This window comes from Rubrobacter marinus, from assembly GCF_011492965.1.
Lineage (GTDB): Bacteria > Actinomycetota > Rubrobacteria > Rubrobacterales > Rubrobacteraceae > Rubrobacter_F > Rubrobacter_F marinus.
The window spans coordinates 560595-618265 of record NZ_CP045121.1; the positions used below are offsets into that span (position 1 = coordinate 560595).

At 70.5% G+C, this 57671-nt stretch carries 42 protein-coding genes and 4 pseudogenes (2 of these 46 cut by a window edge); 31 read left to right on the forward strand and 15 right to left on the reverse strand.

The window, feature by feature from the left end; all coding sequences use genetic code 11:
* The 6 genes and pseudogenes from GBA65_RS26980 to treY all read left to right on the forward strand — a co-directional run.
* A pseudogene (locus GBA65_RS26980) lies at window positions 1-1595 on the forward strand (alpha-1,4-glucan--maltose-1-phosphate maltosyltransferase) (it extends 351 nt beyond the left edge of the window).
* Between the two features lies 1 nt (window position 1596).
* Window positions 1597-5004 (forward strand): maltose alpha-D-glucosyltransferase, encoded by a 3408-nt coding sequence (gene treS / locus GBA65_RS02905; protein WP_166395296.1) that lies wholly within the window; start codon window positions 1597-1599, stop codon window positions 5002-5004.
* Window positions 5004-7190, forward strand: a complete 2187-nt coding sequence (glgB, locus tag GBA65_RS02910; protein ID WP_166395297.1) for a 1,4-alpha-glucan branching protein GlgB — start codon at window positions 5004-5006, stop codon at window positions 7188-7190. Before treS ends, glgB begins: the two co-directional genes overlap by 1 nt.
* Window positions 7191-7362: 172 nt before the next feature.
* Window positions 7363-9522 (forward strand): annotated as a pseudogene (gene glgX / locus GBA65_RS26045) (glycogen debranching protein GlgX).
* Window positions 9519-11322: pseudogene (gene treZ, locus GBA65_RS02925) on the forward strand (malto-oligosyltrehalose trehalohydrolase). The pseudogenes glgX and treZ overlap by 4 nt, the downstream one beginning before the upstream one ends.
* A complete protein-coding gene (gene treY, locus GBA65_RS02930) occupies window positions 11319-14195 on the forward strand; it encodes a malto-oligosyltrehalose synthase (protein WP_166395298.1) in 2877 nt (958 codons plus the stop codon). Before treZ ends, treY begins: the two are co-directional and overlap by 4 nt.
* 140 nt (window positions 14196-14335) lie before the next feature.
* Here the strand turns inward: treY and GBA65_RS02935 are convergent, their stop codons facing one another.
* From GBA65_RS02935 to GBA65_RS24945, 6 genes are all read right to left on the reverse strand, one after another.
* On the reverse strand, window positions 14336-14797 hold the full coding sequence (locus GBA65_RS02935) for a hypothetical protein (RefSeq protein WP_166395299.1): 462 nt from the start codon (window positions 14795-14797) through the stop codon (window positions 14336-14338).
* Between the two features lie 67 nt (window positions 14798-14864).
* The gene (locus tag GBA65_RS02940; RefSeq protein ID WP_166395300.1) at window positions 14865-15479 is read right to left on the reverse strand and encodes a dihydrofolate reductase family protein; all 615 of its coding nucleotides are present in this window, start codon (window positions 15477-15479) and stop codon (window positions 14865-14867) included.
* A 21-nt stretch (window positions 15480-15500) separates the two neighbouring features.
* Complete coding sequence (locus GBA65_RS02945; RefSeq protein WP_166395301.1) at window positions 15501-15905, reverse strand: VOC family protein; 405 nt, start codon at window positions 15903-15905, stop codon at window positions 15501-15503.
* A gap of 215 nt (window positions 15906-16120) precedes the next feature.
* The gene (locus tag GBA65_RS02950) at window positions 16121-17263 is read right to left on the reverse strand and encodes a 5-(carboxyamino)imidazole ribonucleotide synthase (protein ID WP_166395302.1); all 1143 of its coding nucleotides are present in this window, start codon (window positions 17261-17263) and stop codon (window positions 16121-16123) included.
* Window positions 17260-17718 (reverse strand): 5-(carboxyamino)imidazole ribonucleotide mutase, encoded by a 459-nt coding sequence (gene purE / locus GBA65_RS02955; protein ID WP_228281850.1) that lies wholly within the window; start codon window positions 17716-17718, stop codon window positions 17260-17262. Before purE ends, GBA65_RS02950 begins: the two co-directional genes overlap by 4 nt.
* A gap of 287 nt (window positions 17719-18005) precedes the next feature.
* On the reverse strand, window positions 18006-18173 hold the full coding sequence (locus GBA65_RS24945) for a glutaredoxin family protein (RefSeq protein ID WP_166398308.1): 168 nt from the start codon (window positions 18171-18173) through the stop codon (window positions 18006-18008).
* A 377-nt stretch (window positions 18174-18550) separates the two neighbouring features.
* On the opposite strand from GBA65_RS24945, the gene GBA65_RS02965 reads away from it, so the two are divergent.
* From GBA65_RS02965 to GBA65_RS02975, 3 genes are all read left to right on the forward strand, one after another.
* Window positions 18551-23140 carry a PAS domain S-box protein gene (locus GBA65_RS02965; protein WP_166395303.1) on the forward strand — a complete coding sequence of 1530 codons (4590 nt, stop codon included), beginning with the start codon at window positions 18551-18553 and terminating at the stop codon, window positions 23138-23140.
* 394 nt (window positions 23141-23534) lie between these two features.
* A complete protein-coding gene (locus GBA65_RS02970; protein WP_207956108.1) occupies window positions 23535-25214 on the forward strand; it encodes an SPFH domain-containing protein in 1680 nt (559 codons plus the stop codon).
* A complete protein-coding gene (locus GBA65_RS02975) occupies window positions 25214-26518 on the forward strand; it encodes an SPFH domain-containing protein (protein ID WP_166395304.1) in 1305 nt (434 codons plus the stop codon). Before GBA65_RS02970 ends, GBA65_RS02975 begins: the two co-directional genes overlap by 1 nt.
* 22 nt (window positions 26519-26540) lie before the next feature.
* On the opposite strand, the gene GBA65_RS02980 is transcribed toward GBA65_RS02975, so the two are convergent.
* Window positions 26541-27647 (reverse strand): LacI family DNA-binding transcriptional regulator, encoded by a 1107-nt coding sequence (locus GBA65_RS02980; protein ID WP_166395305.1) that lies wholly within the window; start codon window positions 27645-27647, stop codon window positions 26541-26543.
* A gap of 200 nt (window positions 27648-27847) precedes the next feature.
* On the opposite strand from GBA65_RS02980, the gene GBA65_RS02985 reads away from it, so the two are divergent.
* From GBA65_RS02985 to GBA65_RS03010, 6 genes are all read left to right on the forward strand, one after another.
* On the forward strand, window positions 27848-29260 hold the full coding sequence (locus GBA65_RS02985; protein WP_166395306.1) for an MFS transporter: 1413 nt from the start codon (window positions 27848-27850) through the stop codon (window positions 29258-29260).
* Window positions 29257-30435 (forward strand): MFS transporter, encoded by a 1179-nt coding sequence (locus tag GBA65_RS02990; RefSeq protein WP_166395307.1) that lies wholly within the window; start codon window positions 29257-29259, stop codon window positions 30433-30435. Before GBA65_RS02985 ends, GBA65_RS02990 begins: the two co-directional genes overlap by 4 nt.
* A gap of 122 nt (window positions 30436-30557) precedes the next feature.
* Window positions 30558-32108, forward strand: coding sequence for an alpha-amylase family glycosyl hydrolase (locus tag GBA65_RS02995; RefSeq protein WP_166398310.1), 1551 nt, complete (start codon window positions 30558-30560; stop codon window positions 32106-32108).
* A gap of 264 nt (window positions 32109-32372) precedes the next feature.
* Window positions 32373-32615 carry a hypothetical protein gene (locus tag GBA65_RS03000; RefSeq protein ID WP_166395308.1) on the forward strand — a complete coding sequence of 81 codons (243 nt, stop codon included), beginning with the start codon at window positions 32373-32375 and terminating at the stop codon, window positions 32613-32615.
* Between the two features lie 356 nt (window positions 32616-32971).
* A complete protein-coding gene (locus tag GBA65_RS03005) occupies window positions 32972-33994 on the forward strand; it encodes an ATP-binding cassette domain-containing protein (RefSeq protein WP_166395309.1) in 1023 nt (340 codons plus the stop codon).
* Window positions 33991-34821 carry an ABC transporter permease gene (locus tag GBA65_RS03010; RefSeq protein WP_166395310.1) on the forward strand — a complete coding sequence of 277 codons (831 nt, stop codon included), beginning with the start codon at window positions 33991-33993 and terminating at the stop codon, window positions 34819-34821. Before GBA65_RS03005 ends, GBA65_RS03010 begins: the two co-directional genes overlap by 4 nt.
* Window positions 34822-34929: 108 nt before the next feature.
* Here GBA65_RS03010 and GBA65_RS03015 read toward each other — a convergent pair whose 3' ends face one another.
* Window positions 34930-36672 carry a bifunctional 3'-5' exonuclease/DNA polymerase gene (locus GBA65_RS03015; RefSeq protein ID WP_166395311.1) on the reverse strand — a complete coding sequence of 581 codons (1743 nt, stop codon included), beginning with the start codon at window positions 36670-36672 and terminating at the stop codon, window positions 34930-34932.
* A 138-nt stretch (window positions 36673-36810) separates the two neighbouring features.
* On the opposite strand from GBA65_RS03015, the gene GBA65_RS03020 reads away from it, so the two are divergent.
* The 5 genes from GBA65_RS03020 (at window position 36811) to GBA65_RS03040 (ending at window position 41400) form a co-directional block, all read left to right on the forward strand.
* Window positions 36811-37935, forward strand: coding sequence for a site-2 protease family protein (locus GBA65_RS03020; RefSeq protein ID WP_166395312.1), 1125 nt, complete (start codon window positions 36811-36813; stop codon window positions 37933-37935).
* A gap of 14 nt (window positions 37936-37949) precedes the next feature.
* Window positions 37950-38894 carry a cobalamin-binding protein gene (locus GBA65_RS03025; RefSeq protein ID WP_166395313.1) on the forward strand — a complete coding sequence of 315 codons (945 nt, stop codon included), beginning with the start codon at window positions 37950-37952 and terminating at the stop codon, window positions 38892-38894.
* 16 nt (window positions 38895-38910) lie between these two features.
* Window positions 38911-39318 (forward strand): DUF4259 domain-containing protein, encoded by a 408-nt coding sequence (locus GBA65_RS03030; protein ID WP_166395314.1) that lies wholly within the window; start codon window positions 38911-38913, stop codon window positions 39316-39318.
* A gap of 67 nt (window positions 39319-39385) precedes the next feature.
* Window positions 39386-39988, forward strand: a complete 603-nt coding sequence (locus GBA65_RS03035) for an HD domain-containing protein (RefSeq protein ID WP_166395315.1) — start codon at window positions 39386-39388, stop codon at window positions 39986-39988.
* 590 nt (window positions 39989-40578) lie between these two features.
* The gene (locus GBA65_RS03040) at window positions 40579-41400 is read left to right on the forward strand and encodes a class I SAM-dependent methyltransferase (protein ID WP_166395316.1); all 822 of its coding nucleotides are present in this window, start codon (window positions 40579-40581) and stop codon (window positions 41398-41400) included.
* Between the two features lie 396 nt (window positions 41401-41796).
* Here GBA65_RS03040 and GBA65_RS03045 read toward each other — a convergent pair whose 3' ends face one another.
* Window positions 41797-42183 carry a hypothetical protein gene (locus tag GBA65_RS03045; protein ID WP_166395317.1) on the reverse strand — a complete coding sequence of 129 codons (387 nt, stop codon included), beginning with the start codon at window positions 42181-42183 and terminating at the stop codon, window positions 41797-41799.
* A 596-nt stretch (window positions 42184-42779) separates the two neighbouring features.
* On the opposite strand from GBA65_RS03045, the pseudogene GBA65_RS03050 reads away from it, so the two are divergent.
* From GBA65_RS03050 to GBA65_RS03065, 3 genes and pseudogenes are all read left to right on the forward strand, one after another.
* Window positions 42780-44603, forward strand: a pseudogene (locus tag GBA65_RS03050) (PAS domain S-box protein); the annotation flags it as partial.
* A gap of 369 nt (window positions 44604-44972) precedes the next feature.
* Entirely contained in the window at window positions 44973-45500 is a 528-nt protein-coding gene (locus GBA65_RS23935; RefSeq protein WP_228281641.1) for a sensor histidine kinase, read from the forward strand.
* Complete coding sequence (locus tag GBA65_RS03065; RefSeq protein ID WP_166398311.1) at window positions 45497-45886, forward strand: response regulator; 390 nt, start codon at window positions 45497-45499, stop codon at window positions 45884-45886. The genes GBA65_RS23935 and GBA65_RS03065 overlap by 4 nt, the downstream gene beginning before the upstream one ends.
* Here the strand turns inward: GBA65_RS03065 and GBA65_RS22715 are convergent.
* The 3 genes from GBA65_RS22715 to GBA65_RS03080 form a co-directional block, all read right to left on the reverse strand.
* On the reverse strand, window positions 45883-46560 hold the full coding sequence (locus GBA65_RS22715; protein WP_407691035.1) for a response regulator: 678 nt from the start codon (window positions 46558-46560) through the stop codon (window positions 45883-45885). The genes GBA65_RS03065 and GBA65_RS22715 overlap by 4 nt on opposite strands.
* Window positions 46561-46741: 181 nt before the next feature.
* Entirely contained in the window at window positions 46742-46960 is a 219-nt protein-coding gene (locus GBA65_RS03075; protein WP_166395321.1) for a hypothetical protein, read from the reverse strand.
* 6 nt (window positions 46961-46966) lie between these two features.
* The gene (locus GBA65_RS03080) at window positions 46967-48298 is read right to left on the reverse strand and encodes a tetratricopeptide repeat protein (RefSeq protein ID WP_166395322.1); all 1332 of its coding nucleotides are present in this window, start codon (window positions 48296-48298) and stop codon (window positions 46967-46969) included.
* A gap of 148 nt (window positions 48299-48446) precedes the next feature.
* Here GBA65_RS03080 and GBA65_RS03085 point away from each other — a divergent pair, with 148 nt between their 5' ends.
* Genes GBA65_RS03085 through GBA65_RS03095 form a run of 3 tightly spaced genes read left to right on the forward strand, consistent with a single transcriptional unit; the run spans window position 48447 to window position 50316 of the window.
* A complete protein-coding gene (locus GBA65_RS03085) occupies window positions 48447-48920 on the forward strand; it encodes an acyl-CoA thioesterase (protein ID WP_166395323.1) in 474 nt (157 codons plus the stop codon).
* Between the two features lie 6 nt (window positions 48921-48926).
* Window positions 48927-49739, forward strand: a complete 813-nt coding sequence (locus tag GBA65_RS03090) for an aldo/keto reductase (protein ID WP_166395324.1) — start codon at window positions 48927-48929, stop codon at window positions 49737-49739.
* Window positions 49740-49746: 7 nt separating this feature from the next.
* A complete protein-coding gene (locus GBA65_RS03095) occupies window positions 49747-50316 on the forward strand; it encodes a hypothetical protein (protein ID WP_166395325.1) in 570 nt (189 codons plus the stop codon).
* Here GBA65_RS03095 and GBA65_RS03100 read toward each other — a convergent pair.
* A complete protein-coding gene (locus tag GBA65_RS03100; RefSeq protein WP_166395326.1) occupies window positions 50313-51212 on the reverse strand; it encodes a ribokinase in 900 nt (299 codons plus the stop codon). The two genes, GBA65_RS03095 and GBA65_RS03100, sit on opposite strands and share 4 nt — an antisense overlap.
* Before the next feature lie 55 nt (window positions 51213-51267).
* On the opposite strand from GBA65_RS03100, the gene GBA65_RS03105 reads away from it, so the two are divergent.
* The 3 genes from GBA65_RS03105 (at window position 51268) to GBA65_RS03115 (ending at window position 53710) form a co-directional block, all read left to right on the forward strand.
* Complete coding sequence (locus GBA65_RS03105; RefSeq protein ID WP_166395327.1) at window positions 51268-52077, forward strand: DNA-methyltransferase; 810 nt, start codon at window positions 51268-51270, stop codon at window positions 52075-52077.
* A 94-nt stretch (window positions 52078-52171) separates the two neighbouring features.
* Window positions 52172-52669 carry a LysM peptidoglycan-binding domain-containing protein gene (locus GBA65_RS03110; protein ID WP_166395328.1) on the forward strand — a complete coding sequence of 166 codons (498 nt, stop codon included), beginning with the start codon at window positions 52172-52174 and terminating at the stop codon, window positions 52667-52669.
* A 111-nt stretch (window positions 52670-52780) separates the two neighbouring features.
* Window positions 52781-53710 carry a calcium-binding protein gene (locus GBA65_RS03115; protein ID WP_166395329.1) on the forward strand — a complete coding sequence of 310 codons (930 nt, stop codon included), beginning with the start codon at window positions 52781-52783 and terminating at the stop codon, window positions 53708-53710.
* Between the two features lie 114 nt (window positions 53711-53824).
* On the opposite strand, the gene GBA65_RS03120 is transcribed toward GBA65_RS03115, so the two are convergent.
* Entirely contained in the window at window positions 53825-54943 is a 1119-nt protein-coding gene (locus GBA65_RS03120; RefSeq protein WP_166395330.1) for a PAS domain-containing sensor histidine kinase, read from the reverse strand.
* 497 nt (window positions 54944-55440) lie between these two features.
* On the opposite strand from GBA65_RS03120, the gene GBA65_RS03125 reads away from it, so the two are divergent.
* Both GBA65_RS03125 and GBA65_RS03130 read left to right on the forward strand, forming a co-directional pair.
* A complete protein-coding gene (locus GBA65_RS03125) occupies window positions 55441-56703 on the forward strand; it encodes a CynX/NimT family MFS transporter (RefSeq protein WP_228281642.1) in 1263 nt (420 codons plus the stop codon).
* A gap of 214 nt (window positions 56704-56917) precedes the next feature.
* Window positions 56918-57193 carry a hypothetical protein gene (locus GBA65_RS03130; RefSeq protein WP_166395332.1) on the forward strand — a complete coding sequence of 92 codons (276 nt, stop codon included), beginning with the start codon at window positions 56918-56920 and terminating at the stop codon, window positions 57191-57193.
* A gap of 39 nt (window positions 57194-57232) precedes the next feature.
* Here GBA65_RS03130 and GBA65_RS03135 read toward each other — a convergent pair whose 3' ends face one another.
* Window positions 57233-57671 carry the 3' end of a zinc metalloprotease gene (locus GBA65_RS03135; RefSeq protein ID WP_166395333.1) on the reverse strand. It continues 908 nt past the right edge of the window, so only the last 439 of its 1347 coding nucleotides appear in the window; the start codon falls outside the window, past its right edge — the gene reads right to left on this strand; it ends in the stop codon at window positions 57233-57235.

Here is a 57671-nt window from a genome sequence, read left to right on the forward strand (position 1 = left end):
GAGCTTATCGAGGGGCGCGAGATCGTCGCGAAGGCCTCGAACCGCTCCGGCGACGCCGGGCTCTTCGAGGCGCTGGAGGGGTTCGACGGGGCCTCCTACGAGGAGAGGCTCGGGCTGCTCTTCTCCAAGGATCTGCGCGAGCTTATGGCCGATTACCCCGACCGTTCGAGCTCGACGGTCTACGGGACCCTGGAGATGGTGGTGGACCGGGTTCGGGCGCGCTACGCGGCCTGGTACGAGATGTTCCCCCGCTCGCAGGGGACGGAGCCGGGGAGGAGCGCGACCTTCCGGGAGGCCGAGGCGAGGCTGCCGGAGATCTCCGCCATGGGCTTCGACGTCGTCTACCTCACCCCCATCCACCCCATAGGAGCCACCAACCGCAAGGGCCGCAACAACGCCCTCGTCGCCGGCCCGAGGACCCCGGCAGCCCCTACGGCATCGGCTCGGAGGACGGCGGGCACACGGCCGTCCACCCGGAGCTCGGGACGCTCGAAGACTTCCGCCACTTTGTCGGGGCGGCGAAGGAGCGCGGGATGGAGGTGGCGCTCGACCTCGCGATCCAGGCCTCTCCGGACCACCCCTGGATCAGGGAGCACCCGGAGTGGTTCAAGTTCCGGCCCGACGGGACGATAAAGTACGCCGAGAACCCGCCGAAAAAGTACCAGGACATCGTCAACGTGGACTTCTACTCGGAGGACCGCGAGGGCCTCTGGAACGAGCTGCGCGACGTGATCCTGTTCTGGGTCGAGCAGGGGGTCGAGACGTTCCGGGTGGACAACCCGCACACCAAGCCCCTGCGGTTCTGGGAGTGGGTGATCCGGGAGGTCCAGAGGGACCACCCCGGCGTCGTCTTCCTCTCCGAGGCCTTTACGCGACCGCGCGTGATGCAGGGCCTCGCGAAGCTCGGCTTCACCCAGAGCTACACGTACTTTACGTGGCGCAACGAGAAGGCCGAGATCATCGAGTACCTGACGGAGCTCACGCAGGAGGAGCCGAAGGAGTACATGCGCCCGAACTTCTTCGCCAACACGCACGACATCCTGCCGCACATCTTGCAGTTCGGCGGGCGCCCCGCCTTCCAGATGCGCCTCGTGCTCGCGGCGACGCTCTCCAGCGTCTACGGGATCTACTCGGGCTACGAGCTCTGCGAGAACACGCCGCGCGGCGAGCGCGGGACCACCGTGTACTACGCGGATTCGGAGGTCTACGAGTACAAAGTATGGGATTGGGACCGGCCTGGTAACATCAAGGAGTACGTCACCCGGATCAACGAGATCCGGCGCGAGAACCCCGCCCTCCACGAGCTGACGAACCTCTCCTTCCACGAGGCCAGCGACGAGAACGTCCTGTTCTACTCGAAGACCCTGGGGGAGAACACGGTCTTCGTCGTGGTGAACCTCGACCCGCACGAGGCGCACGAGGCGACGCTCCTCTACCCGCCGGGCCTCGTCGGGGACGGCGAGGCTTATACCGTGGAGGAGCTTATCTTGCAGAACGAGTGGGAGGAGCGGGGCCCGTCGAGGCGGGTCCGGCTGGATCCCGGGCTGAACCCGGCGGAGATCTTCCGCCTCAAGACCCCTAGAACAGAGGCATAGCATGACCCAACTGGAGAGGAACGGAGGCGCCCCGGCGGAAGGGGCGCCGGAGGAGCCCCGCGAGGAGGCGCTCTGGTACAAGGACGCCATCATCTACCATCTCCACGTCAAGGCGTTCTTCGACTCGGACAACGACGGCATCGGCGACTTCAAGGGCCTCACCGAGCGCCTGGAGTACATAAAGGACCTCGGGGCGACGGCGGTCTGGGTGATGCCGTTCTACCCGTCCCCGATGCGCGACGACGGCTACGACATCTCCGAGTACAAGAACGTCCACCCCGACTACGGCACGAAGCGGGACTTCCGCCAGTTCGTGAAGAAGGCCCACGCCCTCGGCCTCAAGGTCATAACCGAGCTCGTCATAAACCACACCTCGGACGCCCACCCGTGGTTCCGCCGGGCGCGCCAGGCCCCCAAGGGCTCGGCGCGGCGCAACTTCTACGTGTGGAGCGACACGTACAAAAAGTACGAGGGCACCCGCATCATCTTCACCGACACCGAGGCCTCCAACTGGACCTGGGACGAGGAGGCCGGCCAGTACTACTGGCACCGCTTCTTCAGCCACCAGCCCGACCTCAACCACGACAACCCGCAGGTCTTCAAGGCGGTCATGAACGTCATGCGCTTCTGGCTCGACGCGGGCGTGGACGGGCTACGGCTCGACGCGATCCCCTACCTTATAGAGCGCGAGGGGACGGACAACGAGAACCTCCCCGAGACGCACGAGGTCTTGAAGAGGATGCGCGCCGAGATGGACGAGCGCTACCGCGACAGGATCTTTATCGCCGAGGCGAACCAGTGGCCCGAGGACGTCCTGCCGTACTTCGGGGACGGGGACGAGTGCCACATGGCGTTCCACTTCCCGCTGATGCCCCGGATATACATGGCCGTCGCGCAGGAGGACCGCCACCCCATCGTCGAGATCATGCACCAGACCCCGGACATCCCGGACGCGGCGCAGTGGGCGATCTTCCTCCGCAACCACGACGAGCTTACGCTGGAGATGGTCACGGACCGCGAGCGGGACTACATGTACCAGACGTACGCCGCCGACCCGCAGATGCGCATCAACATCGGCATCCGCCGCCGCCTCGCCCCGCTCATGGAGAACGACCGGCCCCGCATAGAGCTGTTGAACAGCCTGCTCTTGAGCATGCCGGGCACCCCGGTCCTGTACTACGGGGACGAGCTCGGGATGGGGGACAACGTCTTCCTCGGCGACCGGGACACGGTGCGCACCCCGATGCAGTGGACCGGGGACCGCAACGCCGGGTTCTCGCGCGCCGAGCCCGCCCGGCTCTACCTCCCCCCGATCATGGACCCCGTCTACGGTTTCCAGTCGGTGAACGTGGAGGCCCAGGCGCGCAACACGGGTTCGCTCTTGAACTGGATGAGGCGCATCATCGCGGTCAGAAAGGCCCACAAGGCCTTCGGCCGGGGGACGCTGGAGTTCCTTCACCCCGGCAACCGCAAGGTGCTCGCGTACATCAGGGAGCACGAGGACGACACGATCCTGTGCGTCGCGAACCTGTCGCGCTCGGCCCAGCCCGTCGAGCTTGACCTCTCGCGCTTCCGCGGGAGGGTCCCGGTCGAGCTCATGGGCGGGGCGAGCTTCCCGCCCATCGGCGAGGCCGGCTTCCCGTACCTCCTGACCTTGCCCGGGCACTCGTTCTACTGGTTCCGGCTGGCGACGGAGGCCCAGGCGCCGAGGTGGCACCAGGAGGCCCCCCCGGCGCTGCCCGAGCCGCCCGTCGTGGTGCTCCCGGCCGGGCGCGAGGTCGCGCCCAACGGCGCGCTCCTCCGCCTCGGCAAGCGCCAGCTCGCCCAGCTCGAGAAGGACGCGCTGCCGGCGTTCCTCGGGGCGCGGCGATGGTTCGCCGCCAAGGGCGAGAAGGTCGAGAAGATCGAGGTCTCCGAGATCGTGGAGATGGACAACCGGATCCTGGCCCTCCTGGAGGTCGGCCTCGCCGGCGAGGACGGCCGGGAGGGGCAGCTCTACGCCCTGCCGCTCGCGGCGACGTGGGAGGAGGGCAGGGAGGACGTCTACGCGCCGCTCGCCCCCTACGCCGTCGCGAAGCTCAGGCGCAGGGCCAGGGTCGGCGTGCTGCACGACGCCGTCGCCGACGACGACTTCTGCCGCTACCTCTTGCGGGCGATGAGCGACGAGGAGCGGGTCACGACGGAGCGCGGGGAGATCCGGTTCACCAAGACCGCCGTCCTCGACGAGATTGTCGGGGAGGACGGGGTGGAGGCGCTCTCCGTGAGGCGCTCGGGGGTGGAGCAGAGCAACACCTCGATCGTCTTCGGCGAGAGGCTCGTCGCCAAGCTGTACCGGAGGCTCCGGCGCGGCATCAACCCGGAGCTCGAGGTCGGACGCTTCCTGACCGAGGTCGCGCGCTTCGAGCATACCCCGCCGCTCGCGGGCGCCGTCGAGTACCACGGTCCGAGCGGCGAGACGACGCTGGCGATCCTCCAGGGCTTCGTCCCGAACCAGGGCGACGGCTGGTCCTACGTCCTCGACCGGCTCGCGCTGTACCTGGAGGACCGCCTGATCTCGCCGTGGACCCCGGACGAGGACGCGGGCGAGGAGGGGGAGGAGACGGACGCCTTCTTTCTCGGCCTGATGCGCACCCTTGGTTACCGTACCGGTGAGCTTCACAAGGCCTTCGCCACCCCGAACGACGACCCGGCGTTCTCGCCGGAGCCCGTCTCGGCGGAGGAGTTTCGGAGCTGGACGGAGGGGGTCCGCCGCGAGGCGGACGAGACCCTGGAGGTCCTCCGGAGCCGCAGGGACGCGCTCCCCGGTGAGCTCACGGGGGAGGTCGACGAGCTGCTCGGGCGGCGCGAGGAGCTTATGGGCCGCCTCTCGGAGATCTCCGGCCTCGACGTCGAGACCGTGAAGACGCGCCACCACGGCGACTACCACCTCGGGCAGGTCCTCGTCTCGAACAACGACTTCCAGATTATAGATTTCGAGGGGGAGCCGGGCCGTCCGATGGGGGAGCGCAGGGCCAAGCACTCGCCGATGCGCGACGTCGCCGGGATGCTCCGCTCGTTCAACTACGCCGCCTACGCCGCGTTCAACGACGTGAGCATCGAGCGCCTGGACCACACCGAGAGCATGGAGCGGTGGATCAAGGACTGGGAGAAGGGCACCCGGGACGCCTTCCTGGAGGGCTACCAGGGCGGGGCCGCCGGCTCCTCGTCCTACCCCGAGGACCCCGAGCAGGCGGAGGCGCTCATCGAGCTCTTCACGCTGGAGAAGGCCCTCTACGAGGTCCGCTACGAGCTGGACAACCGGCCGGACTGGCTCCCCATCCCGGTGAGGGGCATCCTGGACCTGTTGCGGGGGCACCACCCCGACGACCCCGGGAGCGGGACCGAGAAGCAGAAGATCGAGGAGGTCTGATGGAGCACGCGCAGGAGGCGGCGGCGCGCGCCGTGACGAGGGGCGAACACCCGGACCCGTTCTCGTTTCTCGGGATGCACGAGGAGGGCGAGGGCAACCTGGTGGTGCGGGCCTTCGTCCCCGGCGCCCGCTCCGTCTCGGTGGTCGCCGAGGACGGGCGCCCTTTAGGCGAGCTTGAACCCGCGGGCGCTGAGGGGCTCTTCGCGGGCCCCGTCGCGACAGAGGGGCGGGTGGCGTACAAGCTGCGCGCCAGGAACGACGGGGGCGAGTGGGAGTTCGAGGATGCGTACCGCTTCCCCTCGGCCGTGAGCGACTACGACCTGTACCTCTTCGGCGAGGGGAACCACCTCGGCCTCTACGAGTGGATGGGGGCGCACGTCCGGGAGATCGAGGGCGTGCGCGGCGTCCTGTTCACCGTCTGGGCGCCGAACGCGAGCCGCGTCTCCGTCGTCGGTCACTTCAACGGGTGGGACGGGCGCCGGCACGTCATGCGCAAGCACCACTCGGTCGGGGTCTGGGAGATCTTCGTCCCCGGCATCGGCGGGGGCGAGAGCTACAAGTACGAGATCAAGGGCCCGACCGGCAACTTCATGCCCCTCAAGGCCGACCCGTTCGGCACGAGGGCGGAGGGGCTCCCGGGGACCGCCTCCGTCGTCCACGACGCGTCGAGCTACTCGTGGGGCGACGCCGAGTGGATGGAGAACCGGCTCAGAAGGAACGCCCACGACGCGCCTATCGCGATCTACGAGGTCCACCTCGGCTCGTGGCGGCGCAACGAGGACGGGACGTATTTCACCTACGATCAACTCGCCGACGAGCTCGTCTCCTACGTCTCGGAGATGGGCTACACGCACGTCGAGTTTCTGCCGCCGACGGAGTACCCCTTCGACGGCTCGTGGGGCTACCAGCCCCTCGGGCTCTACGCCCCGACGAGCCGCTACGGCTCGCCGGACGACTTCAAGAACCTCGTCGACTCCTTCCACAGGGCCGGCATAGGCGTGATCATGGACTGGGTCCCGGCCCACTTCCCGGAAGACCCGCACGGCCTGGCCTTCTTCGACGGCACCCACCTCTACGAGCACGCCGACCCGCGGCGCGGCCGCCACGCCGACTGGGGGACCCTGGTCTTCAACTTCGGCCGCCGCGAGGTCCAGAACTACCTCCTCGCGAACGCCCTGTTCTGGCTGTCGGAGTACCACATCGACGGTCTCAGGGTCGACGCCGTCGCCTCCATGCTCTACCTCGACTACTCGCGCGAGGAGGGCCAGTGGGTCCCGAACGAGTTCGGCGGCAACGAGGACCTCGAGGCCGTCGCCTTCCTCAAGCGCCTCAACGAGACGGTCTACGCCGAGCACGCCGAGACCCAGACGTACGCCGAGGAGTCGACCGCGTGGCCGCAGGTCTCGGGCCCGGTCTACGCGGGGGGCCTCGGGTTCGGCTACAAGTGGAACATGGGTTGGATGCACGACACCCTCGACTACATGAGCGAGGACCCGATCAACCGCCGTCACCACCACGACAAGCTCACCTTCGGGCTCGTCTACGCGTTCAACGAGAACTTCGTCCTCCCGCTCTCGCACGACGAGGTGGTGCACGGCAAGGGCTCCCTCATCCGCAAGATGCCCGGCGACGAGTGGCAGAAGTTCGCCAACCTGCGCGCCTACTACGGCTTCATGTACGGCCACCCGGGGAAGGAGCTCCTGTTCATGGGCGGCGAGTTCGCCCAGGAGCGGGAGTGGAACCACGACACCGGCCTCGACTGGCACCTCCTCGACGGCCGCTACCACGCGGGCGTCCGCGACCTCGTCCGCGACCTGAACGGGCTCTACAAGACGACGCCTGCGCTCCACGAGGTCGACTTCGAGCCGGCCGGCTTCGAGTGGGTCGAGGGCGGGGACAGCGAGAGGAGCGTCTTCGCGTTCCTCAGGCGGAGCCGCGACGGCGAGGACCACGCGATCGTCGTCTGCAACATGACCCCCGTCGTCCGCGAGGACTACAGGGTCGGCGTCCCCGGCGGGGGCTCCTACGGCGAGGTCCTCAACACGGACCGGGAGGCCTACGGCGGGAGCGGCGTCGGCAACGGCGGCAACCTCTCGGCCGAGGCCGTTCCGGCGCAGGGGCGGGACTTCTCCCTCTCGCTGACGCTGCCGCCTTTATCGACGATAATCTTGAGGCCGGCGAGCTAGCCGGCCCGCCGTCCCGCCGGCTCCGGAGGCGAGCGGGGCGGGCTCCACCCACCACGCGCGGCGGCCGCTACGCGGCGTAGCGCCCATGGTGACGAATAGACCGTTGCACGTCCAAACACGAGAACCGTATGCCGGAGGCGTGCCAACGGACCGGCTCCACAGAAAGGAAACAATGTCCCCCAACGGCTCCATCTCGAACAGACCGGTCCTGCCCGGCTCACCGTACCCGCTCGGCGCGACCTGGGATGGGTCGGGGACGAACTTCGCCCTGTTCTCGCAGAACGCCATGGGGGTCGAGCTCTGCCTCTTCGGGGCCCCGGAGGGCTCCCTCGGCGACGCCTCGGGGCACGCGACGCCCGGGAGGAGCGCGTCTCCGTTGGGGAGAAGACCGAGGGGGTGTGGCACCTCTACCTGCCGGGCGTCGGGCCGGGCCAGGAGTACGGCTACCGCGTCTCGGGGCCTACGACCCCGAGGCCGGGCACCGCTTCAACCCCAACAAGCTGCTCCTAGACCCTTACGCCAGGGAGATCTCCGGCACCGTCGACTGGGAGGGGCCCACTTCGGCTACAAGCTCGGGAGGACGACCTCGTCCCGGACGAGGAGGATAACGCCGCGAGCGTCCCCAAGGCGAGGGTCGTCGAAGGGTCGTTCTCCTGGGGGGACGACCGCGCGCCGCGCACGCCGATGGAGGGGTCCGTGATCTACGAGGCCCACGTCAAGGGCATCACGGCGCTCCATCCAGGGGTGCCCGAGCCCCTTCGCGGCACCTACGCGGGCCTCGCCTCGGACGCGATGATCGAGCACCTCACCTCCCTCGGCGTGACGGCGATAGAGCTGCTGCCGATACACGCCTTCGTCGACGACAAGCACCTCGTGGACGAAGGCATGAGGAACTACTGGGGCTACAACACTCTAGGCTTCTTCGCCCCCGAGGGGCGGTACGCGGCGACGGGGGATGCCGTCGGCGAGTTCAAGGCGATGGTGAAGCGCATGCACGAGGCGGGGATAGAGGTGATCCTGGACGTCGTCTACAACCACACCGCGGAGGGGAACCACCTCGGCCCCACGCTCTCGTTCCGCGGGATAGACAACGCGAGCTACTACAAGCTCGTCGGGGGCGACCCCCGCCACTACATGGACTACACCGGGACCGGCAACTCCCTGGACCTGCACAACCCGCGCGTCATGCAGCTCGTGATGGACTCCCTGCGCTACTGGGTCGAGGAGATGCACGTCGACGGCTTCCGCTTCGACCTCGCGACCACGCTCCTGCGCGAGGAGCACCACTACGACCCCGCGGGCGGCTTCGCCCGGGCGGTCCGCCAGGACCCGGTCCTGCAGGGGGTCAAGCTCATCGCCGAGCCCTGGGACGTCGGGGAGGGGGCTATCAGGTCGGCGGCTTCCCCGCGCCGTTCTCGGAGTGGAACGGCAAGTACCGCGACGACGTGCGCGCCTACTGGAAGGGCGAGGGCGGGTTGGTGGGGGAGCTCGCCTCCAGGATCACGGGCTCTAGCGACCTGTACGGGGAGGCCGGGGACGCCAGGCCCCGTGGGCGAGCGTCAACTTCGTCACCGCCCACGACGGCTTCACCCTCAAGGACCTCGTCTCGTACAACGAGAAGCACAACATGGCCAACGGCGAGGAGAACCGCGACGGCGAGTCGAACAACGACTCCTGGAACTGCGGGGTCGAGGGGCCGACGGAAGACCCCGAGGTGCTCTCCTTGAGAGACCGCCAGCGGCGCAACATCCTCGCCACGCTCCTCATCTCGCAGGGCGTGCCCATGATCCTGGCCGGCGACGAGGTCGGACGGACGCAGGGCGGCAACAACAACGCGTACTGCCAGGACAACGAGATCTCCTGGACGCGGTGGGACCTCTCCCCGGAGGACGAGGCCTTCCTCCTCTTCGCCCGCCGGATCATGGGCCTCCGCAAGGAGCACCCCGCCCTCCGCCTCGGGCACTTCTTCAAGGGGCGCGGGGAGGGTGGCGAGCCGGAGGTGACGTGGCTCGACCCGAAGGGCCTGGAGATGACCGCGGAGGAATGGAGCACCGGCTTCGCCCGCTGCCTGGGGCTCAGGATCTTCGGCGGCTCCCTCGTCGGGGTCGAAGACGACGACCTCCTGATCCTGTTCAACGCCCACCACGAGACGATCCCGTTCGCCCTGCCCGAGGAGCACGAGGACCTCCGCTGGAACGTCGCCCTCGACACGAGCCACGAGGAGGGCCTGGAGCCCGACGGCGTCTACAAGCCGGGCGACGAGTACCCCCTCGCCGCCCGCTCCCTTGCCCTCCTGCGCCACCCTCGCCGCAAGGATGGGGAGCAGGGGTGAGGTTCCGCCACGAGACGCCCTTCGGGGCGAACCTCCTCGGCGACGGCCGGGCCCGCTTCGCCCTGTGGGCCCCGGACGCGGGAGCGTCGAGCTCGTCCTGAGGGGCGAGACCGTCCCCATGAAGGGGGCGAGGACGGCCTCTTCGAGGTCGAGGCCGGGGCCGAGCACGGCGACCTGTACCGCTACCGCATCGACGGGACCAGGAGGTTCCCGACCCCGCGTCGAGGTACCAGCCCGAGGACGTGCACGGGCCGAGCATGGTCGTGGACCCGAACGGTTCGAGTGGGACGACGAGGGTTGGCGCGGGCGGCCCTGGGAGGAGACCGTCCTGTACGAGCTGCACGTCGGGACGTTCAGCCCCGAGGGCACCTTCACCGGGGCCGAGGCGCGGCTCGACTACCTCGCGGGCTCGGGGTGACGGCGGTCCAGATCATGCCGCTCTCCGACTTCCCCGGCGCCAGAAACTGGGGCTACGACGGGGTCCTGTCCTACGCCCCCGACTCCTCCTACGGCACGCCCGAGGAGCTCAAGAGCCTCGTCCAGGCGGCGCACAGAAGGGGCTTGCAGGTCTTTCTCGACGTCGTCTACAACCACTTCGGGCCGGAGGGAAACTACCTCTACGCCTACGCGAAACGCTTCTTTACGGAGCGCCACGAGACGCCGTGGGGGGCCGCGATCAACTACGACGGAGAGGGCAGCCCCTTCGTCCGCGACTTCTTCGCCCACAACGCCCTGTACTGGCTGGAGGAGTACCGCTTCGACGGGTTGAGGTTCGACGCGGTACACGCGATCCAGGACGATTCGGAGCCTCACTTCCTCGAGGAGCTCTCCCGCCGCATTAGGAGCGGCCCCGGGGCGAGCCGCCACGTCCACCTCGTCTTGGAGAACGAGGGCAACACCGCCTCGTACCTCAGGCCCCGGGGCGCCGGCGCCCCGCTCTACGACGCTCAGTGGGACGACGACTACCACAACTCCCTGCACGTCGTTCTTACCGGAGAGGACGCGAGCTACTACGCGGACTACGCCGACGCCCCGGTAGGGCGCCTCGCGCGCTGCCTCGCCGAGGGGTTCGCGTACCAGGCGGAGACCTCCCCCAACAAGGGCGAGGTTCGGGGCGAGCCGAGCGGGGACCTCCCGCCGACCGCCTTCGTCTCGTTTCTGCAGAACCACGATCAGGTCGGCAACAGGGCTTTTGGGGACAGGATCTCCGCCCTCGCCCCGCGCGAGGCCGTGAGGGCCGCGGCGGCGATCTACCTCGTCTCCCCTCACGTCCCGATGCTGTTCATGGGCGAGGAGTGGGCCGCCTCCACCCCGTTCCTGTTCTTCTGCGACTTCGAGGGCGACCTCGCCCCCCTCGTCACGGAGGGCAGGCGCGCGGAGTTCGCCAAGTTCCCCGAGTTCTCCGACCCCGAGACGCGCGACCGCATCCCCGACCCCGGCGCCGAAGGTACCTTCCGCGCCTCCTCCCTGAAGTGGGACGAGCGCGAGGGCGCCGGGCACGCCGAGACCCTTCAGTCGTACCGGGAGCTCCTCGCGCTCCGCGCCCGCGAGATCGTCCCGCGCCTCCCGGGGACGCGGGGCGGGGGCACCTTCCGACTCGTCGGCGAGCGCGGCCTGGAGGCGAGCTGGACCCTCGGCGACGGCTCGGCCCTCACGCTTCTCGCGAACCTCGGCCCCGAGCGCGGCACGGGCTTCGAGAAGCCCGCCGGAGGGCTCCTGTACGCCACGGACGACGCGTTGCAGGGGGACGCCCTGCCGCCGTGGTCCGTCGCGTGGTACCTGGCGGAGGGGGCGCGATGAGGGTCCCGCGCGCGACTTACCGGGTACAGGTCAGCGGCGGTTTCCGCTTCGAGGACGTGAAGGGGCTCGCGCCTTACCTCGCGAGGCTCGGGGTGAGCGACCTGTACTCCTCGCCGTACACGAAGGCGCGCCCCGGCAGCACCCACGGCTACGACGTCGTGGACCACAACGAGCTGAACCCGGAGATCGGGACGCCCGGGGAGTACGAGGAGATGGTGCGCGCCCTGCACGAAGGGGGGATGGGTCAGGTCCTGGACATCGTCCCGAACCACGTCGGGGTGGGGAGCGAGAACGAGCGCTGGACGGACGTGCTGGAGCACGGCCCCGCCTCGGAGAACGCCTCCTTCTTCGACATAGACTGGTACCCGATCAACCGCCCCGAGCTCCGCGGCAAGGTCTTGCTCCCCGTCCTCGGCGACCACTACCGCGCCACTTTGGAGAACGGCGAGCTCGTGCTCCGCTTCGACCGCGACGAGGGCTCCTTCTCCGTCTTCTTCTACGATCACCGCTTCCCCGTCGACCCGAAGACGTACCCCGAGATCCTGGAGAGCCTGCCGCTCCCCGAGGGCGAGGCGGAGACGATGGAGCTGGAGAGCCTCGCGACCGCCTTCGGCAACCTGCCCGGCCGGGACGAGACGGGCGAGGAGCGCGTCGGGGAGAGGATGCGCGATTCGGCGGTCAACGAGGCCCGGCTCGCCCGCCTGTGCGGGTCCTCGTCGGAGGTCCTGGGCGCCGTGGAGCGGCGCGTCGAGGGGCTCAACGGGAACGTCGGAGAGCCGGAGAGCTTCGAGGGGCTGCACCGGCTCCTGGAGGAGCAGGCGTACCGGCTCGCGTACTGGCGGGTGGCGAGCGACGAGATCAACTACCGCAGGTTCTTCGCCATAAACGACCTCGCCGGCATCCGGCAGGAGGACCAGCCCGTCTTCGAGGCCACGCACGAGCTCGTCCTCGGCCTGCTGAGGGACGGCAAGATAAACGGCCTCCGCATAGACCACCCCGACGGCCTCTACGACCCGGCGGGCTACTTCGAGGACCTGCAAGACGCGGCCTCCGAGGCCCTGAGGAAGGGCGAGGGGGAGCCGCCGGCGTACGTGGTGGTCGAGAAGATCCTGGCCGCCCACGAGCGCCTCCCCGAGGACTGGCCGGTCTCCGGCACGGTCGGCTACGAGTTCATGAACCTCCTGAACGGCCTGTTCGTCGACGCGTCGGGCGAGGAGGGCATCGACCGGGCCTACCGGCGCTTCACCGGTCGTGCCACCACCTTCGAGGACCTGCTCTACGCCTCCAAGAAGATCGCCATGCGCGACGAGCTGGCGAGCGAGCTGAACGTCCTCTCCCGACGGCTCCTGCGCATCGCCGAGGGCTTCGCCGGGCGCCGCCAGTACGACTTCACCCTCCACGTCGTCCGCGACACCATCACCGAGGTCGTCGCCCGGTTCCCGATCTACCGCACCTACGTCAGGCCCGGGCACGTCTCCGAGGCCGACCGGAGGTACATAGACTGGGCCGTGGGCAGCGCGAAGAAGAGGACCACCGCCCCGGACACGAGCTCCTACGACTTCCTGCACGAGGTCCTGCTGCTCGAGGAGGAGGGACCCGCGGAGTACCGGCGGGCCGTGGAGGCGTTCGTCGGGAAGTTCCAGCAGTACACGGGGCCGGTGATGGCGAAGGGGATGGAGGACACCTCGCTGTACATCCACAACCGCCTCCCCTCCCTCAACGAGGTAGGCGGCGAGCCCGAGCGCTTCGGGGTCTCGGTCGCGGCCTTCCACATAGAGAACGCCGAGCGGGCGCGGCGCTGGCCGGGCGCGATGCTCTCGACCTCCACCCACGACACCAAGCGCGGCGAGGACGTGCGGGCCAGGATCAACGTCCTCTCCGAGATGCCTTCTCTCTGGCGCGAGAACCTCCTGCGGTGGGGCAGGGCGAACCGCACGCGCCGTCGCGTGGTCGAGGACCACCCCGCCCCGAGCCGCAACGACGAGTACCTCCTCTACGCGACCCTCCTCGGCGCCTGGCCCCTCGAAGGGTTGGACGGGCTCGATGAGGAGGGCCTCGAAGACTTCCGCGGGCGCATCCGGGCCTACATGGAGAAGGCGATAAAGGAGGCCGGAACCCACACCTCGTGGACGAACGCGAACGAGGAGTACGAGGGGGCGATCTCCCACTTCGTCGACGCTCTCCTCACCCCCTCCGAGAACGACCTCTTCCTTCAGGAGTTCCTGCCGTTCGCCCGCGGGGTAGCCCGTCTCGGCGCCCTCAACAGCCTCTCCCAGACCCTCCTCAAGCTCACCGTCCCCGGCGTCCCGGACGTCTACCAGGGGAACGAGCTCTGGGACTTCAGCCTCGTCGACCCGGACAACCGCCGCCCCGTCGACTACGGCATGAGGAAGAAGCTGCTCGACGGTCTGGAGGGGATGGACCCCGCCGGCCTCGCGGACGGCGTGACCTCCATGCTCGAAGAAGGCGAGTGGCAGGACGGCCGGCCGAAGCTCTACCTCACCTGGCGCGCCCTCGGGCTCAGGCGGGAGAGGCCGGCCCTCTTCTCGGAGGGGGAGTACGTCCCGCTCGGGGTCTCGGGGGAGGGGGCCGACCACCTCGTCGCCTTCGCCCGCGTCCTGGGGGACGAGGCGGCCGTCGTCGTCGCCCCCCGGCTCGTCGCGTCCCTCGCGGACGACTCCGGCGCCCTGCGCCTCCGGCCGGAGTCCCTCGCCAGCATTAGCGTCGAGCTCCCGGCGGGCCTCGCCGGGACGGGCCTGACGGACGTCCTGACCGGGGAGCTCGTGGCCGTGGAGGAACGGGAGGGCGCTTCGACCGTCCGCGCCGACGAGCTTCTCCGCGGCTTCCCGGTGGCCCTGCTAGCCTCCCGGTAGAGACCTCACCGGCCAGGGCGCGACGCGCTCGTGGGGTCGCGCCCGGCGGAGCGCGTTCGGGGGGCGCCGCGTGGTCCCGACAGGGGCTCGTGTCCCATGCGGGGGCACGGGGCGCCCGGTATCTCCAAAGATCGCGCCGGCTACCCGACCCTCGTCGAGGTCGTCTCGTAGCCGCCCCCGCCGGGGTAGTGCCAGGCGCCGGTCAGGGTGTCGCCGTCGGCGCCGAACGTGCCCCTGTAGTACGCCGGGGAGCCTTTGCCTCCGGCCCAGATCGTGAGGGCGTCCCCCTCCATCTCGTAGACGTAGTCGAGGGTGTCGCCCGTGCTGGCGTAGAAGCGCGACCTTATCTCCTCGCTCGGCTCGGCACCGAACGGCTTCTCGTGCCCGATGATCTCGACGCCCTTGATCTCCTGCCCTTCGTGCTCGAGGTGGACGCGCTGAGTGAGAAAGAAGCCGCCCTCCATCCACTCGAACGTCACCCTCCCCCGTGCCTCCCCGGAGACCTCCCACGTGCCGACCAGCCTGTCCAGGCCCTTGAGGTCGGGATGGGGCTCGGGCGTCCGCCCGTGAGCTCGGGCGCCGGTACCGCCATCGTCCGCCATTACGTTCCCTCCTTCGGATGCTTGCCCGCGACGGTCTTCTCGAACAGCCGATCGGGCTCTCGACCGGCTACCTCACGACGCGGTACGTGAGGTGGGTCACCCCGGGGGCTTCTATCGCCCTCGTGCGTTCCAGCTCTATGGGCGTGGTCCCCAGGTTCTCGAACAACCGCACGCCCCCTCCGAGCAGCACGGGTACCAGGTCGACGTGTATCTCGTCGAGGAGCCCGGCCCTCAGGCACTGCTGCGCGATGCTCGCCGCACCCACCGCGACGTCCCCATCCCCCGCGACCGCTCTCGCCTTCTCGACGGCGCTCTCGACGCCGTCCGTGACGAACGTGAACGGAGAACCCTCGTAGACCCATTCCTCGGGGACGGTGTGGGTGACGACGAAGGTCGGCACGTCCAGGGGTGGGTTGCCGCCCCACCCGTTGGCGAGGTCGAAAGTCCTTCGCCCCGTCACGAACGCCCCCATCCTGCCGTGGGCCTCCCGGAGGAGCTCGGCGGTCTGCGGCGAGACCACGAACACCATCTCGGTCCCCGGCAACGCATACTCGGTGTCGCCGCCCGAGTACCACGCGAAGAGCCGCTCGCCGCCCTCACCAAGCGGCGACCCGGGACCATCGTTCGGTCCGGCGATAAAGCCGTCCAGCGACATCGTGAGCCCCACAGCGACCTTCCCCATGTTCTTTCTCCTCCCTGCGTTCTAGTCGCGAGCAGGTCCCTGCTGCAAGGTCCAGCCGTTGCCGTCGGGGTCGCTGAAGAAAGCGAACGAGTTCCACTCCCCGCCGCCCCCGGGTCGCCAGTCCCGCCCGTCGAAGTGCTGGACGGCGCTGATCTCGACCCCCCGCCCGAGCAGCTCCGCCCGGGCCGCCTCGACGTCGGCGACGACCAGTTGCAGGCCCTGGACGGAGCCCGGCGGCGTCTGCACGATCCCCGTTCCCACGGCTATCGAGCAGGCCGAGCCGGGGAGTGTTAGCTGCACGACGCGGAACTCATCGCTCGCCCGGTGGTCGACGTCCAACTCGAACCCGACGCCCTCTGTGTAGAAGGCCTTCGCGCGGTCCACGTCGGAGACGGGGATCGGGACGAGCTCCAGCTTCCATTCCACGGTGCACCTGCCCTCCGTTCTGTGGTCCGGCATCGTCTGCCCGGAGCATACGGCCATAGTCCCGTAAAGCAACGACGGAGTCTGGAAGAACAAGCCGGGGTAGAACACGCCTTCCGGAGAGAACCAGCCCGGAGAACCGCCGTTGCGTCGATCTTGCAGGAGACGAGGCCGCGAGAGGAGGGAGCCTCGCGTAACCCCCTTGCGGGGACGGTCTCTTACTCGTGCTGGCTCGAGCGCCGCGCGCCCTCGGCGAGCCGGACGGCCTCCTCCGCGGTCGGGGCCGTGGCCGTGAGGTGGCCCATCTTGCGCCCGGGCCGCGCCTCGGCCTTGCCGTAGAGGTGGAGGCTCACGCCGGGGTGGGCGAGGACCGCCGCCCAGTCCGGCTCCCCTCCCACCCAGAGGTCCCCGAGCAGGTTCGCCATCGCCGCGGGCCGGAGGGGCTGCGTGTCCCCCAGAGGGAGGCCGCACACGGCGCGCAACTGCTGCTCGAACTGCGAGGTGGCGGCGGCGTCGATCGTCCAGTGCCCGGAGTTGTGGGGCCGCGGCGCCACCTCGTTGACGAGCAGCCTCCCGTCCGCCCTCACAAAGAACTCCACGCACGCCGTCCCCACCAGGCCGAGCTCCTCGAAGACGCCGCGCGAGATCTCCACGGCCTCCCGCACCGTCTCTGGCGGCAGGCCCTGCGCCGGCACGACCGTGAGATCGAGGATGTGGTTGCGGTGCGTGTTCTGGACCACCCCGTAATGGGCGAACTCGCCGCCGACGCCGCGTGCGGCGACGACGGAGACCTCGCGCTCGAAGTCCACCCACTCCTCCAGCACCGCCTCGCCCCCGCCGAGGGCCTCCCACGCCCGCCCGGCCTCCTCCGGAGCGCCGATCCTCGTCTGGCCCTTGCCGTCGTAGCCGAAACCGGCGGTCTTGAGCACGGCGGGCGCCCCGATCTCCCGCAGCGCACCGTCGAGCTCCCCGCGAGATCGGACGGCGCGGAAGGTAGCGGTCGGAAAACCCGCCCCCCGCAGAAAAGTCTTCTCCCGCAGCCGGTGCTGGGTGGTCCCCAGCGCCGTCCTGCCCGGCCTCACGGGCACGAAGCCCTCCAGGGTCTCCACCACGGACGACGGGATGTTCTCGAACTCCAGCGTGACGACGTCGACGCCGCGCGCGAACCGTTCCACGGCGTCCAGGTCGTCGTAGGCGGCGGTCCACTCGCGGTCCGAGACCTGCCCCGTCGGGGAGCCCGAGTCCGGGGAGAAGGTCTGCATCCGGTAGCCCATGCGCCGGGCCGCGAGGGCGAGCATGCGCCCGAGCTGGCCGCTGCCGAGCACGCCGACCGTGGCGCCGGGGAGGATGGGGCCCTTCATCCCAGTGTCGCCTCGCGCACCCGCCGTGCCTGCTCTTCCCGGAACCGGCGCAGCCCCTCGCGCAGGTCCGGACGGGTCGTGGCGAGGATGGCGACCGCGAGGAGCGCCGCGTTCGTGGCCCCGGCCTTGCCGATGGCGAGCGTGCCGACCGGGACGCCTCCGGGCATCTGCGCGATCGAGAGGAGCGAGTCCATGCCCTTCAGCGCGCGGCTCTCCACCGGCACCCCCAAGACCGGCACGAGCGTCTGCGCGGCGACCATCCCCGGCAGGTGCGCAGCACCCCCCGCGCCCGCGATGATCACGACGAGGCCGCGCCCCTCCGCCTCGGCCGCGTAGCGGGCCATCTCCTCCGGCGTCCGGTGCGCCGAGACCACGCGTTTCTCGTGCGGCACGCCGAACCGCTCCAGCACCTCCACCGCGTGCCCCATCGTCTCCCAGTCCGACGTGCTCCCCATGATCACGCCGACGAGCGGCCCTCCCCCCTCGCCGGAGGCGGCGCGAGCCCTCGTGCCCTCCGCCCTCGCGGGGGGGCGCATAAACGTCTCCTCCGTGCTCACCTCACCCCTCCGTGCTCGATACGCCTGGCGAGACGCCGTCCTGCGGCCCCGTCGCCCTCGACGCGACACATCCTACCGACTTCTGCCGGGGCTGCTCCCGACGGCGGCGTTGGGCCGCGCCCTTTCGCGACAGGGAGACGGGCCACCGGTCGGTCCCGGTAGCCCGTCATGCGCCCCGCGCTCTCCTAGAGCCCGAGCTTCTCCTTCAGCGCCCGCCGGTCGAAGCCGATGATGACCTCACCGTCGATCACGGTGGTCGGCGTCGCCTGCGCGCCGAGCCCGACCAGCTCGTCCAGAAAACTCTGGTCCTCGGCGATGTTCTTCTCCGTGAACGCGACGCCGCTCTGGGACAGAAACTCTGTCTCCCGGTGGCAGGACCCTCACCCGGGCTGCGTGTAGACCACCACGTCTCTCTCGGCCATCTTCGTCTCCTCTCTCGTCGCCTGCGCCGCCTCGTGCGATGCACCGTCGCCGCGCCCCGTTGCGCTCTTCGGAGCAACCCATAGACGAGGCCGATCCTCAGCTCTGCTCGTGAGGGTCGATGATCATGGATACCCCGTACGCCGCGCGGCAACTCACCCGGTTGCGCGTACCGTGCGGCGAGGGAGGAGCCGTAAGCGCGTTGCTTCTCGCGCTAAAGATTTTGTCTCCTCCTGCCGACTATATATAGTGCGGCTCCGGTCCGTCGGGTGGAGCACGCGGGCAGCCGAAGAGAGTCAGAGAAGAACCGATGCCGGAGATCACGAGCCAGAGAGCGATGCCGACGGACGAGAACGAAGCGGAGCCCGGCGTCGGGTTCCGCTTCGGGGCGTCTCCCGACCCGACGAAGAACCTGCTTTCGCGGTTGCGCCGGGTCTTCTTGTTGTTCGCCGTCCTCATGGCCGTGCTCGCCGTGCCGCTGATCCTGCAAGCGAACGCCACGCCGCGGCTCCTCCAGGCGTCGGCCATCGCCGGGCTTCTCCTGTTGATCTCGTGGTGGATCCTGGGTTACAGGCGCGAGCGCTTCCCCGTCGCCTTCTCCCCCCTGGAGGGGTCGGTGGTCTTCGCGGTCGCCCTCGCCACCGGGGTGCCCCCGACGGCGCTGGGTTTGATCTACAGCAGCCTCATGTTCCGCTCGCTCTACGGGTCCTTGCGCAGCGTCGTCTTCTTGATGCTCCTTTACCTGGCGGCCTTTTTCGGGGCGGTGGCGGCCGCTTTCGGCTTCGACTACCTGGACCTGCCCCCGACGACCGCCCTGCCCGAGGTGCTGGGGCTGCCGCTGGTGGCGGTGATGTTCCACGTTCTGGCGACGACCGTCGCCGGCCGGGAGAGGGCGATGTCGCGGGAGAGGACGCTCAGGGAGAGCGCCGCGGCCCTCGTGGCGGCGCTGGACCGCGAAGGCGTCTACGGGGCCGCCCTCGACGGGGCACGCGCGCTCGTGCGGGACGTGCCGGGAACCCGCGTGTGCCTCGCGGTCGGCCCGCCGGAGAAGATGACCGTCTCGGCCGCCGTCGGCGAAGGCGCCGAGGAGACGGAGGGCGCCGAGGTAAACCTCCACGATCTCCCCGAACCCATCCGAGCCTCGCTCCTCGGGAGGAGACCCTCCGACGTCGCGCACGCCGGCCCCGGGATCTTGCCGGGGGTGAGGGAAGCCCTGAGCTTCGAGCCGAAGACCGGCTCCGCCTACCACGTGCCCCTGATCGTGCGGGACGAGTTCGGGGGGCTGCTCGTGGTCTCCAGCGACGCGGTCCTGCCCCGGGAGCTCAAGGATTCCGTGAACACCCTCGGTTCGCAGATCGCGCTGGCTCTGGAGAGCATCTCCCTCACCGAAGAGCTGTACCGGAGGAGGAGCGAGGGGCGCCTGCACACGCTCCTGCAGAACACCTCGGACCTCCTGACGGTGGTCGACGCCGAGGGCAGCGTGCTCTACGAGTCCCCGTCCGTCGAGCGGGTCCTCGGCTACAAGCCCGCCCACGTGACCGGCGCCGACGGCTTCGAGCACGTCCATCCGGACGACCTCGGGCTCGTGAGGCGCGCCCTCTCGGACGTCACGGGCGAGCCCGGTCCCACCCCGACGTTCGAGGTGCGCGTGCGGCACAGCGACGGCACCTGGCGCACGTTCGAGTCGGTGGGCAACAACCTGCTGCACGACCCCGACCTGCGCGGCATCGTTATAAACAGCCGCGACGTCACCGAGCGCAGGAACGCGGAGAAGAAGCTCACGGAGAGCGAGGCCAACCTCGCCGAAGCGCAGCGCATAGCCCGCCTGGGGAGCTGGGAGTACGAGCCGGGCGAAAACAGGGTCTCCTGGTCCGACGAGGCGTACCGCATCTTCGGTTTCGCGCCGCAGGAGTTCGTCCCCACGTTTCAGGACTTTTTCGACCGGATCCACCCCGACGATCGGGCGCTCATCCGGGAGAACATGGCGAGGATCTCCCGTGGCGAGGAGCTACGGGACGGCATCCGGTTTCGCGTGGTGCGGCCGGACGGCGAAGTTCGCCTCGTGCAAGGCCATCGCCACGCGGAGTTTGACGAAACGGGCGCGCTGATCAAGATGACCGGCACGATGCAGGACGTAACCGAGCGTAACCGGGCGGAGGAGGCCATGCGGGCCTCGGAGGCCGAGCTGCGCGCCCTCTTCGAGGCGATGAACGACCTGATGGTGGTCTTCGACGGGGAGGGACGCTGCCTCAAGATCGCGCCGACGGCCCGTTCGCTGTTGTACAGGCCGCCCGAGGAGATGCTCGGCAAGACGTTCCACGAGCTCTTCCCGAAGGAACAGGCCGACGCCTTCCAGCAGAGCGTCCGGCGCGCGCTCGAGGAACGGGAGCCGAACACCCTCGAGTACGACCTGCTCATAGGCGACCGGCAGCGCTGGTTCGAAGCTACCTTCTCCCCGATGCTCGAGGATAAGGTCTTCGCCGTTGCTCGCGACATCACCGAGCGCAAGAAGAGCGAGCGGGCGCTGCGCGAGAGCGAGTCCAGCCTCGCGGCGGCGCAGCGCATGGCCCGGGTCGGCAACTGGACCATCGAGGTGGAGGAGGACGAGATCCGCTGGTCCGACGAGATGTTCCGGATCTTCGGCTACGCGCCCCAGGAGTTCGTCGTGACGTACAAGAGGTTCGTCCGGATGGTCCATCCCGACGACAGGAGGCTCGTCCAGGGGTCCATCCGCGAGGCCCTGTACGGCGACGGACGGCGGCACAGCCTCGACTACCGGCTGCGCCGCCCGGACGGCGAGGTCCGCTCTCTGCACAGCCAGTACGAGGCCGTCCTCGGCGAGGACGGGCGGGCGCTCCGGCTCGTCGGCACCTCGCAGGACGTCACCGAGCGCAGGCGGGCCGAGGAGGAGCTGAGGGAGAGCGAGGAGCGCTACCGGGCCGTGATCGAGCAGGCCGGGGAGGGCATCTTCCTCTTCGACCCCTCGACCAAGCGCATCCTCGAGGCCAACCTCGCCTTTCAGCGCATGTTCGGCTACGCCGCAGAAGAGCTCGCGCGGATGAAGGTCTACGACCTGATCCCGGAGGACCCCGAGGGCGTCGACCGCAACGTCGCGCGCGCCGTGGAGAGCGGGCACCTGCTCGTCGGCGAGCGGGAGTACCGGCGCAAGGACGGCACGAGGATCGACGTGCTGGTGAGCGGGAGCGTGATCTCCTACAGCGGCAACCAGGTCGTCTGCTCGGTCATCCACGACGTGACGGAGCGCAAGCGGGCGGAGGAGGCGTTGCAGGAGAACCACGCCATCCTGCGGGGGGTGGCGGAGGGCAGCACCGACGCCATCTTCGTGAAGGACGGGGAGGGCCGCTACATCATGGTCAACTCCGCCTGCGCGGAGCTGTTCGGCATGCCCGTGGAGGAGGTGGTGGGCAGGCGCGACGGCGAGCTCTTCGCCCCCGACGCGGCGCGCCGCATCGCCGAGGACAACCGCAGGATTCTGGCCGCCGGCGAGACCCAGACCTACGAGGAGACCCTGACGTTCGCGGGCCGGAGGCGGACCTTTCTCACGACGAAGGGCGTTCGCCGGGACCACCGGGGGAAGATCGCCGGCATCTTCGGCGTCGCGCGCGACATCACCGAGCGCAAGCGCGCCGAGGAGCTGTTGCAGCAGCGCTCGGCCGCCATCGGCGCCTCCATCGACGGCATAGCCGTCCTCGACGAGAACGCGACCTTCACGTACGTCAACGATGCCTTCGCCGAGATCTACGGGTACGGCGACCCCGAACGGCTCGTCGGCAAGACCTGGGAGGCGTTGTACAGCGAGGAGCAGATCCACTGGTTCCAGGCCCATCTCGGGCCCACGCTTCGCGGGGAGGGCCACTGGCGCGGGGAGGCCGTCGGTAAGAGGCGCGATGGCAGCTCGTTCCCGCAGGAGATCTCCGTCACGACCGTGGCGGGGAGCGGCTTCGTCTGCGTCGTCCGCGACGTCACCGAGCGCAAGAGGATCGAGGAGGAGATTCGCCGCCTCAACGAAGACCTCGAGGAGAGGGTCGCCGAACGCACCGCCCAGCTCGAGGCGGCCGTGAGGGAGAGCGGGCGCGCCGCGGAGGCGCTCCGCGGCAGCGAGGCGCGCCTGAAGCAGAGCAACCGCGAGCTGCAGGACTTCGCCTACGTCGCCTCCCACGACCTGCAGGAGCCGCTGCGCAAGGTGCGCACCTTCGGCGACCGACTCAGGACGAAGTACGCCGCCGTCCTCGACGATCAGGGCCGCGACTACCTGGGGCGCATGCAGGGCTCCGCGACGCGCATGCAGGCCCTCATCGAGGACCTGCTCGCCCTCTCGCGCATCACCACCATGGCCCGCCCCTTCGCGCCGGTCGACCTCGGGGAGGTGGCGCGCGAGGTCCTCTCGGACCTGGAAACGCGCGTGGAGCGCAGCGGCGGGCGGGTGGAGGTCGGCGAGCTGCCCGTCGTCGAGGCCGACCGGGCGCAGATGCGCCAGCTCTTCCAGAACCTGATCGGCAACGCGCTGAAGTTCCACCGCCCCGGCGAGCCGCCCCTCGTCCGCGTCCGCGCGTCGTCGCCCGAAGAACGGGAGGCGGGCGAGCCCGGCGGGGAGGTCTACCGGATCCTCGTGGAAGACAACGGCATAGGCCTGGAGGAGGAGCACGCCGAGCGCATCTTCGCGCCGTTCGAGAGGCTGCACGGGCGGGGCTCGTACGAGGGGACGGGGATGGGGCTGGCGATCTGCCGCAGGGTGGTCGAGCGCCACGGAGGCGCGATATCCGCCCGGAGCGCCCCCGGGCGGGGCACTACCTTCGTCGTAACGCTGCCCGCGCAACAGCCCGAGCCGACCGGGAACGAAGACCGCGAGCAGGCCGGATCGGACCCCTTGACGCGCTAGCTGACACTGGAGACCGAAACCTCCGCAAAGACACCCCGAGCTTAGTGGGGAGCGCGGCCCCGGGTCGCAAGCTCGATGCGGGCATGACACGGGCTTCGTGCAAGACGAACCAGGTCTCCTGCAAGGCGGTACGTTCGAGCGCTGGCTCTGCGGGCGTCTCTCGGTGCGGGCCGGATCCTCGAAGAGAACCCCGCCGAAGGAGTCCGCCGGTTCATGCTTGCCGAGTTGTCGAGGTACGTCATCGGCTCCTGCTGGGGTGCGGTCCGTGGAGGCGTCGTGTAGGGTTCCGGCCCCCATGCATGTCCGAAACCCTACCGCTCTGGGCCCGTATCATGCATTATCGGGTTAGGTGGCTCGTGCCACCTTGACATGGTGGACGGGGTGGGAGGGTGCATTGATAGGAGAGACCGGCCGGCGAGCGCGTCAGGCGGTGGGGGAGCTCGCCGGGGACGAGCGTTTCGACAGGTTCGAGATCAACGCGCGCGACTTCCTCTCGGCGCGCGAGCGCGGCGGGACGACGGGCACGAGGATCGAGCAGTCGAGCGCGGCGCTCTCGGACGCGGCGGAGATCGTCAACCAGAGCTTCCCGGGGCAGTCGTCGTCGGGGCAGTACGTCAACGCGATCTCGCCGGTGGTGATCCCGAACCGCCAGTCGCTCTTCTGGCGGCTCCTGCCCCTGAGCCTGCTCCTGGTCTTCGTCCTGCTCGGCGTGGTCGCGACCGCCGCCCTCGGGACCTTGTCGGGTCCCGAGGGCGGCCTCGCGTTCGCGCTCTTCGGCCCGCACCTCTGGCTCCTACTCGTCGTCTTCGCGGTCTTCTCGTACCTCAGGCGCAGCATCGTGATGGTGCCGGACGGCTGCCGGGCGGTCATCACCCGCTTCGGGAAGCTGGAGGAGGTGGTCGGCGCCGGGAGGACGCTCCTGTTCAACCCGTGGAAGCAGGTCAGCTACATCGTCAACACCGCCAAGGAGTACCCGTACAACGCGCCCATAAGGGAGGCTCCGACGAGCGGGCGGGTGAACGCCTCGGTCGACCTGTTCCTGCAGTTCAGGATCGATGAGCCGGCGGAGTTTATCTTCACCGTCGGTGGGGTCAGGGGCTTCTCGGACAAGCTGGAGAACGCCATAAGCGAGGTGACGCGCGCCCTGATCTACGAGCAGCGCGCCGACGACATCTACGACCTCGTGGGGGAGAGCACGCAGAAGTTCCTGGACGGGCTGAACGAGCAGTTCCTGCCGGCGGTCCGCTTCACGAACGCGAACATCACGCACGCCGAGCCTTCGAGCCAGGAGTACCGGATGGACCTCGCCGCCCCCGAGATGGTGCGGGTCGCGAAGGAGGCCTACACCTACCAGTACGAGCTCAGGCTGCGCAAGGAGCAGGACGAGGGCGACCTGAACAAGGAGATGGCGGCCCTCAGGGAGACGCTCTCGGCCATAAGCGCGGAGATCGCGACCTACCAGGCCCAGATTGACACCGCCCGCGAGCGGGAGACGAACCGCGCCAACGCCCGGGCGCGCGAGCGGATGGTCGAGGCGGAGAGCTCGGCGAACGCGAACGCCGCGCTCCTGGAGGCGCAGGCCCTGGACATCCGGGCGGTGAGCAGCGCCGCCGCACCGGAGATCCTGGAGTACCGCTTCCAGCAGGACGTCCTGGAGCGGCTCGCGAACGTCGCCGAGAAGCTGCCGCAGGTCGTGCAGATAGGGAGGAACAACGGCGAGGAGATCGACTTCTTGCAGATCGCGCGGCGCATGATCGGCACGGGCGACGAGCCCCTGTTCACGCCGGGAGACTTGCAAGCCATCCGGGACCGCATGACGGAGATTCGGGCGCGCATCCGGGAGCGTTCTCGGGAGCTCGAACTCCTCTCCGCCGGTCCCGGCGCAGCCGCGGAGGACGACGGGGAGCCGCAGGAGCGCCTGGCGGCCGAGGAGGCGACGGCCGAGAGGGTCGAGGAGATCCGATTGTCCGTGACGGACGAGGCCGTGAGGGAGCGGGTGGAGCGGACGGTGCAGAGGGACGAGGGCCCCGGGTCGTTCGATACCGGGCACCGTAACGGCGGGGAGGAGGAATAGTGGAGGCTGCTCCGAGGGCTCACGAGTTCTCCAAGATCAAGGAGGTGGTGACCTCCTGGTCGGGCGTTCGCCAGTACTTGAGGGGCGGGGACGCCGGCCAGATCGTGCCGGTCGTCATCCCCAAGGACCGCCGCCGCTACGGGTGGCTGTTCATGCTCGGCATCGCGGTCTACCTCGTGGGCCTCGGCCTCTTCGCCGGGAACGCCGCGATCATGGCGCTCGCGATCCTCGTCGCGTTCGTGTTCCTCGCGCTCGCGCTGCTGTGGCTGTGGCGCGGCGCGATCGTGGAGATCGAGCAGGGGACGACCGGGGTGCTCTCGCGCTACGGGAGGATCGAGGGGACGCTCGCGCCGGGCCGCCACTACCTGTGGTGGCCGTGGGAGAAGGTCGAGTTCGTCGTGGACACGGCGACGGAGATCCCGTACCTCGCCCCCGTCGCCGTCTGCCCGACGCAGGAGAACGTCCCCCTCAAGGCTATCGAGTTTTTCCTGAAGTTCCGCATCGTGGACCCCGTCGCCTTTGTCCGCACGATCGGGGCCTCCAACTTCGACCTCGTGCTCTCCAGCGCGGTGCAGGACGCCATCCGCCAGCGCAGCCGCCAGGTCCGCACCGAGCGGGCCTACGACCTGCGCGGGAGCGACGTCGGGGACATGCAGGAGGGGCTGAACCGCCAGCTTACGGGCTACGGGGTGCGCATCCTCGGGGCGAACATCCCGGACGTGCAGCTCCCGGACCAGTACCAGGAGCACCTCGCCACGCGCGAGCGGGTAGCCAAGGAGCTCGCCGCCTACGAGCGCGAGTGGGAGCTGACGCGCAAGCAACGCATCGACACGCTCCTGATGGAGATAGAGCGCGCGAAGAAGGAGCGCGACGCCCGGCTTATCGAGGTCAAGGAGGCCCGCAACCGCGCCCGCCAGGACGTCGCCCGGATGCTGGAAGAGAAGGAGACGGAGGCCCAGCGGGTGCGCCTGGAGATAGAGACCCGAGGCCGCGCCGCGCTCCTGGAGGCCGAGAACGAGGCGACGGCGCTCCGCCACCTCGGCGAGACCCACCGCGACAACCGCGCCGTGGTCCAGTACGAGCTGGCGCGCCGCAGGGTCCGCGTCGGCGAGGAGCTCGCCCAGCACGCCCCGCGCCCGGTGCTCGTGCGCGGCGAGGCGAGCGGCGAGCAGTCGGCGCTCTCCACCCTGATCCTGGCCCGCCTCCTCCCCAACCTGACCCGGACGAACGGCTCCGCGTCCGGGGCCGCCACCGACGCCGTGCGCGCCTCGGCCCGCGAGCTTCTGGAGAACGGCGACGGGTAGCCGGAGAGGGTAGAGGGCGGCGCTACGCCCGCGAACGCGGCGCCGCCGTCGAGCCGCGCACGACGAGGCGCGTCGGCAGCAGGCTCGGGGACGAAACTTCTTCTTCGCGCAGGCGCGCCACGAGGGCCCTCCCCGCCCTCAAGCCCTTCTCCTCGTGGGGCTGGCGCACCGTCGTGAGGGGCGGCGTGGCGCGGGCGGCCTCGGGGACGTCGTCGAAGCCGACGACGGAGAGGTCGCCGGGGACGGAGAGGCCCATCCCCTCCGCCGCCTCCACCACCCCGAAGGCGAGCTGGTCGCTGAGGGCCAGGATCGCGGTCGGGCGCGGCTCGCGGGCGAGCAGGGCCTCCGTCGCGTCCTCTCCCACCTCCGGCAGGCTCATCGGGCACTCGTAGACGGGGACGTCGTCCCAGGATATGCCGCCCTCCGCGAGCGCCTCGGCGTAGCCCCGAAGCCTGGAGCTCGTCACCCCGTAGGTCGCGGCCCCCTGACGGCTCCGGTCCGCGAGCCCGCTCCGGACGTCAGGCGCGAGCGCGAAGGAGACGACCCCGAAGCGGCGGTGGCCGAGGCCGACGAGGTGCTCCGCGGCCTCCCGAGCCGCGGACCTGTCGTCGATGCCCACGAAGGGGAGGCCCTCGATCTCCGGCTGGTCCACGGTCACCGCCGGCACCCTCCGGCCGAGCGCCGCGCCGACCAGCGGGTCGTCCTCGGCCATCGAGTACACCACGAACCCGTCCACGACGGCGCCCCGGATCATCTCGGGGTCCCTCTCCGCCCCCGGCGCCCCGGAGAGGAGCAGGAGGCCGAGCCCCGCCTCCTCGGTGGCGACCGAGAACCCCCTCAGAAACAGCACCTCGGCCGGGTCCGCAAAAGCGTGCGACAACCGGTCCTCGTAGAGCACCCCGATCGCCCCCGCCCTCCTCCGCCTCAAGCCGCGCGCCAGCGGGTCCGGACCCGCGTAGCCGAGCCTCTCGGCCGCCTCGAACACCCGCTCCCGCAGCCCCGCCGAGAGCTGGTCCGGCCGGTTGTACGCGTTCGACACCGTCGCCGGGGAGACCCCGAGCTCCGCCGCGACCTCCCTCAGCGTCGCCCGACGCCCCTGCGCCCCCGATGGCCCGCCTTTGACATCCACGCCCCGCAAGGTAACATACTTAAACGGTTTAGCTAAACCGTTTAAGAGATGGAAGCGGCGCCGCCGGGGCCGTATCACCGCCGGGAGGAGGCGAGCTTGGGCCGGAGCAGGGGAGACGTACCGCGCGGCGGAGCCTGTCCCGTATCCCCTCGCCGACGGTTCTCGGGGGTCGCGGCGGGCCGGGCGCTGGCGGGGCTCGTTTGAGCGTCGGGGGGGAGAAGAGGGATTATCGGGGTTGGGCTCTCGCCCTGCTGTGCGCGGCGCAGTTTGTCGACGTGCTCGACGTGAACGTCGTGATCGTGGCGCTCCCCTCGATCGGGCGCGACCTCGGCTTCTCTCAGGGGGACCTGCAGTGGGTCGTGACGGCCTACGTGCTCTTCTTCGCGGGCTTTCTCTTGCTCGCCGGGAGGATGGCGGACCTCTTCGGGAGGCGGCGGATGTTCGTCGTCGGGATGTCGTTGTTCGCCTCGGCCTCGCTGGTGTGTGGGTTCGCGGGCTCTCCCCTGGTGCTCGTCGTCGCCCGGGCGGCGCAGGGGTTGGGCGCCGCGATCACGGCTCCGGCGGCGCTCTCCATAATCACCGGGCTCTACGACGAGGGCCCGCTGCGAAACCGCGCGCTGGCCGTGTGGACGGCGGTCGCCGCCGGCGGGGGCGCCGCGGGCCTCGTCCTGGGCGGCCTCCTCACCGACGGCCTCGGGTGGGAGTGGGCCTTCTTCGTCAACGTCCCCGTTGGGATCTCCGCCGTCGCGCTCGCTCCCCTGCTCCTCCCCGGCGATCGGGGCGCCGCTACCACGCGCCGCCTCGGCGCACCCGGCGCGGTCGTGGCGACGGGCGGGCTCGTGCTGCTGGTCTATGGGCTCACGCGGGTCGAGGAGGAGGGCGTGGGCTCGCCGCTCACGCTCGGGGTGCTGGCCCTCGCCGCCGCGCTGGTCCCGGCCTTCGTGCTCGTGGAGCGCCGGGTCGCGGACCCGCTGGTCCCGTTGGAGACCTTCCGCGTGCGCAACCTCGTCGGCGCGAACCTCGTCGCCTTCGTCAACACGGCCACGAGCAGCCCCACCGGCGTCTTGCTCGCCCTGTACCTGCAAGGGGTGCTGGGCAGGTCTTCGACCTTCACCGGGCTGGTGTTCCTGCCGTTCAGCGTCGCCGTCATCCTCGGTTCCTTTGCCGGGTCCCGGCTCGTCGACCGGCTGGGGGCGAGGTTCTCGGCGGCTTCGGGCCTCCTGGTCATGGCCGTCTCGTCGCTCGTCTCCGCCGGGATCTCGGCCGGCGGTGGTGTAGGGTACGTGCTGGGGGGCTCCGTCCTCGGCGGCCTCGGGCTCGGGTGCTCCGCGGTCGCGGCGACGGCGGCGGGGACCGCGGTCCTGGGCAGGGGGGAGCAGGGCCTCGCCTCCGGGCTCCTGAACACCGCCGCTCAGGTCGGCACGGCGCTCGGCGTGGCGGCGCTCGTCACGCTCGCCGTCGCCCGGGCCGGCGCGCTGGCCGGCGATGGTCCGGCGACGGCCGCGGCGATCGTCGAGGGGTACAGGTGGGCGTTCTACGCCTCGTCCGGGCTGGCCGTACTCGGCGCGCTCGTCGCAGTCTTCGTGGTAAACGAGAGAAAGGGAGAGGCTTGAGGCAGGGCTCGATTCCGGGGAGCCACGCGCCCCCCCTGCGCGCGGCGCGTCTGGCGGTGCTCGCGATCTTTTTTCTGAACGGCTTCGCCTTCGCGAGCTTCGTCGTCAGGATACCGGCGGTGCAGGAGAAGCTCGCCCTGGGCGAGGGCCTGCTCGGGCTGGCGCTCCTCGGGGTCTCCCTGGGTTCGCTGTCTTCCATGCCGATCACGGGCTGGCTCGTCTCGCGCTTCGGGAGCAGACCCCTCGTCGGGATCTTCGCGCTCCTCTTCCCCCTGGCGCTGGTGCTGGCGGCGCTCGCGCCCGTGCTCGCGGCCCTCGTCGCGGCCTTCGTCCTCGTCGGGGCGACGGGCGGCCTGCTGGACGTCTCGATGAACGCCCACGCCTCGACGGTCGAGAAGGGGTACGGACGCAGGATCATGTCCACCTTCCACGCCGCCTTCAGCTTCGGGGGGCTGGCGGGCGCGGCGAGCGGCGGGCTCGTCGCCTCCCTGGGGATAGGGGTCGTGCCCCACATCCTCGGGGTCGCGGCGCTCTCGGTGTTCGCGGCCGTCTTCGTCTACGCCTCGCTCCTGCCGGCGGGAGCGGACAGGGGAGAGCCCGGCGACCCCGCCTTCGCCCGCCCGACGAGGGCCCTCGTCGGGCTCGGCGTCATCTCGTTCTGCGTGCTGCTCGGGGAGGGGGCGATGGCCGACTGGAGCGCGGTCTACCTGAGCTCGGTCCTCTCGACCGGGCCCGGGCTCGCCGCCGCGGGGTACGCGGCGTTCTCCCTGACGATGGCAACGGGGCGCCTCTTCGGGGACCGCCTCGCCGACGCCGTCGGGCCCACGGCGCTCGTGCGTCTCGGCGGGACCGTCGCCGCCGCGGGCCTCGCCTTCGGCCTCGTCGTCGCGACCCCCGCCGCGGCGCTCGTCGGGTTCGCCGGGGTGGGGCTTGGGCTCTCCGTGATCTTCCCGACCGCCCTGGGCGCTGCGGGACGCGCACAGGGCGGCGCCGGCCCCGCCATAGCCGCCGTCTCGACCGCCGGGTACTTCGGCTTCCTCGTGGGGCCGCCGACCATCGGCTTCGTCGCCGAGGGGACGAGCCTGGGCTCCGCGCTCTTCCTCGTCGTCGCCCTGTGCGCGGCGGTCGCCGTGCTGGCCGGCGCGGTCGGACGGGCCGCGCGGAAGGGCGCCTAGAGCGCCGTGCCCCCCGGAGCGAAGCCGTGACGGTCTCTGCAGGGCCGGAGGGAAGGCCGGCTCCGTCGCAGGAACGTTGGTGGGAGCGCGCGGTGATCTACCACGTCTACCCGCGCTCGTTTATGGACTCCTCCGGCGACGGCGTCGGCGACCTGCGGGGCATCGCGCAGGGGCTCCCCTACCTCTCCTGGCTCGGGGTGGATGCCGTATGGATCTCGCCGTTCTACCCCTCCCCCATGAAGGACTTCGGCTACGACGTCTCCGACCACGGGCACGTCGATCCCGCCTTCGGCACGCTCGAAGACTTCGACGCTCTCGTCGCCGAAGCCCACCGCCTCGGCCTGAAGGTCGTCCTCGACTACGTCCCGAACCACACCTCGGACCGCCACCCCTGGTTCGAGGAGTCGCGCTCTTCCCGGGACAGCCCGAAGCGCGACTGGTACCTCTGGCGGGATCCCGACCCGGGGACCGGCGGCCCCCCGAACAACTGGCTCGCGAGCTTCGGCGGCCCGGGGTGGACCTACGACGACGCGACGGGCCAGTACTACTACCACGCCTACCTCCCCGAGCAGCCCGACCTGAACTGGCGCAACGGGGAGGTCCGCGCGGCGATGCTCGGCGTCTTGCGCTTCTGGCTGGAGCGCGGCGCGGACGGCTTCCGGGTCGACGCCCTCCGCCAGCTCTTCAAGGACGAGCTCTTCCGGGACAACCCGCCGAACCCGGACCACGACCCGGAAGGCTCCCCCTACGACGCCCTCCTGCCGGTCTTCTCGACCGACCGTCCCGAGGTTCACGAGGCCGTGCGCGGGATGCGCGCGGTGCTCGACGGGTACGGCGGGAAGCTGCTCGTCGGCGAGCTCTACCTGCCGATCGAGCGGCTCGTCGCCTACTATGGCGAGGACGGCACGGGCGTCCACCTGCCGACGAACATGCACCTCATCCCAACGCCGTGGAACGCCCGGGAGGTAGCCTCCCTCGTCGAGCGCTACGAGGCCGCCCTCCCCGAGGGCGCCTGGCCGAACTGGGTCCTGGGCAACCACGACCGCTCGCGCATCGCCAGCCGCGTCGGGGCGGCGCAGGCCCCCGTCGCGGCGATGCTCCTCCTCACGCTGCGCGGCACCCCCACGATCTACTACGGGGACGAGATCGGGATGCACGACGTCCCGATCTCCCCGGAGAAGACGCAGGACCCCTGGGAGAGGAACGTCCCCGGCAGGGGCCTCGGCCGCGACCCCGAACGCACCCCGATGCAGTGGACCGCCGGCGCGAAAGCCGGGTTCTGCCCCCCGGACGCGGAGCCCTGGCTCCCCGTCGCCGAAGACCACGACCGGACCAACGTCGCCGCCGAGCGCGACGACCCCGCCTCCATCCTGACCCTCCACCGACGCCTCCTCGCCCTCCGCCGCGCGACACCCGCCCTCGCCTCGGGCTCGTACACGCCCGTCCCCGCAACCGGCGACGCTCTCGCCTACCTCCGCGAAGCCGACGGCCGCCGCTTCCTCGTCGCCCTCAACCTGGGACACGCCCCCCACCACCAACTCGTCCCCGAAACCGGCCCGACGACGCGCGGACGCGTCATCCTCTCCACCCATCCGGACCGCGAGGGGGAGGAGACGGACGGCGAGCTACGCCTGAGGCCCGACGAAGGCTTGATCGTCGAGCTCCTCGACTAACCCTCGACCGCGCGTACAGACTCAGCGGCAGGTAGACCCACGCGACCCCCCGAACCACAACACGTAGGCCACCACGCCCGCCCGCACCCCACGGGTCGAGGTCGCGGATATGCACCAAAACGGCGCTTTTTCGCATCAACCTCTACCGCAGGTTCAGGTGAACCTTGGCGGAAGTCATGGGTAGAGCGAGGTTGACGTTGTGCTGCATCCTTGGATGTGCGAACTTCTCCCTCGGCCGCTGCTGAAGACACCAAGGGGGGAACAATGCAGCCTGGTTCGGATCTTGACCGCTTCGAGGATCGGTACGTCGAGTTTTCGGAGCGCATCGTGCTGGAGTGCGACTGCGGGGAGAAGGTCGTCCTGCTCGGCATGGAGGACGACTGGGTCGGGGGGGAGGGGCCCGTCGAGTGCGAGTGCGGCAGGGAGCTCACCCTCTCCGACCGCTCCGACGACGAGGTCGCCCGCGTGAGGCGCCTGCTCCACCGCGACAGGGCGAACACCGCCTAGGGGCGAATCTTCCCCGGACACTGCTACCCGGGTCCGAACGAAGGGCGCCCGCCGTGAACCGCCGGAGTAGGAGCTGGTTCGCGGCGGGCGCCCTTCGTTCGCGTCCGCTCCGCCCCCGGCCAGGCCGACGTCCCCCCGAGTTCCGTAACCCGGAGGAGCCATGCCGTATCGAGAGCTCCCCGAAGATGGGATGCCGGGCCCGAGTTCCCCGTGGCAAGGATGCCCGCAGCGTTGTCCCTGTCGGGCCGGGCATGTTGGTCGAAGGGGGAGACGAGGGGCCTCGTAGAAAGCCGTGTTGTCTCCGGGGGCATCGGTTATGTTTACGGGGTAGCGCACGCTCCATCCGGGGACTCCGCATGACGAACGGCAGACCTACCATTCTGGCGCAGGGGCTCGTGAAGAGCTACGGCAAGACCCGGGCGCTGGACGGCCTCGACCTGGCCGTGGAGGAGGGGACGGTCCTCGGGCTGCTGGGGCCGAACGGCGCCGGCAAGACCACCGCCGTGCGCGTCCTCACCACGCTGCTGAGGCCCGACGCCGGGTACGCGGAGGTCGCGGGCCTCGACGTGCTGAACCGGGCCGACGAGCTGCGCACGCGCATCGGGCTCACCGGCCAGTACGCCGCCCTCGACGAGAACCTCACCGGCCGGGAGAACCTGGAGATGTTCGGGCGGCTCTACCACCTGCCGAAGAGGCAGGCCCGCAAGAGGGCCGACGAGCTGCTGGAGCGCTTCGGGCTGGTGGACGCCGCCTCCCGGCTGGCGAAGACGTACTCGGGCGGGATGCGCCGCCGCCTCGACCTCGCGGCATCCCTCATCGTCTCCCCGCCGGTCCTGTTCCTCGACGAGCCGACGACGGGGTTGGATCCGCGGAGCCGCCTCGAGATGTGGGACGTCATCGAGGAGCTCGTCTCCGGCGGTACCACGCTCCTCTTGACCACGCAGTACCTCGACGAGGCCGACCGCCTGGCCGACCGTATCGCCGTCGTCGACGGCGGCCGGGTCATCGCCGAGGGCACGGCCGACGAGCTCAAGGCGCGGGTGGGCGGCGAGCGCCTCGAGGTCGTCGCCGAGGGCGGCGGGCGCGAGGCTGCGGTCCGGGTGCTGGAGCGCTACGCCCGCGGGGGCGAGAGCAACGTGCGCTCCGAAGACGGCGGGCGCAGGTTGAGCGTGACCGTCGAGGGCGGGGCGCGGCTCCTCGCCTCGGTCGTCCGCGACCTCGACGCCGCCGGGGTGGAGATAGAGGATCTGGGCCTGCACCGCCCCACCCTCGACGACGTCTTCCTCGCCCTCACCGGGCGCGGGGCCGAAGGAGACGGCGCGGCGCAGAGCCCGCCGGGTGATGGGAGAACCGGCGACGGAGAGGGGGAGAGGCCATGAGGGCTGCCGAAGAAGGCGCGCGCCGCGCGGGCTCCGGGGCGCCGCGGCGGCACGGGAGGCTCTACTGGGCCCTGGCCGATGGGCTCGTACTAGCCAAGCGCAACCTCGTGCAGATCCCGCGCATCCCCGAGCTGCTCGTCTTCGCCACGATCCAGCCGGTCATGTTCGTGCTCCTGTTCCGCTACGTCTTCGGCGGGGCCATCGACGTCGGCGGCGGCACCTCCTACGTCAACTTCCTCATGGCCGGCATCTTCGTGCAGACCGTGGCCTTCGGGTCCGTCTCGACGGGCATAGGCCTCGCCGAGGACCTCCAGAGGGGGCTCGTCGACCGGTTCCGCTCGCTGCCCATGGCGCCCTCGGCCGTCCTCACCGGCAGGACGGTCGCCGACCTGGTGCGCAACGCGTTCACCGTCGCCGTGATGCTCGCCGTGGGCCTCCTCGTCGGCTTCCGCCCCGAGGCCGGGGTCGCGGGGTGGGCGGCCGCGATCGGGCTCCTGCTGCTCCTGAGCTTCGCGTTCTCCTGGGTCGGGGCGGCGGTGGGCCTGCTCTCGCGCAGCGTGGAGGCGGCGCAGTCCGCCGGCTTCATCTGGCTCTTCCCGCTGACCTTCGCCTCGAGCGCGTTCGTGCCGACCGACGGCATGGTCGCCCCCTTACGCGTCTTCGCGAACAACCAGCCGTTCACGAAGATCGTGGACGCCGTCAGGGGCTTCCTCCTCGACCAGCCCGTCGGCTCGGACGGCTGGATCGCCCTCGCCTGGTGCGTGGGCCTGCTCGTGGTCTTCGTCCCGCTCTCCATCTCCCTCTACAGGCGCACCACGGCACGCTGACCGGACCGCCGTCCGCCCCGGCGCCCGAACGCGTCGAGACGCCCGTTGCAGAAGGGTGGCGCGCTTCGAGGGGCGGCGGAGGTCGTTCGTCCTACGCGGTCGGGGTGCTTACTTGCGCCACTCGCGCGAGGTCGCGACCTCGACCTCGGTCGGGACCTTTTTGAGGATGGCCTCTCCGGCCCGGGTCATCGCGGCGCTCGTCCTCTCGGCGACCTCGGCGGCGATCTCCTCGCGGCACTCGACGACGAACTCGTCGTGGATGCAGTTGACGAGCCGGGCGTCGAGGCTCTTCAGGTCCTCGCGCACGTAGACGAGGGCGAGCTTGGCGATGTCGGCGGAGCAGCCCTGGATCGGGTAGTTCATCGCCTCGCGCCGCATCGCGCCCTTGTCGTCGAGGGGGCCGGAATCGCCGAACTTCCGGACCCTGCCCGCGATGGTGCGCAGGGTTCGGTCGCGAACGGCCCGGCTGGCGGTCTTCTGGAGGAAGCTCCTGACCTTGGGGTAGTTGGCGAAGTACTCGTCTATAAGCTGGCGGCCCCGCTCCTCGCTCGCGCCGAGCTGCGCCGAGAGGCTCTTCGCCCCGCGCCCGTACATCAGGCCGAAGTTGATCCTCTTGGCCGCCGAGCGCTGGTCCTTGGAGACCTCGTCCATCGTCACCCCGTACATCGTCGCCGCCGTGACGCGGTGCAGGTCGTCGCCGTTTCGGAACGCCTCGACAAAGGCCGGGTCCCCCGAGACCTCCGCGAGGATGCGGAGCTCGACCTGCGAGTAGTCCGCGATGACGAGGGTGTAGCCCTCCTCGGCCACGAAGCAGCGGCGGAACTCGTCCTCGTGCGGGATCTGCTGGATGTTCGGGTTCGTGCAGGCGAGACGGCCCGTCGGCACCCGGCACTGCAGGAAGTTCGCGTGGATGCGCCCGGTCTTCCCGTCGACGAACTTCGGGTAGGTCTCCAGGTACGTCCCGAGCTTCTTCTGGAGCTCGCGGTACTCGAGGAGTAGCTTCGCGGCCGGGTGGTCTACCTTCAGGAGCGTCCAGACCTTCGTGTCCGCAAGCTCTATCCCTAGAGTACGGAAGGCGTCCGTGATCTGCTGCGGGCTGTTCAGGTTGAGCCGCGGGCCCAGGCCCTCCAGCGGCAGCATCCCCTCGGGCTCGGGGAACTGCGCGTCGAGCTCCAGGGCCTTCTCGTCCCGGCGCTTGCGGACGACCTTCTCGAGCTCCTTCCAGCGCGTCACGTCGAGCTTCACCCCGGCGAGCTCCATCTCCGCGATGGTCGCGACGGCGGCGAACTCTATCTTCGCGATGCGGAGCAGCTCCTCCTCCCTCAGCCGCTCCGCGAGCTTCTCGCGCAGCGGCAGCAGGACGGCGGCGTCGCGGGCGGCGTACTCGATCTGCGCCTCGGAGAGCTTCCCCGACCAGTCCTCCCGCCGCGCCGACTTGTCCAGCTTCCGGTCGAGCTCGCGCTCCGCTACGGCCTCCAGGGAGAAGGCCGGGCTCTGGTTCCCGCCGGCGAGAAGCTGGGCGGCGAGCATGGTGTCGAAGATGGGGGAGAGGGCGATGCCGTGCTCGTCCTTGAGGAAAGAGTAGTCGAACTTGAGGTTGTGTCCGACCTTGACCGGCCCGTCCTCGAGAGCCTCCTTCAGCGGCGAGAGGTCGCCGACCTCGAAGACGTCGATGACGTGGGTCTCGTCCGGCGTGGCAACCTGGAGGAGGCGGATGCGGCCGTCCCTGGGCGAGAGCGCCGTCGTTTCGAGGTCCACGCCCACTGCCTCGGCCCCCCTGACGGCTTCGGCGATGGGGGCGAGGTCCGCGGCGTCGGTGACGAGCTTGTGCTCGGAGAGGCTCTTTTCCATGCGCGGATTCTAGCAGGGAGCGCGGCGGGGTCCCGGACCCGGCGCCCCTATCGGCGGGATTACAGACTTCGGGCTCGGGTAGGATATAACCGCTTCGTAGGCAGGGTCTTTTCAAGCGAAAAGGATGCAAAAGGCGCCATGGGCAACTCTTTCAAGATCGGCCGGTTCGCCGGCATCGACGTCAAGGTCCACTGGACCTTCTTCTTGCTGCTGGCCTTCTTCGGGTACATCGGCTACGGGACCGCCACCAGGGCGGGCGTCAACGTCACCCTGGGGATCGCCGTCACCATCGCCGTCATCCTGGCGCTGTTCCTGTGCGTCGTGCTGCACGAGTTCGGGCACTCGCTCGTGGCGCAGCGGCTCGGCATCGACGTCACCGACATAACGCTGCTGCCCATAGGCGGCGTCGCCCGGCTCAAGACCCTCCCCGACAAGCCGGTCGACGAGATCAAGATCGCGGTGGCCGGTCCCCTCGTGAACGTGGTGCTCGCCCCGATCTTCCTCGGCCTCGCCTTCGCCTTCGGCGTGGACCTCACCTCGCCCCCGGGGCTCGCGGCGGCGCAGCAGTCCGTGGGCGGCGCCCTGTTCTACCTGGGGCTCGTCAACATAGGGCTCGTGGTCTTTAACCTCATCCCGGCCTTCCCGCTCGACGGCGGCAGGGTCTTGAGGGGGCTCCTCGCGATCCGCTTCGGGCCGGTGCGCGCCACGGACATCTCGGCCGCCATCGGCCAGTTTCTCGCCATAGCGCTCGGGTTCTTCGGCTTCGCGACGGGGAACCTCGGGTTGATCCTCATCGCCATCTTCGTCTTCTTCGGCGCCTCGGGCGAGCAGCAGATGGTCCGCCAGCGTGAGACGACGCGCGGCCTCGACGTCTCGGACGTGATGGGCACGAAGCGGCGCACGGAGACCGTCTCCCCGTACAACAACTTCGGCCAGGTCCTCGACGCGGTCATCCACGGCTACCAGGTGGACTTCCCGGTGGTCGAGGACGACGGCAGGGTCGTCGGGATGCTGACGCGCGGCGAGATCTTCCCGGCCGTCCACTCCCCCGACAAGTTCCGCGACGTGCGCGACGTGATGCGCACGGACTTCCCCACGATAGCCCCGGATGCCGACCTCTTCGAGGAGGGCACCCGCCTCCTCCAGGAGAGCGGCTTCCGCGCCATACCCGTCGTCGAGAACGGCGAGCTCGTCGGCATGCTCACCGTCGACGACATCGGCCAGGCCAACCTCCTGCGCGACCTGCGCAAGCCCCAGTACTAGGAGAGGGGCCCAGGGTGCGCGTGGTCTCACTCCTCCCGAGCGCGACGGAGCTTCTTTCCTTCGTCGGCGCCTCCGAGGAACTCGTCGGCGTGTCGCACGAGTGCGACTACCCCGCCGGCGTAGAGGCGCTCCCGAAGCTGACCCGCCCACCCATCGACCACCACGCCATGACGAGCGCCGAGATCGACGCCGCCATCGGCAGGCACCTCTCCGAGACCGGGAGCCTCTATGCCCTGGACGCGGAGCTTCTGGAGGAGCTGAAACCCGACCTCATCCTCACCCAGGGCCTCTGCGACGTCTGCGCCGTCTCCCTGGACGTCGTGCGCGAGGCCGCAACCGGGCTCTCCACGAACCCCCGCGTCCTCTCCATGAACCCGACGACGCTGGGAGAGGTCCTCGCGTGCGCGGTCGAGGTCGGCGACGCCGTGGGCAGGGGCAGCGCCGCCCGCGAGAGCGTCGCCGCCCTCGGGGAGAGGCTCGTCCGCGTGCGGGAGGCCGTCGAGGGGCTTCCACGGCCGCGCGTCGGCGCGATCGAGTGGCTCGACCCGCCGTTCTCCGCCGGCCACTGGGTCCCCGAGATGGTCCGTCTGGCCGGAGGCGAGGATCTCTTCGCCCGCGAGGGCGAACCCTCCGCGCGCCTCCGGTGGGGGGACGTCTTCGCCGCCGAACCCGAGGTGCTCGTCCTGATGCCCTGCGGCTTCGACAAGGAGCGCGCCCTCCTAGAGGCCCGTCCCCTGCCCCGCCTCGAGGGCTGGAGCGGCGTGCCCGCGGTACGCTCGGGGCGCGTGTGGGCCGTCGACGGCAACTCGTTCTTCAGCCGCCCGGCGCCGCGCCTCGTGGAGGGGGTGGAGATCCTGGCGCGCCTCCTCCACCCGGAGGCGTTCGCGGGTCCGCCCCCGGCGACGGCCGCCCGCAGGCTCGACCCTTCGCTCCCCGAAGCGGCGAGCCCGACTCCCTAGGGAGCAGGCGAGGACCTTGGGGGCCTGGGGACCGGGGATCTTCGAGAACGACGACGCGCTCGACTGGGTCTACGGGCTGGGCCAGGCTCGGGGACCGGGGCCCGTCTCGGAGGCGCTCGAAGCCGTGGTCCACGATGACGGCGGCTACCTCGACGCCTCGGACTGCGCGATGGCGCTCGCGGCGGCCGAGGTCGTCGCCGCCTCGGCGGGAAGCCCCGGTCCCGGGCTGCCGGAAGAGGCGGCGGCCTGGGTCCGCGAGCACGGCGCGACGGTCGAGAGCGGCGCCTCGGCCCTCGCGGTACGGGCCGCGAGGGCGGTCAGGGACGCGCCGGGCTCGGAGCTCAGGGAGCTGTGGGAAGAGTCGGGCGAGGCCGGGGAGTGGTACGCGGCCGTGGACGGCCTCGTCTCGCGGCTCGGGCGCTAGCCCCGGTGGCCCGAACGGGGCCCGTCCGGTCGCGCCCGTCCGGCGGGTCCGCTAGACTCTAGAACCTGTGAAGCCGATCCTGAAGGAGATAGACCGGCTGGTCTCGCGGATGGGCACGCACCCGGTCTGGGGCTACGCCCACTGCGTCAGGGTCTGCGTCCTCGCCGAGGACCTCGCCCGCGAGGAGGGACTCCGGTACGACGCCGAGGCCCTCCGCCTCGCCTCCCTGCTGCACGACATCGGGCTGTACAGGGCCTACTCCATGAGGGAGGGGACGGACCACGTCCGGCGCTCCCTGGCCGTCGCGGCGGGGATGCTCCGGGACGGGGACTACCCCCCCGACGCCTCCCGCGTCGTCCTGGACGCCATCGAGCACCATCCGCCCGGCGCCGCGCCCGGCCACCACCCCGAATCCCACCTCCTCAAGGACGCCGTCGCCCTCGACTACCTGGGCGCCACGGGCCTCGCCCGCGTCTTCGCGATGGTGGGCCTCGAAGACGACGTCCCCGACCTGCCCGCGGCCTTCCGCCACGCGCGGAGCCTCCGGCGCAGCGTCCCCGACCTCCTCCGGCTCGACGCATCCCGCGAGATCGCCCGCGAGCGCGTCGTCGAGATGGACGATTTCTTCGGCAACCTGGAGAGGGACACCGGCAACCTCAAGCTCTTGTAGCCGCCGGGCACGAGAAGACGCATCGAGCCATGGCGGCTCGAAGACAAGCGTCGCCGCCCCACCCGACTCGTAGCGGCGGACCTCGATCATCTACCCCCGCAACCGGCCCCACCGCCCGTCAGCGCTCCGCGGTTGGCTTCCCGTCCTTGCCCCCACAGCCGACGTGAACCTTCGGGGACGGGCCGAAGGAGCCCCGACGGTAGGGGACCGCCGCTCGGCTTCGAGAAGCTCTACGGCCGCCGTCGAACGAGTCCGCGGCGCCCGCCGATCACCGAAACACCGGGCCGCCGAGCATCTCGCCGACGGGCTTTTCGTCTCCTTGGAGGCTCAGGAATACGGGCCACTACTCGCCACGGCGCGTTCCTCGGCGAGCAATCCTCGGGGGGGTTATCCCTGGTCCGGTCGAACGGGGGTAGGAGGGCCGGTACCGTCGCGCGCCTTGCGGAGATCCGGAAAGCCGGGTAAATGTAACGTAAGGAGCAACGACCAGAGATTGCCGGAAGAGATGAGGGCAGGAGAAGTAGGCGTGGCGCCGGTTCATGGGGAGGACGTTGCTCGGTGGCGCACGATGGGGGGACGGAAGGAGCGTAATGACGCTTGAGACGACACCCGCGATGGAATCGTTGAAGGCTCGCCTCAAAGCCACCTGGATGGCCGGAGACTACGGGCACTTCGCCAGGTACCTGGAGCCGAGCGCGCTGGAGTTTCTGGCGCGGATCCCCCTCCAGGCCGGGACGCGAGTGCTCGACGTGGCCTGCGGGGCGGGCCAGATCTCCATCCCCGCCGCGCGCGCCGGAGCCGTGGTGACGGGCGTCGACATCGCCACGAACTCGATCGAGCAGGCGCGCGCCCGGGCCCGAGACGAGGGCCTGGACGCCCGATTCGACGAAGGCGACGCCGAGATGCTGACCTACGAGGACGCCTCCTTCGACCTGGTGGTGAGCCTCTTCGGGGCGATGTTCGCGCCCCGACCCGAGCGGGTGGCCGCCGAGCTGGTCCGCGTCTGCCGGCCTGGCGGGCGGATCGTCATGGGCAACTGGACCCCCGAGGGCTTCGTCGGACAGATGTTCAAGGTCATCGGCAAGCACGTGCCGCCCCCGCCCCTGATGCCCTCGCCGATGCTGTGGGGCGACGAAGCGACCGTCCGCGAGCGGCTGCGCGACGGGGTAGCGGAGCTACGCCTGACCAGACGGCAGTACCCGTTCTACTATCCCTTCCCCCCATCCGAGGTGGTGGAGCACTTCCGCACCTACTACGGCCCCATGAATCGGGCCTTTACCGCGCTCGACGACGCAGGGCAGACCGCTCTCCGCCGCGACCTCGAGGGCCTGTGGACCGAGCACAACCTCGCCACCGACGGCACCACCCGCATGGACTCCGAATACCTCGAGGTCGTCGCGACCCGAACATAGCCGATCCTCCCCTGCGGGGAGACGAGGACCCGGGCGAGGGCGTAGACGGGGCCGCTCCTGCGGCCCCATAGGCCCGCCACCACCGAGGGAACCCGGTAAGCCGCCTGCAGCCACCCCGTCTTCGTCTGTCCAATGAGCTAGCTACGGCACGACGCTCGTGGCCGCACCATGTCCCATCACCGGGGCTACCGCGTAGCCTGTCAGAACGAACAGGCACCTAGAAGGCATCCCCGGCACTCGTGACACGCGAACGGTACTCGTAGCGGCTGGTCGGGCCATGGCGGCGTCCTCCTGGCGTAGTCCTCGAGCATCGAGGGCTTCAGTCTCCCGCACTCGCCAAGGGGCTCCGAGCCCGAAGAGTCGCCGTTGGAGGTTCGGCCCTTGCTGCGGAGAAGCCTAGGCGTGCGTCAGCACGCGGTCTATGAGCGTGAGCAGGTCTTCGAGGTGGACGGACCTCTTGCCGTAGCTCCGGCCGTCGACGCGGATCTCGTCCTCCGGAGGCTCGGCGTATGGATAGTACTCCACCCAGGAGGTCTCGAAGGGACGGCCGCCGTTCCCGTCGACGATGTCGGGCTGGCTGCACAGGACCACGTCGGGCCTGAGCCGGTCTACCTGTTCGGTGAGCTCGACCGCCTCCACCACGTGAACCCTCAGGTCGGGCCTGAGCTCGCCGATCACCTGACCGATGGTGTGGGAGTAGGAACGCGGTCGTAGGGAGATCAGCACCACGGGGAACTCGTCCGTCCCGCCGTCGATAGCACCTCCGATTATGCTGGCTATCACGTCGTTCTCCCGTCTCCGACCGCCTCTAGCGGTCCCCTTCGCGTCCGTACGTCTCCTGGTCCGACAACGATACCCCCGCCGTACCCGCCGCGGCCTCACCAGATGTGCGTATCTTTGTGCAGCCGATTTGGGCTAGGAGGCGAGTAGGGGTGCCCGGGAGCGTACCGGGCTCGCCGAGCGGGGGCCTTCACGCGGCGCCCATCCGCCCCCTGCCGCAAGCGGTCCCGACCTCCGGGCGAACCCGGCCGCCGCGAGCGCACCGGCTGGTTCCGCAGTCGCTGCCTCTTCGCCTCCCGCTCGTCATCGGTCGCCAGGCACCGTCTTGTTCTCTATAAGACAAACCGAAGGCGCAAAACGATACGCCGCGCGGAGCCGGGAGGTGCTTCTGGGGTGGGCGGAGCCGGCGGGGAGGCGTCGGACCAACGCGACGGCGGCTTCTCGTCTCCCCTCGTCCGTGTTCTCCGAGGTCCGTTCCCCCGGTCCCTGCGCTGCCGTCGCTCCTCGGGCTTTGCGGGCGGGCCCGGCAGGGTTGCTGCACACGTTGCAGCAGGGTATGTTGAACAGATAAGGGCGGCTATTCGCGGAGAAGTACGACCGTGTCCCCGGACCGGGTAGGGAGCAGGAGCTTGGCGTTGGACCGGCATTCGAAGCACCCGCCCCACGGTGGCGGAGCGTGGCTTGCGCGTTACGGCAGCGCGATCTTGGCCGTCGTCCTCGCGCTGCTGCTGCAGTTGCTGCTGGTCCCCCTGTTCGGGTCCGGGCCGAACGCGAGCCCCTTCATGATGTTCTTCGCCGCCGTGATGGTCGCGGCTTACCTGGGCGGCCTGGGTCCGGGGCTCGTGGCCACCGCCCTCTCCGCCCTGCTCAGCAGTTACTTTCTCCTCTCCCCGCAGTACTCTCTCCAGCTTATCGGGTTCGGTCAGGGCTTGCGCCTCCTGGTGTTCGTGCTGGAGGGGGCGGTCATCAGCCTGCTGGTCGAGGCCATGCACTCCGCGGGGCGGCGCCTGCACGAGAGCGAAGAGCGCTACCGCTCGCTGGTGGAGAGCGCCGAGGACTACGCGATCCTCATGCTCGACCCCGAAGGGCGCGTCGCCAACTGGAACGCTGGGGCCGAGCGCCTCTTCGGCTACCGGGAGGACGAGATCCTGGGGGAGCCCGGCTCGCTCCTCTTCGTGCCCGAGGACGTCCGGAGGGGCGCGCCCGAGGCGGAGCTGATGCGGGCGGAGGTCGAGGGTCGCGCCGAGGACGAGCGCTGGCACCTGCGCAAGGACGGCTCGCGCTTCTGGGCCAGCGGGTTCGTCAGGCCGATGTACGACGGGGAGGGGAGGCTGCGCGGCTTCTCCAAGGTCGCCCGCGACATGACCGAGCACAAGGAGGCGAACGAGCGGGCCAGGTTCCTTGCAGACCTCAACCACGCGCTGCAGCCGCTCACGGACCCGGACGAGCTGACGGCCACCGCCGCCCGGATGCTCGGCGAGCACCTCGACGCCGACCGCTGCGCCTACGCCGAGGTGGAGGCGGACGAGGACCACTTTCGCATCACCGGAGACTACGCCCGGGGCATGCCCGGCATCGCCGGGCGGTTCGCCATGTCCGCCTTCGGCACCGAGGCGCTGCGCCTGATGCGGGAGAACGAGCCGTACGTCGTCCGCGACGCCGAGGCGGACGAGCGCGTCTCCGCCGGGGATCTGGAGGCGTACCGGCAGACGAGCATCCGGGCCGTCGTGAGCGTGCCGCTGCACAAGGCCGGGCGGTTCGTGGCGGGGATGGCCGTCCACCAGGCGACGCCGCGGCGCTGGTCGGACGAGGAGGTCGAGCTCGTGAGGACCGTGGCCGAGCGGTGCTGGGAGTCCATAGAGCGGGCGCGGGCGGTCAGGGACCTGCGCGGGAGCGAGGAGCGGTTCCGTACGCTGGCGGACAACATCTCGCAGCTCGCGTGGATGGCCGACGAGAAGGGTTGGATCTTCTGGTACAACAAGCGGTGGTTCGAGTACACCGGCACGACCCTCGAGGAGATGCAGGGCTGGGGCTGGAGGGAGGTCCACCACCCCGACCACGTCGAGCGCGTGACCGAGCGCGTCCAGCGGTCGTGGGATTCCGGCGAGCCCTGGGAGGACACCTTTCCCCTGCGCGGCAAGGACGGCGCCTACCGCTGGTTTCTCTCCCGCGCCAGGCCCATCCGCGACGAGGACGGCGGGATCGTGCGCTGGTTCGGGACCAACACCGACGTGACCGAGCAGCGCGAGGCCGAGGAGGCGCTCAGGCAGAGCGAGGAGCGCTACCGGGCGGTCATCGAGCAGTCCGCCGAGGGCATCTACCTCGTCGACGCCGATACCTTGATCATCCTGGAGGCCAACCCCGCCTTCCGGGGGCTGCTGGGCTACGACGCGCCCGAGGAGCTCGTGGGGAGGGACGTCCACGAGCTTATAGCGCTCCCCAGGGAGGAGGTGGACGAGGCCGTGCGGCTCACCCTCGGGCGGGGCGCCGCGTGGTCGGCGAGCGCCGGTACCGGCGCAAGGACGGGACGCTGGTGGAGGTGGAGGTGGGCGCGAGCGTGGTCTCCTACGGCGGCAGGCGGGTCATCTGCGCCGTGGTGCGCGACATGACCGAGCGCAGGCGCGCCGAGGACGCCCTGCGGGAGGTCAGACGGCCGAGCGCGCCCGGATGGCGCGCGACCTGCACGACGGCCCCCTCCAGGACCTCTCCTACGCCGCGCAGGCGATGGAGATCCTGCGCCTCGTGCCCCCGAGGAGGCGCCGGCGGGCCTCCTCGACGGCGCCCTGGACGCGATGCGCAGGTCTTCGAGGGAGGTGCGAGCGGCCGTCAACGACCTCAGGCGCGAGGAGCGCGAGCGGCCGTTGCCGGAGATGGCCTCGGCCCTCGTGGAGAGGGTCCGGGCCATGGCCCCCGACCAGGACGTGCGGCTCGCCGTCGGGGAAGGGTTCCCGGAGGTCCCCCTCGGGAGACGGGGGGAGGAGATCCTGTCCGTGATCCAGGAGGCCATGACCAACGCCCGGCGCCACTCCGGGGCCCGCAACGTCCGGGTGAACCTCGACGCCGGGACCGAGGAGCTGGTGGTCGAGGTCTCCGACGACGGGCGCGGCTTCGGGGCCGGGGCCGCGCCCGGGGTGGGGCTCTCGAGCATGCGCGAGAGGGCCGCGGCCCTGGGCGGCAGGCTGGAGGTGGAGAGCGCGGCGGGGAGTGGCACCACGGTGCGGCTCACGGTCCCGAGGTCCGGCCCCTCGCGGGAGACGGCGGAGGACGGAGCGGTCCGGCCGGCGCCGGCCGGACCCCGACAGAACGGAGGACGAGCGTGACCGGGGAGAAGAGCGCCGACGAGCCCGTCCGCCTCCTGCTCGTGGAGGACCACGCCGCCTTCCGCCAGGCCCTCGCGTTCGTCCTGAGCCGCCAGCCGTGCTTCGAGGTGGTCGCGCAGGCCGGGACGCTCGACGGGGCGCGCGCCGCCATCGGACGGGGGATCGACGTGGCGCTGGTGGACCTGATGCTGCCGGACGGCAACGGGGCCGACCTGATCGCCGAGCTGCGCGAGACCAACCCCTCGGTAAGGGTGCTGGTCCTGAGCGCGAGCCTCGGGGAGGAGAACCTCTCGCGGGCCCGCGAGGCGGGCGCCGACGGCGTCCTCGACAAGACCGTCTCGCCCGGGGAGATCGCCGAGACGGTGCGGCGCCTGAGGTCCGGCTAGCAGCCCCCGAGCTCGCGCCCGGCGCGGACCGCCTCCTCCACCTCGTCGATGGCGGCCAGCAGGTCCTCGAGACCGGGGTTCTCCGACGCCTCCCGCCTCCCGTCGACGCAGAGCTCCGAGGGGTCGTCGGGCTCGGCCGCGAGGGTGTACCACGCGGGCCTACCCCCCGGGTCCACGGTGTTGGGCCGGCTCGACACCACGAGGTGGGGGTTCGAGCGCCCTACCTCGGAGCCGAGCGTCGGGAGGCCCACGGCCGTCACCGCCACCTGCGGGCGGAGCGCGCGGACGGCGGCGACCAGGGCGTCCCTGTAGGCGAGGTGGCTCTCCTCGTAGGAGATCAGGACGCGGACGCCGCTCCCCTCCCCCCGCGCCTCGCGCCCGAGCCCCCTCACCGCGGCGAGGATCTCCTCGAAGCCGACCTCCTTGGAGAGCACCTCGTCGGCGCCCGCCTCCAGCAGCTTCTCCCGGTCTTCGCGGTCCAGGGCGTGGGAGAGCACGAGCACCGGTATCGACGGGTCGGCGTCGTGCAGCTCCTGGACCAGAGCTACCCCGTACTCGTCGAACAGCGGCACGTCTACCACGGCGGCGTCGATGCCGCCTTCGGCCATCCTCCTCCGGCCCTCGGCCACGGAGTCGGTCTGCGCCACGACCTCCAGATCCGGCTCCCGGCCCATCAGGAAGGAAGCGGTCTGGCGGAACGCGCGATGGACCTCAGCGAACAGGATGCGTACGATTCCGGCACCCCCATCTCGTCGTCCTGGCCCATATCTCTACCAAAGCTGCGCCGACGGTACACCTCGCGAACCGGTCACGCCCCGAGACCGAAGGATTCCCTCACGCGGGACGAAGCCCGAGCTACGAGGCCGTCCAGAGCAGGTAGGCCCCGAAGCCGATGCTCCCGAGACCGATAACCGTCATCCTGACGCCGACGACGACGTGGACGCCGCGCTCCGACAAGGGGCCGATGCCGCCCCGCCGTCCCCGGCCGCCCCGGAGGAGGGCGTAGAGCCCGAACGTCAGCGCGACGAGGCCGACAACCACGAGGAAGAGGCCCGCGGCGAGGCCGGTCGACACGCGGCCCTAGCCCTTCCGGCCGCCCATCCGGGCGAGGAGGTTGCGGAAGCGCGGGTTGTTGCGTAGAGGGGCGAACTCCATGGCCTTCTCGAAGTGCTCGGCGTCCTGCTCTCCGGCGGCGACGGCCTTCTCGATAAGGTCGAGCGAGGCCGAGAAGTCGCCGCGCCGGGCCCGGATGCTCGCCAGCGCCGAGAGCGCCGGGGAGTACTCGGGGTCTGCGGTGACCGCCCGCACGAGGAGCTCCTCGGCGGTTTCGAGGTCGTCGGTGGCGTAGTAGAGGCTCGCGTAGGAGTAGAGGGCGCGCGGGTTGTTCGGGTCGCCCTTGAGGGCCTCCATGAGGTGCTCCTCCGCCGATCCGACCTCGCCGCGGCGCTCGCGGTAGAGGCCGAGCTCCAGGTGGGCGTTCGGGTCGTCGGGGTCGAGGGCGAGGACGCTCCGGTAGGCCTCGGCGGAGCCCTCCTCGTCCCCGAGGGCCAGCCGTACCTCGCCCAAAGTGTAGAGGTGGCGGATCTCGTCGCGGCCCAGGGCCACGGCCTCCTCGGCCAGGGCGAGGGCCTCGTCGAGGTTCTTTTCCTCGGCGAGGAGGTGGGCGGCGAGCTCGTCCCGGATCTCGGGGGAGCCGGGGCAGTACTCCAGGCCGCGCCGGAAGGCGGCCTCGGCCTCCTCCATGCGGTTGTTGCGGGCGTGGCAGATGCCGAGGTTCGCGTGGGCCTCCCACCAGTCGGGGGTCTCCTCGATGACCTCCTCGTACGCCTCGACGGCCTCCGGGTAGCGGCCGAGCATGTCCAGGGAGTTGGCCCGGAAGGTGCGCGCCCCGCTCTTCTGCTGCCCGTCGCCCGACGCCCCGTCCGCGATCTCGATGGCCTTCTCGAAGAAGTCCAGCGCCTGGGCGTAGTCCGAGGCGTCGAAGGCGGTGAGCCCGGCGTTGATGAGCATGTCCGCGTCGTCGGGGTGCGACCTCGTCCACCTCTCAAAGGTCGCGCGCGCGAGGTCCGTCTCGCCCATGAGGCCGTAGTAGCGCCCGAGCTCGACGAAGGCGTCCGGGTACTCGGGGTCGAGCGAGGTGGCCCTCTCGAGGTGGTGGACCACCTTGAACGGCTCGTCGTCGCGCATCCCGAGGGCCGCGAGCCCCATCCTGGGGGCCACCCAGTCCGGGTCCTGCTCCAGGGCGCTCAGAAAGTTCGCCTCGGCCTCCTCGGTGCGGTCGAGGCCGAGGAGGGCCCGGCCTATGGCCTCCATCGCCTCCGGGTTCTCGGGCTCCAGCGCCAGGGCCGCCTGAAAGCGCGCCAGCGCGTCTTGCAAAAGCCCCTCGCCGGCGAGGGTCTCGCCCTGTTCCAAAAGCTCCTCGAACTCCTCCACGGGAGCAATTAAACCAGATGAACCGCCCGGTTTTGGTGATAACTCCCCCTCGCCCGGGTCCCGGCCCGCGCGCCGTTCTCCCGTATAATCGGCGGCCGGAGGACCGGACCGGAAGAGAGGCGACGTTTTGAAGAACCCCCCCGTGGTCGAGACGATCCAGATCCGCTACCAGGACCTCGACCCCTACGGGCACGTGAACAACGCCGTGCACATGAGCTTCTTCGAGACGGTGCGCATGGCGTACCTCGCGGCGCTCGCCGAGAAGCTCGGGGTCGGACCTCTGGAGGCCGGGGACCTACCGGGGGTGCGCTACGTGATCGCCGAGGCGACCGTGAGGTACAGGGCCCCGATCTTTATCGGCGAGGGGCTCTCTGGCGCCGCGAGCGTCCGCACGGTCGGGAACCGCTCGTTCGTTATGGACTACGAGCTGCGAGGCGGCGAGAGCTTCGAGGAGGGCCGCGTCGTCGCCGAGGGGACGAGCGCCCAGGTCTTCTACGACATCGACTCCGGCGAGGTCCGCCCCCGCCCCGACTGGTTCCTCCCGACCGTCGCCGCCCTGGAGAACCGCCCGGAAGAGTCCTTCGCCCCGGAAGGACGCTAGGGAGCCGTGGAACGCAGGAGGCTCGGGGAGGGCGGGATCGAGGTCTCCGCGGTCGGGCTCGGGACCTGGCGGGTCCTCGACGTCCGGGGGCCGGCGGAGGCGGACCGCCACGAGGTGGTCGGGGAGGCGCTGGGGGCCGGCGTGACGCTCTTCGACTCCTCCCCGATGTACGGGGAGGCCGAGCGGGTCCTCGGCGACGCCCTGCGGGAGCACGGCCGGGACCGGGCGACGGTCGCCACGAAGGTCTGGACGCCGGACGACGGGGAGGCGGAGCGCCAGATCGAACGCGCCCTCGGCTTCTTCGGGGGCCGCGTCGAGCTCTACCAGGTCCACAACCTCGTCGCCACGAAGAAACGGCTGGAGCTGCTCGAGCGCCTGAAGGGGGAGGGCAGGGTCCGCTCGATAGGCGCCACCCACTACTCCCGCTCCGCCTTCCCTGAGCTTATGGACGTGATGCGCACCGGGCGCGTGGACTTCGTGCAGGTCCCCTACAACGCCGACGACGTCGCCGTCGCCGACGGGGTCCTGCCGCTCGCCGAGGAGTTGGGCCTCGGCGTGATCGTCATGGTCCCCCTGGGCTCCGGCCGCCTCGTCCGGAACGCGCCTTCGGAGGAGGACCTCCGCCCCCTGCAGGAGTTCGGCGTCGAGACCTGGGCGCAGGCCCTCCTCAAGTTCGTCCTCTCGGACCCTCGAGTCACCTCGGCCATCCCCGCCACTAGCTCTCCCCGGCGCGCTCGGGAGAACGCCCGCGCGGGCGAGCCGCCCTTCTTCGGCGAGGAGGAGCGGGAGTACGTCAGGCGCCTGGCCCGGAAGGGCTGAGACGGGGGTGCGGCGCTCGGTCGCGCTCACCTGGGGGTCCACGCCGGCGGAGCGACGCGGGGCCTACCCCTGCGACCCGCTCCTCCCCGACGCCGACGCCGCCTACTTTCGGGCCGTGGACGTCTCGGCGCCCGCGCCCACGGTGTTCCGGTGGCTGTGCCAGCTCAAGCTCGCGCCCTACAGCTACGACTGGATCGACAACTTCGGCCGCCGCAGCCCGAGGCGCCTCGTCCCCGGCGCCGAGAACCTCGCCCCGGGCCAGAGGGTCATGACCATCTTCGGGCTCGTCGCCTTCGAGGAGGAGAGGCACCTGACGGTGGCCCTCGACCTCCCGCGAGCCGTCTCGGTCTTCGGCCGTGTCGCCATGAGTTACGTGGTCTCTGCGACCTCCGAGGGCTCCTGCCGCCTCGTCGCGAAGATAAACGTCCGCTACCCCACGAAGCCCCCGTGGTCTTTCGTGCGCTGGATCCTGCCCTGGGGAGACCTCGTGATGATGCGCAAGCAGCTACTGACCCTCAAGCGCCTCTCCGAGAGCCAGGCCAGGCTCGCCGGACGGCCCGAGGCCTGGGGGTCCTAGTCGAGCCCCTCTACCTCCTCCGGCGTGGGCAGCGAGCCCTGCGCCCCCTCGCGCGTGACCGCCGCGGCCCCCGCGAGCACGGCGTAGGGGACCGCCTCCTCGAGACCGTCCCCGCCCGCGAGCCGCGCCGCCAGGGCGCCCACGAACGCGTCGCCGGCCCCGGTGGTGTCCACGGCCTCGACCTCCGGGGCGCCGAAGCGGCGGGTCGAGCCCCCGGCCGCTAGGAGAGCTCCCTCTGCGCCCAGGGTGACGACGACGGAGCGCGGGCCGCGCCCCAGCAGCCCCTCGACGGCCGCCTCGGGCTCTCCCCCCGCCTCGCCGAGCAGAAACCGGGCCTCGTGCTCGTTGACCACCAGGGGATCTGCGAGGGCGAGAATCCCCTCGGGCACCTCGCGCGGCGGGGCGAAGTTGAGGAGGAAGCGGCCCCCGGCCCCCATCACCGCCCGCGCGGCGCGCCCGACGGCCCCCGCGTCTACCTCGAGCTGCGCCACGAGCACGCCGGCGGCGCGGAGGTCTTCCGCCGCGGCGTCCACCTCCCGGGGACCGAAGGAGCGGTTGGCGCCGGGGGAGACGACGATGGCGTTCTCGCCGTCCGGCGTGACGGTGATAAACGCGGAGCCGGTCGGGACGCCGGGGACGGACCCTACGTGGGTCGTGTCGACGCCGGCCTCGCGGAGGTTGCGCACGAGGTCCGCGCCGAAGGCGTCCTCGCCCACCCTCCCGAGCATCGCGACCCTCGCCCCCAGCCGGGCGGCGGCGACGGCCGAGTTGGCGCCCTTGCCGCCGGGGAAGAGCGAGAGCTCGGCGCCGGTGACGGTCTCGCCGGGCTCGGGCCGGCGCTCCAGGCGGAGGACGAAGTCCTGGTTTATGGAGCCGACGACGAAGACCCCGCTCACGAGACGCTCCCCTCACCCTGTTGCCCTACGGCCAAGCATTCTACAGAATGGGCCCATGGGCGGGTTGGGGGAGCTAAAGAGCTACGGGGAGCCGGGGGCGCTGGTCTACCTCGCGGACTGCGTGGAGCTTATGCGGCTCATGCCCGCCTCCTGCGTCGACGCCGTCTTCGCCGACCCGCCCTACCGGCTCTCCAACGGGGGCGTCACCGTCAGGAACGGGAAGCTGGCCCCCGTCGACAAGGGCGGCTGGGACAGGTCTCTGGGGCTGGAGAAGGACCACGAGTTCAACCTGGGGTGGCTGCGGGAGGCGCGGCGCGTCCTCAAGCCCGACGGCACGCTGTGGGTGACGGGGACGCACCACGTCATCTTCAGCCTCGGCTTCGCCCTGCAAACCCTGGGCTACCGGATCATCAACGACGTCATCTGGGCCAAGACCGACCCGCCCCCGAACGCCACGCACACGACGTTCACCCACGCCCACGAGACCATCATCTGGGCGAGCAGGGGCAGGGGGGCGCGGCACACCTTCAACTACGACCTCGTCAACAGCCCGAGCCCCGGGACGCAGGTCTCGTCGGTCTGGCGCATCCCGGCCGTCCCGAGGCGCGAGAAGGCGCACGGCTACCACCCGACCCAGAAACCCTTGCGCCTCGTGCGCCGCGCCCTGCTCGCCTCGACGTCGGAGGGGGACCTCGTCTTCGACCCCTTCTCGGGCTCGGGGACGACGGCGGTGGCGGCCAAGGAGCTCGGGCGCTTCTTCGTGGGGGCCGAGCTCGACGAGGGGTTCGCGGGGCTCGCGGCCCGCCGCCTCGGCGCCACCGAACGCGGCGGCGTGTTGCGGGAGATCTCCGGCCTCTTCCCGTAGAACACGGTCCACCTCACCCCAGCGCCGTTCATCGGCGGTTCATCGCCGTCTGCTTACCTTTGGGGTAACGCAGCGCGACGTAGGAGGTGCCGTCATGGCCGTCTTCCCACCCATCAGCGTGCGCCGGCCGCACGACATCGTGGACCACCCCGTCGGGGTCTGCGGCGTCGCCACCGGCTTCGAGGGGATCTTCGCCGCTCGTGTGCGGGACCAGGACGGCAAGGAGCTGCGGGAGGTCTCCGTGAGGGCCGGGGGGACGGGGATCCGGGGCAACTTCCGGATCGGTCTCGACCTTCCGGGCCGCCCGAAGACGGCGCGCGGCAGCGTCGAGGTCTTCGAGTACGCGCAGGACGGGAGCGGGGGAGAGGCGAGCAAGGCGGTCGTCCCCGTGGTGGCCTTCGGGGCTGCCCTGATCGACGGGTACAGAGGCTTTCTGCAGTACGCCGTCGAGCCGGGCGACAGCTTGTCGGGGCTCGCCGAGAGGTTCCTCGGCGACGGGGGCAGGTGGCGCGCGATCTTCCAGGCGAACCGCGACCGGATCGAGGACCCCGACCCGATCTTCGCGGGCCAGACCCTTCGCATCCCGCAGTAGGAGGACGCTGATGGCGACAATACGAACCGCAGGCGCGGAGGCGCGACGCCATCGAGCGAAGCGCGACGCATCGAAGCAACGGCGCGAGCCGGCTCGGAAGGAGGGTTTCACGTGCGGAGCAAGGGTAACTCGCCGGGGCTGATCTCCCTGGCCCTTGCGATCTCGGCTCTAGTGGCGGTTACGCTAATTTCAGCGGCGGGCACGGCTTCGGCTCAGGAAGACCAGGAGCCGCCCCCCGTCGAGACCGTAACGGTGACGTTCGAGCTCACGGTCGTGGGCCAGCCCCCGCCGAACGCGACGTTCTGGGGCTTTCTGACCTTCGAGCCTTTCGGGATCAGGCTCACCGACCCCGACGGCGACGGGGTCTACACCGGCGGCTTCCGGAACTTCCCGAGGGGCGACGCCCAACCGTTCTGGTTCGTGCAGGGCACGGGGACGCGCTTCAGCCAGGTCTCGGGGGAGCGGCCCGGCGAGCCCGTCTCGATCCTCCGGGACCTCGGCGTGCGGACGATCGACGCGGACACGACGCTCTCGGCCGTCGTCTCGTTCTCCGGGGGAGCGGGGAGGCGCATCGTCGGCACCCCGGGCGACGACCGGCTCCGCGGGGAGAACGGCCCGGACCTCATCGAGGGGCTCGACGGCCACGACGAGCTCTCCGGCGCCTACGGGGACGACCTCGCCTACGGCGGCACCGGCGACGATCTCGTCTACGGAGGCTTCCTGGTCTTCGGCGGCCCCGACGACGATGCCCTCTACGGCGGCCCCGGGGACGACGCCCTCTACGGCCTCAGCCTCGAAGATCTCGCCCACGGGGGACCGGGGGACGACCTCGTCCGTGGCGGTTTCGGCGACGGCGACGACGCCCTCTACGGCGGTCCCGGCTCCGACGCCGTCTACGGCGACGGCGGGGACGACTACCTGTACGCGGCGGACGACGCCTCCGCGGACCTCGTCTCGGGCGGGGCCGGCTCCGACCTCTGCGTCGTGGGGACGGAGGACCTGCCGCACACCTCCGGCTGCGAAGCCCTCCGGACGCGTTAGAACACGCTCCCCTGGCTCTCGCGGGGCGCTTGCTTCTAGCGCCCCGCGAGAAGGGCACCCCGCGCCGGGGCTATCGAAGCGTTGCGTCGAGCGGCCCTCCGTCTTCTCGAAGGGCTACACGGCGCGTCGGTCGAGCTTCGGCTGCGGATCGCCGGAGAGTGGGAGGCAGATCCTCATCGTGGTCCCCTCGCCGACGCGGCTCTCGGCCTCGATGCGTCCCCCGTGCGCCTCGGCGATGGCCCTGGCGATGGGGAGCCCCAGCCCGACCCCGCCCCTCTCGCTCGCCCGCGGGGCGTCGATACGGTAGAAACGCTCGAAGATGCGCGGCAGCTCCCCCTCCGGGATGCCGGGTCCACGGTCCGCAACCTCGACGCGCAGCTCGCCCGAGCCGGTCTCCGAGGACAGGGAGATCGGCTCGGGCGAGAAGCCGTACTTGGCGGCGTTGTCGACCAGGATCAGGACGGCCTGCTCGATCCGTGTCGGCTCGCACCGCAGAGTTTCTTCGGCGCGCAGGTCGGCGCGCAGCGAGATGCCCCGCTCCCGGGCCAACGCTCCCGCGCGCCTGGCCAGCCCTTCGAGGAAGGGCGCGACGTCGACCACCCTCGCCTCGAGCGGTACGGAGGCCGAGTCCGAACGGGCGAGCAACAGGAGGCCCTCGACCGTCTGCGACATCCGCCCGGACTCCTCCACGATCTCCCGCAGGATCTCCTCGTGGGCGCAGCCGTGGCGCATGCTCAGGCCGACCTCGGCGTTGCCGCGGATCACGGTCAGGGGCGTCTTCAGCTCGTGCGCGGCGTCGGCTAGAAACTCTTCCTTCGAACGGAGCGCTTCGGCGAGCGCGTCCAGGGCCAGCCTGCGCTCCGTGACGTCCTCGTGGGCCACCACCGCCCGCGGGGGGCCGTGGTTCGGGAAGCGCGTCACCCGGCCCACAAACCAGCGCCGCTCGTTCGGCGCGTGACACGGGTACTCGCGCGCGAACCTCTCCCGCTCGCCCGAGAGGATCGCGCGCAGCCCCTCCGCGAAGACGCCGGCCTCCTCGTCGTGGTCGCTCGCCGAGTCGCAGACGCGCAGGTAGTTGGCGCCCTCCGAGACGTTGACCGCGGCCCCGTTGGCCTCGGCGAACTCCCTCCAGGCCCTGTTGACGGCGACGATGGTCCCCGAGCCGTCGACTATCGCCACGTGCGCGGACAGCCCGTCCAGGGTGGCGCGTGCGAAGAATTCGGGATAGTCCACGACCCGGCCTGGTCCTCCCGCTCCCAGACGGTCCCCATGCCGCCTATTCCCGTGCCATCGTAGCACGCCGAAAGATACTGCGGGCACAATGTTCGCGCCTCACGCGGCGGTGGAGCCCGACGCGCCCGCGCTCTCTCCCGTCCCCGAATACGCCCGCCGAGAAGCGCCAGCGTCCCGATCGTCGTTTGGGAGCGGGGGCGCCCGGATCGCCTCGTGGGTTCGGAGCGGCGGTCGAGCCGTATGCTCTGCTCGGGCCTCGGCGGTACACCCGTATGGGACCGTCGGCTCTCTGTTACCATCGGCGCTGCACCCCGGCCGTCGTGCGCGCGCCGGTTCTGCGTGGCTTTCACGGGCACCGGGTTGCCGGGAGTACACCGCAAGATCCGAGAAGGAGGAGGCCGGGATCACGATTTCGCGACCGTCCGCGAGCCGTGTCCTCGAGCTTCGCGGGGGCCGCGACGCTCGGGGCACGAGGGCTCGCGACGCAGGGGAGCCGCTTGGCTAGGGGGGAACACGTCGCGTCCGAGTCCGGCCGCGCCGCTCGCCGGGGTCCTTCGAGCCTCCGGGTCGCGTTGCTTGTGGTGGGCATCCTGCTTCTGGCCGCCAACCTGCGCACGTCGCTCACGGGTGTGGCGCCCTTGATCGGGCAGATCCGCGCGGACACCGGCGTCTCCAACGGGGTGGCTGGCCTGCTCACGGCGCTGCCGCTGCTGGCCTTCGGGGTGCTCTCGCCGGTCGCCCCCGCTCTTGCTCGACGGATAGGCATCGAACGCGCGCTGCTGGCGAGCTTGTTCGTGCTCGCGGCGGGCATCTTGCTTCGCTCGGCGGGATCGGCGGCGGCGCTGTTCCTGGGCACGGTAGTCCTCGGGGCGGCGATCGCGGCGGGAAACGTGCTCCTGCCCGGCCTCGTCAAGCAGGGGTTCCCAGAGCGCACCGGCCTGATGACGAGCGCGTACACCACCACTATGGGCATCGCCGCCGCGCTGGCGGCGGGCGCGAGCGCGCCCGTGGCGATCGGCGTCGGCTGGCGAGCCTCCCTGGCGTTGTGGGCACTGCCGATCCTGGTGGCGATAGTAGCCTGGATCCCCCTCGTCTGGGGCGCCCGCCCCTCCGACGAGTCCGCCCCGACCTCCCGCGGCGTGAGCGGCCCGTGGAGGTCGCCGCTCGCCTGGCAGGTGACGCTCTTCATGGGGCTGCAGTCGCTGGTCTACTACGTGACGCTGACGTGGCTGCCGGAGATCCTGCAGGACGAGGGCATGGGCGTCTCCAGGGCTGGGTGGTTGCTCGCGCTCTCGCAGGCGTCGGGCATCGCGACGATGTTCCTCGCCCCCATGCTCGCCGGCAGGAAACCCTCCCAGCGAACGGTCGTCACCGCGGCCGTGGCCCTGAACGGCGCCGGCACCCTGGGCCTGCTGGTCGCCGGCGACACCGCCGCCGCTCTCTGGGTCGTGCTCCTGGGCCTGGGGCAGGGGGCGTGCTTCAGCCTGGCGCTCACCTTCTTCGCGCTGCGCGCGCCCGACCCCGAGCACGCCGCCGCGCTCTCGGGCATGGCCCAGTCCGTCGGGTACCTGCTCGCCGCGTCGGGCCCGTTCCTCTTCGGCGCCCTCCGCGACGCCACGGGCGCCTGGACGGTCCCCCTAACGCTCCTCCTCGCGCTCACGGTCTGCCTCCTGATCGCGGGCCTTGGCGCCGCCCGCGACGCCCAGATCCCCGGCTCGAACGCGCCGGCGAGCAGATCGGGCCCGAGGGGCGAGGCGTAGCGACCTGGCGTGACCGAGGAAGTGGACATCGGGGAGCCTGGGGAGGGGCAGAAGGGCCGCCGGGCGGTCTTCTCGTGCTCCGGTGGAGCGGGGTCCCTTCGGGGCCGCGGGAAAAATTTGACAAAAACAATATAATTAAGATGCTAATGGAAGTACGAAGGTGAACTCCCGGACCCACAAGCCCTATTGTCACCTGGGCGAGCTCCTGGACGGCATGGCGCGCAAGCGCAACGTTCGCGGGCCCTACAACATCGCCCAGTGGGTGACGCGCGCCACGGGCAACAGGGTTACCGGGCAGGCGGTCTCCCGCTACTTCTACGGCGAATCCTGGCCGAGACCGGCCTTCGTCTCTTCCTTCGCCCGGGCATTCGACCTGACCAGGGACGAGCGAGACGTTCTGGCCTGGGCTTACACCTACGGCCCCTTCCCGGAGGGGGCCTCGGACGAGCCGGACTCCCCGTCCAGCGACGGTTACCCCGTCGCGCGGTAGCCGGGGGCTCGAGGCCCTGTCATTCTGCTCGCGGTGTGCCTAGGCGGCCCAGAGAAAGGCCACGAGGGAGATCACGCCGACGACCAACGAGGCCCCGATCGCCCGCCGCAACGGGGTTGGCCTGCTCCAGGTCAGCACCGCCCGGACGAACCTCCGGCCGATGTTGTAGAGCAGGTACAGGATCGCCAGCATCTGCAGCGTGAGGAGGAGGGCCTCTACGGTCGCCGCGGCTACGTCGAGGAGGAGGCCATCGTCCAGGGCGCGGGCAGCCTGCGTTGCTTGGGCGCGCAACGATTCCCAGGCGGTCGAGGCGATGCTCGGGAGGTTGGAGACCAGGCTGAACAGGAGCAGGGAGAGCACGGGGACCGTGACGAGAACGTATGCTGCGAAAACGGTCTTCACCCTTGGCTTCAAGTTCGGCAGCCTGGCGCCCTTCCAGCGGCGGAGGGGCAACACGCTCCTCAGAAACGCCCCCATC

What these genes read in the sequence shown, in the direction of transcription:
- GBA65_RS03105 (WP_166395327.1), top strand. Translation starts at nt 51,268, where the DNA reads ATGGGCGGGTTGGGGGAGCTAAAGAGCTACGGGGAGCCGGGGGCGCTG.
- GBA65_RS03000 (WP_166395308.1), top strand. Translation starts at nt 32,373, where the DNA reads ATGCAGCCTGGTTCGGATCTTGACCGCTTCGAGGATCGGTACGTCGAG.
- GBA65_RS03040 (WP_166395316.1), top strand. Translation starts at nt 40,579, where the DNA reads ATGACGCTTGAGACGACACCCGCGATGGAATCGTTGAAGGCTCGCCTC.
- GBA65_RS02995 (WP_166398310.1), top strand. Translation starts at nt 30,558, where the DNA reads ATGGACTCCTCCGGCGACGGCGTCGGCGACCTGCGGGGCATCGCGCAG.
- GBA65_RS03015 (WP_166395311.1), bottom strand. Translation starts at nt 36,672, where the DNA reads ATGGAAAAGAGCCTCTCCGAGCACAAGCTCGTCACCGACGCCGCGGAC.
- GBA65_RS02950 (WP_166395302.1), bottom strand. Translation starts at nt 17,263, where the DNA reads ATGAAGGGCCCCATCCTCCCCGGCGCCACGGTCGGCGTGCTCGGCAGC.
- GBA65_RS02940 (WP_166395300.1), bottom strand. Translation starts at nt 15,479, where the DNA reads ATGGGGAAGGTCGCTGTGGGGCTCACGATGTCGCTGGACGGCTTTATC.
- GBA65_RS23935 (WP_228281641.1), top strand. Translation starts at nt 44,973, where the DNA reads ATGCGCAGGTCTTCGAGGGAGGTGCGAGCGGCCGTCAACGACCTCAGG.
- purE (WP_228281850.1), bottom strand. Translation starts at nt 17,718, where the DNA reads ATGGGGAGCACGTCGGACTGGGAGACGATGGGGCACGCGGTGGAGGTG.
- GBA65_RS02935 (WP_166395299.1), bottom strand. Translation starts at nt 14,797, where the DNA reads ATGGCGGACGATGGCGGTACCGGCGCCCGAGCTCACGGGCGGACGCCC.
- glgB (WP_166395297.1), top strand. Translation starts at nt 5,004, where the DNA reads ATGGAGCACGCGCAGGAGGCGGCGGCGCGCGCCGTGACGAGGGGCGAA.
- GBA65_RS03010 (WP_166395310.1), top strand. Translation starts at nt 33,991, where the DNA reads ATGAGGGCTGCCGAAGAAGGCGCGCGCCGCGCGGGCTCCGGGGCGCCG.
- GBA65_RS03110 (WP_166395328.1), top strand. Translation starts at nt 52,172, where the DNA reads ATGGCCGTCTTCCCACCCATCAGCGTGCGCCGGCCGCACGACATCGTG.
- GBA65_RS03130 (WP_166395332.1), top strand. Translation starts at nt 56,918, where the DNA reads ATGGCGCGCAAGCGCAACGTTCGCGGGCCCTACAACATCGCCCAGTGG.
- GBA65_RS02965 (WP_166395303.1), top strand. Translation starts at nt 18,551, where the DNA reads ATGCCGGAGATCACGAGCCAGAGAGCGATGCCGACGGACGAGAACGAA.
- GBA65_RS03020 (WP_166395312.1), top strand. Translation starts at nt 36,811, where the DNA reads ATGGGCAACTCTTTCAAGATCGGCCGGTTCGCCGGCATCGACGTCAAG.
- GBA65_RS22715 (WP_407691035.1), bottom strand. Translation starts at nt 46,560, where the DNA reads ATGGGCCGGGAGCCGGATCTGGAGGTCGTGGCGCAGACCGACTCCGTG.
- treS (WP_166395296.1), top strand. Translation starts at nt 1,597, where the DNA reads ATGACCCAACTGGAGAGGAACGGAGGCGCCCCGGCGGAAGGGGCGCCG.
- treY (WP_166395298.1), top strand. Translation starts at nt 11,319, where the DNA reads ATGAGGGTCCCGCGCGCGACTTACCGGGTACAGGTCAGCGGCGGTTTC.
- GBA65_RS03005 (WP_166395309.1), top strand. Translation starts at nt 32,972, where the DNA reads ATGACGAACGGCAGACCTACCATTCTGGCGCAGGGGCTCGTGAAGAGC.